Source organism: Fusobacterium perfoetens ATCC 29250 (assembly GCF_000622245.1).
In the GTDB taxonomy this organism is placed as follows: Bacteria; Fusobacteriota; Fusobacteriia; order Fusobacteriales; family Fusobacteriaceae; genus Fusobacterium_B; species Fusobacterium_B perfoetens.
Genome location: NZ_KK211416.1, coordinates 398,980 through 456,650, shown reverse-complemented (window position 1 = coordinate 456,650; position 57,671 = coordinate 398,980). Strand labels below are relative to the sequence as shown.

Annotated in this window: 50 protein-coding genes, 1 tRNA gene, 2 pseudogenes and 1 riboswitch (1 of these 54 running past the window's edge); of the genes and pseudogenes, 34 read left to right on the top strand and 19 right to left on the bottom strand. The window is 25.5% G+C overall.

Translation table 11 applies throughout. The features are described from left to right. Nucleotides 1–29: 29 nt before the first annotated feature. From T364_RS0109085 to T364_RS0109060, 6 genes are all read left to right on the top strand, one after another. On the top strand, nt 30–1,079 hold the full coding sequence (locus T364_RS0109085; protein ID WP_027129314.1) for an ROK family protein: 1,050 nt from the start codon (nt 30–32) through the stop codon (nt 1,077–1,079). Between the two features lie 9 nt (nt 1,080–1,088). Further along, the gene (locus tag T364_RS0109080; protein WP_027129313.1) at nt 1,089–1,982 is read left to right on the top strand and encodes a BadF/BadG/BcrA/BcrD ATPase family protein; all 894 of its coding nucleotides are present in this window, start codon (nt 1,089–1,091) and stop codon (nt 1,980–1,982) included. 16 nt (nt 1,983–1,998) lie between these two features. Further along, nucleotides 1,999–3,153: a hypothetical protein gene (locus T364_RS0109075; RefSeq protein WP_027129312.1), complete on the top strand. Its 1,155-nt coding sequence runs from the start codon at nt 1,999–2,001 to the stop codon at nt 3,151–3,153. Then, entirely contained in the window at nt 3,146–4,636 is a 1,491-nt protein-coding gene (locus T364_RS0109070; RefSeq protein WP_027129311.1) for a sugar ABC transporter ATP-binding protein, read from the top strand. The genes T364_RS0109075 and T364_RS0109070 overlap by 8 nt, the downstream gene beginning before the upstream one ends. Nucleotides 4,637–4,647: 11 nt before the next feature. Then, entirely contained in the window at nt 4,648–5,598 is a 951-nt protein-coding gene (locus T364_RS0109065) for an ABC transporter permease (protein WP_027129310.1), read from the top strand. Nucleotides 5,599–5,688: 90 nt separating this feature from the next. Further along, on the top strand, nt 5,689–6,612 hold the full coding sequence (locus T364_RS0109060; RefSeq protein ID WP_027129309.1) for a sugar ABC transporter substrate-binding protein: 924 nt from the start codon (nt 5,689–5,691) through the stop codon (nt 6,610–6,612). Between the two features lie 86 nt (nt 6,613–6,698). On the opposite strand, the gene T364_RS0109055 is transcribed toward T364_RS0109060, so the two are convergent. The 3 genes from T364_RS0109055 to gltS all read right to left on the bottom strand — a co-directional run bounded on the left by T364_RS0109055 (nt 6,699) and on the right by gltS (nt 9,788). Further along, nucleotides 6,699–7,532: a sulfite exporter TauE/SafE family protein gene (locus T364_RS0109055; RefSeq protein ID WP_027129308.1), complete on the bottom strand. Its 834-nt coding sequence runs from the start codon at nt 7,530–7,532 to the stop codon at nt 6,699–6,701. Nucleotides 7,533–7,595: 63 nt separating this feature from the next. Next, nucleotides 7,596–8,570, bottom strand: a complete 975-nt coding sequence (locus T364_RS0109050; RefSeq protein ID WP_027129307.1) for an aminopeptidase — start codon at nt 8,568–8,570, stop codon at nt 7,596–7,598. Nucleotides 8,571–8,588: 18 nt separating this feature from the next. Further along, nucleotides 8,589–9,788, bottom strand: coding sequence for a sodium/glutamate symporter (gltS, locus tag T364_RS0109045; RefSeq protein ID WP_027129306.1), 1,200 nt, complete (start codon nt 9,786–9,788; stop codon nt 8,589–8,591). 182 nt (nt 9,789–9,970) lie between these two features. On the opposite strand from gltS, the gene T364_RS0109040 reads away from it, so the two are divergent. From T364_RS0109040 to T364_RS0108995, 10 genes and pseudogenes are all read left to right on the top strand, one after another. Continuing rightward, nucleotides 9,971–10,621: a GntR family transcriptional regulator gene (locus tag T364_RS0109040; RefSeq protein WP_027129305.1), complete on the top strand. Its 651-nt coding sequence runs from the start codon at nt 9,971–9,973 to the stop codon at nt 10,619–10,621. Between the two features lie 520 nt (nt 10,622–11,141). Continuing rightward, nucleotides 11,142–11,401: pseudogene (locus tag T364_RS10815) on the top strand (Rid family hydrolase); the annotation flags it as partial. A gap of 198 nt (nt 11,402–11,599) precedes the next feature. After that, nucleotides 11,600–12,718: a M20 family metallopeptidase gene (locus T364_RS0109030; RefSeq protein ID WP_027129304.1), complete on the top strand. Its 1,119-nt coding sequence runs from the start codon at nt 11,600–11,602 to the stop codon at nt 12,716–12,718. Nucleotides 12,719–12,745: 27 nt separating this feature from the next. Then, nucleotides 12,746–13,558: a carbon-nitrogen hydrolase family protein gene (locus tag T364_RS0109025; protein ID WP_035945611.1), complete on the top strand. Its 813-nt coding sequence runs from the start codon at nt 12,746–12,748 to the stop codon at nt 13,556–13,558. Nucleotides 13,559–13,953: 395 nt separating this feature from the next. Beyond that, on the top strand, nt 13,954–16,014 hold the full coding sequence (locus tag T364_RS0109020) for a BglG family transcription antiterminator (RefSeq protein ID WP_027129302.1): 2,061 nt from the start codon (nt 13,954–13,956) through the stop codon (nt 16,012–16,014). A 16-nt stretch (nt 16,015–16,030) separates the two neighbouring features. Beyond that, nucleotides 16,031–16,471, top strand: coding sequence for a PTS sugar transporter subunit IIA (locus T364_RS0109015; protein WP_027129301.1), 441 nt, complete (start codon nt 16,031–16,033; stop codon nt 16,469–16,471). Nucleotides 16,472–16,505: 34 nt separating this feature from the next. Further along, nucleotides 16,506–17,567, top strand: coding sequence for a PTS fructose transporter subunit EIIC (locus T364_RS0109010; protein WP_027129300.1), 1,062 nt, complete (start codon nt 16,506–16,508; stop codon nt 17,565–17,567). 61 nt (nt 17,568–17,628) lie between these two features. Beyond that, nucleotides 17,629–17,946 (top strand): PTS fructose-like transporter subunit IIB, encoded by a 318-nt coding sequence (locus tag T364_RS0109005; RefSeq protein ID WP_027129299.1) that lies wholly within the window; start codon nt 17,629–17,631, stop codon nt 17,944–17,946. A gap of 174 nt (nt 17,947–18,120) precedes the next feature. Beyond that, nucleotides 18,121–19,479 (top strand): MATE family efflux transporter, encoded by a 1,359-nt coding sequence (locus tag T364_RS0109000; protein ID WP_027129298.1) that lies wholly within the window; start codon nt 18,121–18,123, stop codon nt 19,477–19,479. A gap of 98 nt (nt 19,480–19,577) precedes the next feature. Then, nucleotides 19,578–20,144: a manganese efflux pump MntP gene (locus tag T364_RS0108995; protein WP_027129297.1), complete on the top strand. Its 567-nt coding sequence runs from the start codon at nt 19,578–19,580 to the stop codon at nt 20,142–20,144. A 180-nt stretch (nt 20,145–20,324) separates the two neighbouring features. On the opposite strand, the gene T364_RS0108990 is transcribed toward T364_RS0108995, so the two are convergent. The 9 genes and pseudogenes from T364_RS0108990 to pstC form a co-directional block, all read right to left on the bottom strand. Further along, nucleotides 20,325–21,056, bottom strand: a complete 732-nt coding sequence (locus tag T364_RS0108990; RefSeq protein ID WP_027129296.1) for a YaaA family protein — start codon at nt 21,054–21,056, stop codon at nt 20,325–20,327. Between the two features lie 40 nt (nt 21,057–21,096). Continuing rightward, on the bottom strand, nt 21,097–22,176 hold the full coding sequence (gene leuB, locus T364_RS11325; RefSeq protein WP_027129295.1) for a 3-isopropylmalate dehydrogenase: 1,080 nt from the start codon (nt 22,174–22,176) through the stop codon (nt 21,097–21,099). Then, nucleotides 22,156–22,722, bottom strand: a pseudogene (gene leuD / locus T364_RS11320) (3-isopropylmalate dehydratase small subunit); the annotation flags it as partial. The gene leuB and the pseudogene leuD, both read right to left, overlap by 21 nt. Next, nucleotides 22,719–24,113: a 3-isopropylmalate dehydratase large subunit gene (gene leuC / locus T364_RS0108980; RefSeq protein ID WP_027129294.1), complete on the bottom strand. Its 1,395-nt coding sequence runs from the start codon at nt 24,111–24,113 to the stop codon at nt 22,719–22,721. The gene leuC and the pseudogene leuD, both read right to left, overlap by 4 nt. Before the next feature lie 12 nt (nt 24,114–24,125). Beyond that, nucleotides 24,126–25,637 (bottom strand): 2-isopropylmalate synthase, encoded by a 1,512-nt coding sequence (locus T364_RS0108975; RefSeq protein WP_027129293.1) that lies wholly within the window; start codon nt 25,635–25,637, stop codon nt 24,126–24,128. A gap of 369 nt (nt 25,638–26,006) precedes the next feature. Next, a complete protein-coding gene (locus tag T364_RS0108965) occupies nt 26,007–26,693 on the bottom strand; it encodes a PhoU domain-containing protein (RefSeq protein WP_027129292.1) in 687 nt (228 codons plus the stop codon). A gap of 43 nt (nt 26,694–26,736) precedes the next feature. Next, complete coding sequence (gene pstB / locus T364_RS0108960) at nt 26,737–27,495, bottom strand: phosphate ABC transporter ATP-binding protein PstB (protein WP_027129291.1); 759 nt, start codon at nt 27,493–27,495, stop codon at nt 26,737–26,739. A 32-nt stretch (nt 27,496–27,527) separates the two neighbouring features. After that, nucleotides 27,528–28,373, bottom strand: coding sequence for a phosphate ABC transporter permease PstA (gene pstA / locus T364_RS0108955; RefSeq protein ID WP_027129290.1), 846 nt, complete (start codon nt 28,371–28,373; stop codon nt 27,528–27,530). 9 nt (nt 28,374–28,382) lie between these two features. Then, nucleotides 28,383–29,261: a phosphate ABC transporter permease subunit PstC gene (gene pstC / locus T364_RS0108950; protein WP_027129289.1), complete on the bottom strand. Its 879-nt coding sequence runs from the start codon at nt 29,259–29,261 to the stop codon at nt 28,383–28,385. Nucleotides 29,262–29,486: 225 nt separating this feature from the next. Between pstC and T364_RS0108945 the strand changes: the two genes are divergently transcribed. The 3 genes from T364_RS0108945 to T364_RS0108935 all read left to right on the top strand — a co-directional run bounded on the left by T364_RS0108945 (nt 29,487) and on the right by T364_RS0108935 (nt 32,768). After that, the gene (locus T364_RS0108945; protein WP_027129288.1) at nt 29,487–30,317 is read left to right on the top strand and encodes a phosphate ABC transporter substrate-binding protein; all 831 of its coding nucleotides are present in this window, start codon (nt 29,487–29,489) and stop codon (nt 30,315–30,317) included. A gap of 97 nt (nt 30,318–30,414) precedes the next feature. Next, a complete protein-coding gene (locus T364_RS0108940; protein ID WP_035945609.1) occupies nt 30,415–31,101 on the top strand; it encodes a response regulator transcription factor in 687 nt (228 codons plus the stop codon). Between the two features lie 245 nt (nt 31,102–31,346). Then, nucleotides 31,347–32,768: a sensor histidine kinase gene (locus T364_RS0108935; RefSeq protein WP_245596697.1), complete on the top strand. Its 1,422-nt coding sequence runs from the start codon at nt 31,347–31,349 to the stop codon at nt 32,766–32,768. A 48-nt stretch (nt 32,769–32,816) separates the two neighbouring features. Here T364_RS0108935 and T364_RS0108930 read toward each other — a convergent pair whose 3' ends face one another. Genes T364_RS0108930 through T364_RS0108915 form a run of 4 tightly spaced genes read right to left on the bottom strand, consistent with a single transcriptional unit; the run spans nt 32,817 to nt 38,911 of the window. After that, complete coding sequence (locus T364_RS0108930) at nt 32,817–33,308, bottom strand: GNAT family N-acetyltransferase (RefSeq protein ID WP_035945607.1); 492 nt, start codon at nt 33,306–33,308, stop codon at nt 32,817–32,819. After that, nucleotides 33,301–36,366 (bottom strand): efflux RND transporter permease subunit, encoded by a 3,066-nt coding sequence (locus T364_RS0108925; protein ID WP_027129284.1) that lies wholly within the window; start codon nt 36,364–36,366, stop codon nt 33,301–33,303. The genes T364_RS0108930 and T364_RS0108925 overlap by 8 nt, the downstream gene beginning before the upstream one ends. Before the next feature lie 9 nt (nt 36,367–36,375). Continuing rightward, the gene (locus T364_RS0108920) at nt 36,376–37,494 is read right to left on the bottom strand and encodes an efflux RND transporter periplasmic adaptor subunit (RefSeq protein ID WP_027129283.1); all 1,119 of its coding nucleotides are present in this window, start codon (nt 37,492–37,494) and stop codon (nt 36,376–36,378) included. Continuing rightward, nucleotides 37,484–38,911: a TolC family protein gene (locus tag T364_RS0108915; RefSeq protein ID WP_027129282.1), complete on the bottom strand. Its 1,428-nt coding sequence runs from the start codon at nt 38,909–38,911 to the stop codon at nt 37,484–37,486. Before T364_RS0108915 ends, T364_RS0108920 begins: the two co-directional genes overlap by 11 nt. Before the next feature lie 223 nt (nt 38,912–39,134). Between T364_RS0108915 and T364_RS0108910 the strand changes: the two genes are divergently transcribed. The 9 genes from T364_RS0108910 to T364_RS0108870 all read left to right on the top strand — a co-directional run bounded on the left by T364_RS0108910 (nt 39,135) and on the right by T364_RS0108870 (nt 49,216). After that, nucleotides 39,135–40,466 carry a sodium:solute symporter family protein gene (locus T364_RS0108910; protein WP_027129281.1) on the top strand — a complete coding sequence of 444 codons (1,332 nt, stop codon included), beginning with the start codon at nt 39,135–39,137 and terminating at the stop codon, nt 40,464–40,466. An 88-nt stretch (nt 40,467–40,554) separates the two neighbouring features. Continuing rightward, complete coding sequence (selD, locus tag T364_RS0108905; protein WP_051532712.1) at nt 40,555–41,532, top strand: selenide, water dikinase SelD; 978 nt, start codon at nt 40,555–40,557, stop codon at nt 41,530–41,532. A gap of 21 nt (nt 41,533–41,553) precedes the next feature. Continuing rightward, nucleotides 41,554–42,954 (top strand): L-seryl-tRNA(Sec) selenium transferase, encoded by a 1,401-nt coding sequence (gene selA / locus T364_RS0108900; RefSeq protein ID WP_027129279.1) that lies wholly within the window; start codon nt 41,554–41,556, stop codon nt 42,952–42,954. Continuing rightward, nucleotides 42,954–44,696, top strand: coding sequence for a selenocysteine-specific translation elongation factor (selB, locus tag T364_RS10810; protein ID WP_051532711.1), 1,743 nt, complete (start codon nt 42,954–42,956; stop codon nt 44,694–44,696). The genes selA and selB overlap by 1 nt, the downstream gene beginning before the upstream one ends. Before the next feature lie 2 nt (nt 44,697–44,698). Next, nucleotides 44,699–45,274, top strand: a complete 576-nt coding sequence (yedF, locus tag T364_RS0108890) for a sulfurtransferase-like selenium metabolism protein YedF (RefSeq protein ID WP_027129278.1) — start codon at nt 44,699–44,701, stop codon at nt 45,272–45,274. A 10-nt stretch (nt 45,275–45,284) separates the two neighbouring features. Further along, on the top strand, nt 45,285–45,548 hold the full coding sequence (locus T364_RS0108885) for a putative Se/S carrier protein (RefSeq protein ID WP_027129277.1): 264 nt from the start codon (nt 45,285–45,287) through the stop codon (nt 45,546–45,548). Nucleotides 45,549–45,558: 10 nt separating this feature from the next. Next, a complete protein-coding gene (locus tag T364_RS0108880) occupies nt 45,559–46,722 on the top strand; it encodes a L,D-transpeptidase family protein (RefSeq protein ID WP_051532710.1) in 1,164 nt (387 codons plus the stop codon). 9 nt (nt 46,723–46,731) lie between these two features. Beyond that, on the top strand, nt 46,732–47,493 hold the full coding sequence (locus T364_RS0108875) for an SDR family NAD(P)-dependent oxidoreductase (RefSeq protein WP_027129275.1): 762 nt from the start codon (nt 46,732–46,734) through the stop codon (nt 47,491–47,493). A 340-nt stretch (nt 47,494–47,833) separates the two neighbouring features. Then, nucleotides 47,834–49,216 (top strand): alanine/glycine:cation symporter family protein, encoded by a 1,383-nt coding sequence (locus T364_RS0108870; protein WP_027129274.1) that lies wholly within the window; start codon nt 47,834–47,836, stop codon nt 49,214–49,216. A 154-nt stretch (nt 49,217–49,370) separates the two neighbouring features. Here the strand turns inward: T364_RS0108870 and T364_RS0108865 are convergent. Beyond that, nucleotides 49,371–49,446 (bottom strand) — tRNA-Gly (locus tag T364_RS0108865). 147 nt (nt 49,447–49,593) lie between these two features. After that, nucleotides 49,594–49,670, top strand: a riboswitch (Fluoride riboswitch). Nucleotides 49,671–49,712: 42 nt separating this feature from the next. Between T364_RS0108865 and T364_RS0108855 the strand changes: the two genes are divergently transcribed. The 6 genes from T364_RS0108855 (at nt 49,713) to T364_RS0108830 (ending at nt 55,885) form a co-directional block, all read left to right on the top strand. Then, a complete protein-coding gene (locus tag T364_RS0108855) occupies nt 49,713–50,924 on the top strand; it encodes a cation:proton antiporter domain-containing protein (protein WP_027129272.1) in 1,212 nt (403 codons plus the stop codon). 315 nt (nt 50,925–51,239) lie between these two features. Then, nucleotides 51,240–52,553, top strand: coding sequence for a sodium-dependent transporter (locus T364_RS0108850; protein WP_027129271.1), 1,314 nt, complete (start codon nt 51,240–51,242; stop codon nt 52,551–52,553). A 190-nt stretch (nt 52,554–52,743) separates the two neighbouring features. Next, nucleotides 52,744–53,202 (top strand): tRNA (cytidine(34)-2'-O)-methyltransferase, encoded by a 459-nt coding sequence (locus T364_RS0108845; protein WP_027129270.1) that lies wholly within the window; start codon nt 52,744–52,746, stop codon nt 53,200–53,202. Nucleotide 53,203: 1 nt separating this feature from the next. Then, the gene (locus tag T364_RS0108840; protein ID WP_027129269.1) at nt 53,204–53,728 is read left to right on the top strand and encodes a dihydrofolate reductase; all 525 of its coding nucleotides are present in this window, start codon (nt 53,204–53,206) and stop codon (nt 53,726–53,728) included. Nucleotides 53,729–53,876: 148 nt separating this feature from the next. Continuing rightward, the gene (locus T364_RS0108835; protein WP_027129268.1) at nt 53,877–55,160 is read left to right on the top strand and encodes an OmpP1/FadL family transporter; all 1,284 of its coding nucleotides are present in this window, start codon (nt 53,877–53,879) and stop codon (nt 55,158–55,160) included. Nucleotides 55,161–55,318: 158 nt separating this feature from the next. Then, nucleotides 55,319–55,885 carry a TetR/AcrR family transcriptional regulator gene (locus T364_RS0108830; RefSeq protein WP_027129267.1) on the top strand — a complete coding sequence of 189 codons (567 nt, stop codon included), beginning with the start codon at nt 55,319–55,321 and terminating at the stop codon, nt 55,883–55,885. Nucleotides 55,886–55,902: 17 nt separating this feature from the next. On the opposite strand, the gene T364_RS0108825 is transcribed toward T364_RS0108830, so the two are convergent. Together T364_RS0108825 and T364_RS10805 are read right to left on the bottom strand one after the other, a co-directional pair. Continuing rightward, complete coding sequence (locus tag T364_RS0108825) at nt 55,903–56,940, bottom strand: hypothetical protein (RefSeq protein WP_027129266.1); 1,038 nt, start codon at nt 56,938–56,940, stop codon at nt 55,903–55,905. A gap of 24 nt (nt 56,941–56,964) precedes the next feature. Beyond that, nucleotides 56,965–57,671: the 3' portion of a formate/nitrite transporter family protein gene (locus tag T364_RS10805; protein ID WP_051532709.1), read on the bottom strand. It continues 70 nt past the right edge of the window; 707 of the gene's 777 nt are visible here — the last part of the coding sequence; its start codon lies beyond the right edge, outside the window — the gene reads right to left on this strand; it ends in the stop codon at nt 56,965–56,967.

Below are 57,671 nucleotides of genomic sequence, written 5' to 3'. Positions count from 1 at the left end.
TTTATTAATTAATAAAAAAAGAGGTATTTATGACTAAAATAAGTGGAAAACCAGAAATAATAAAAAAAATAAATACTAATTTAGTAAAAAAAGCTATTATAGAAAATGCTCCTATTACAAAGCCACAATTATCTAAAATGTTAAATTTAAGTCTTCCAACAATAAATAAGACTGTAGAAGAACTATTATTAACAGGTGAAGTAAGAAAATGTGAAAATAAAATAGAAGTAAAAGGAAGTGGAAAAAAACCAATTTTTTATGAAATAAATGGAGATAGTATTACATCTATCATAGTATATTTTAAAAATAATTTTCTTTACATGAAAGAATATAATATTTTATCAGAAATAAAAAATGAAAAAAAATATCATATAAATAAAGATTTTGAAATAGAAAAGTTTTTAAATGTATTAGATAAAATGTATAATGAATCAAAAAATAAAGAGAATATAAGAAGTATATCTATTGGAATTCCAGGGGTAATTGAAAAAAATGGATGTATAAGTGGAGCATATACATTAATTAATTTTAATGGAATTAATTTACAAAAAATAATAGAAGAAAAATATAATATAGAAGTAAAAATAGAGAATGACGTAAATCTAATAGCTATAGGACTTTTAGAAAAAGTACCTTCAGATATAAAAAATTTAGTTTATTTGTTTTTAGGTGAAGGAATAGGAACAGGAATTCTTATAGATAAAAAATTATATAAAGGAAAATCAAATTTTGCTGGAGAAATAGGAGAAATATTATTATTTGATGGTAAAACTATAGAAGAAAAGTATAAACTAGCTATTGAAAGTAACAGTAAAGAAGAAATAAAAAGGATTGTTCTTTTTATATTAACAATAAATATTTCTATATTAAATCCAGATATTATTATTATAAATAGTAGTATTCATAGAATAACTAAGAAATTTTTTGATGAAATTTTAAAAAAATTAAAAGAAAAATTTGGAGAAAATAATATACCTGAAATATATTTAGATGAAAAAGATTTAGAAAATGGAATAGAAGGAACTTTAAAAATGGCTTCCTTTAAAAATAAAGATAATTTATCTATTATAGATAAGTAGGAGGAAAATATGTCATATATTTTATCAGTTGATGGTGGAGGAAGTAAAACAACGTATTGCTTATATAATGTTGAGGAAAAAGAAAAATTTTATTTCAAAGGAAAAAGTACTAACTATAAAAATATTGGGATAAAAAAAACAAAAGAAAATATTCATGATGGAATAGAAGAGATTTTTAAAGTTAATAATTTAAACAAAGAAGAAATAAAATTTTATGTTTTTGGTTTAGCTGGTTGTGATACAGATGAAGACTATAAAATATTTAGAGAAATATTAAACTCTTTAAAAATATTTGAAGATAAATCTATCATAATGAATGACGCTGAATTAGCTTATAAATCGATTTATTTTAATGAAGAAGGATGTATTTTAGCTTCAGGAACAGGTTCCATAGGATTTGTTTTTTTAAAAAATAAACAAATTAGATTAGGTGGTTGGGGAAGTGAATTTAGCGATTTAGGTTCAGGATATTGGATAGGAAAAAGATTTTTAGAAAAATATTTATTATCTTTAGAAGGATTAGAAGAAGATGAGATTTTTAAAGAATTTAATAAAGATTTAACTAAACCAGAAATAGTAATAAATGAATATAAAAGTATAACTAAAATAGCTTCTGTAGCTAAATTTGTAATAGATAACTATAACAAATCTTTAATATGTAAAAGTATAGTTGATGAAGCTATAAACGAGCTAAGTAAAATTGTATTAAAGATGGTAAAAATTATTAATAAAGAAAAAATAAATTTAGTAATATCAGGAAGCATAGCTTCTAATAAAATAATATATAAAAATATTTTGAAAAAAGTTAAAAAAATAGAAAAAGATAAAGAGATTTTATTTAATATTAATAATTCTGATTTAACAGAAGGTGGAATAAAAATAGCATTTGATCATTTAAAATAATTTAGGTGGTGATTTTATGAGAAGATATCTTCAAATTTTTTCAGGGGGATTTGCTAAACAAGAAGTAAAAATTGAAGAGTTAAAGTCTAAATTAGAAAAAATATTAAAACTTATAAAAATAGATGGCTTAATAATAGGTTGGTATGAAAATAAAGAATTTTATAACATATTAAAAAATTTTTTAGAAACTTATGGAGTAAAACTTTATTTTTGGTTGCCACTTTTTTCAGAATTAAGTTATTTTGGAAAATTTTCAGAAGTGAGAGATTATAAAGGAAATGAGATAGAAAAATTTTCTTTTCAAGAGGGAGAAAATTTTGAATTTTATTGTCCTAATAATATGGAAAATATAGAAAATATAAAAAGAATCTTTGATGAAAAAATAAGTAAATATAATGTTGATGGAATATTTATAGATAAAATTAGATATCCAGCATTTTCTAATGGTAATGATGCTATTTTTACTTGTTTTTGTGAAAAATGTGTAGAAGATATGAAAAAGTATGGAATAAATATTGAAGAATTAAAAAAATATATAGAAAATAGTTTTAATAAGAAAAATGGAAATCCATTAGAAATAAAACAATATAAAGAATTTAAATATGAATTTGAAAATGAAAATTTAGATAAATATTTTAAATTTAAAAATCAAAGTATATTTGATAAAGTACAAGAATTAACTAATTATTTTAGAAAAAAAGGATTTGAAGTAGGTTTTGATATTTATGCTCCAAATATTTCATATTTATTTGGACAAGATATAAATAAATTAAGTGAAATTGCAGATTTTATAAAACCGATGTATTATAGAAAAACTTTTGCTCCAGCAGGAATACCATTTGAATTCCAAAAATATGGAGAATTATATGATGAAAAAGCAAAAAAATATTTATTAGAATTAATTGGTGAAAAATATTTAAAGGATAATATTTCAAACGAGCAAATGTTGAGAGAAATAAAAGAAATATCTAAGAAGTATAAAAATATTTATATAGGAATTGATTTTAATAAAAAAGATGGAATTGCTTTAAGTAATCCTGAATATATAGAAGAAGTAATGAATATACTTCATGAAGGAAATTCAGAAGGAATAGTATTGTCATGGGATTTTATGAGTATTCCAGAGGAACATATAGAAATCTTTTTAAAAAAGGAGGCTATAAATGAATGAATATATATTAGAGTGTAAAAATATAAGTAAATCATTTTCAGGAGTAGAAGTATTAAAAAATATAAATATAAAAATAAAAAAAGGCGAAATTCATGCAATAATGGGAGCTAATGGGGCTGGAAAGTCTACATTAATGAAAATAATTTGTGGAGTACATAGAGCTAATGGAGGAGAGCTTTTATATATGGGGAAAAAAGAAGATTTTAAATCTCCTTTAGAAGCTCAAAAAAAGGGAATTAGTATAATTTACCAAGAACTTAGTTTAATACCTACATTAAAAAATTATGAAAACCTTTTTGTAGGAAATGAGATTAGAAAAAATGGATTTTTCACAGATGATAAAAAAATGATAGAGAAATTTAAATTGTTATGTGAAAATTTAAATTTTGATATTGATCCCTTAGAAATTACTAAAAATATGAGTATATCTAAACAACAAATGATAGAAATATTAAAAGCAATAAATAATGAATCAGATATAATTATTATGGATGAACCTACAACTTCTTTATCAGAAAAGGAAAAACAATCTTTATTTGAGATAATAAAAAAATTAAAAAATTCAGGAAAAACTATTATATATATATCTCATATGCTTGAAGAAGTTTTCTCTGTATGTGAAAGAATAAGTGTTTTAAGAGATGGAGAATTTATAATTACTGAAGAGATTAAAAATCTTACTAAAGATAAAGTAGTAGAATACATGACTGGAAAGCCAGTGAGAAAAGTTGTTCAAAAAAATAAAAAAGAAAATTTAAATGAAGTTATTTTATCAGTAAAAAATTTAACATACAAAAATATATTAAAGAATGTATCTTTTGATTTAAGAAAAGGAGAAATTCTTGGAATAGCAGGACTTGTAGGAGCAGGAAGAACAGAATTATCAGAATGTATTTTTGGAGTAAAAAATAAAGATAGTGGAGAAATTTTTATTGAAAATAAAAAAATAGATATAAAACATCCAAAAGATGCAGTAAAAAATGGAATAGGATTAATTCCAGAGGATAGAAAAAATTATGGACTTATATTAAAACATACTATAAAAAATAACTCTACTATTATACAAATAGAAAAAATGCTGAATAATAATTTTATAAGCAATAAAAAAGAAAATGAGCATATAGAAAAAGCAATTAAAGATTTATCAATAAAAGTTTCAGATTATGAATTAAAAGTTTCTAGCTTAAGTGGAGGAAATCAGCAAAAAATAGTAGTTTCTAAATGGAATGATATGGATTTAAAAGTTTTAATATTTGATGAACCTACAAAAGGAATAGATGTAAACGCTAAAGAAGATATATTTAAGATAATAGAAGATTATTCTAGTAAAGGAATGGGAATAATTTTTATTTCATCAGATTTAGAAGAAGTAGAAAGAATATCAGATAGAGTATTAGTTCTTAAGAAAGGAAATTTTATAAAAGAATTAAAAGATAATGAACTTACTATAAAAAATATAAATAACTATGTATTAAATGGATAAGGGGTGGATAAATGCTAGAACAATTAAAAACATCATTTAAAAAAGAAAATATTTTAAAAAATTATGGAATAATTTTAGGATTTTTTATTTTGTGTACTATAATTAGTTTTATTACGCCAAATTTTCTTACTAGAAATAATATTATAAATCTTTTAAGACAATCTTCAATTATTGGAGTAATTGCTACTGGGATGACATTTGTAATTATTTCTGGAAATTTTGATATATCTGTAGGAAAGATAGCGGCAATAGGTGGAACTATTATAATGAGTCTTTTATCAGCTGGACATAGTTTTATAGTATCATTTGGAGCTGCCTTATTAGCAGGAGCATTAATAGGATTAATAAATGGTTTTGCTGTTGCGATTGTTAAAATACCATCACTTATAGCTACAATGGGAATGGTAGTCATTCTTCAAGGATTGATATTTGTTTATACAGGTGGTTATCCGATATCATTTTTTAATCCAGTTCTTACAGTTATAGGAAGAGGAAGTGTATTAGGAGTACCTGTTGCAGTAATTATATTTTTTATAGGAGTTATTATAGCTAATGTTATTTTGAAAAAAACTATTATGGGAAGAAGAATTTATTCTGTTGGTGGAAATGAAGAATCAAGTAAACTATCAGGAATAAATACAGTAAAATATAAAATAATGGTATTTGTTATAAATGGAATAACAGCTATTATAGGAGGATTAATATTAGTATCTAGACTTAGTACAGCTACTCCAACAGCAGGAGAAGGATATGATATGGATGCTATAGCTTCTGTTGTAATAGGAGGAACAAGTGTTAATGGTGGAGAAGGAAGTGTTTTAAGAACTATTATAGGTGTTCTTCTTATGAGTGTAATAAGTAATAGTTTTAACCTTATAGGGGTTAATATTTATTTCCAATATATATTTAAAGGAATTATAATTCTTATAGCGGTTGGTTTTGGAAGTTTTAAAAAGAAATAAAACTATATAAATAAAAAAATAAAAAGGAGGTGTCAGAAAAGTTATTATATAAATAATAAAAAATATTATAAATTATTAAGGAGGTAGAATATGAAAAAGGTTTTATTATGTATTTTAGGACTATTAATGAGTATTATAACTTTTGCTCAAGAAAAAGTTATAGGAGTTTCTTTACCTGGACCAGTTGGATATTTTATTGCTGTAAGAGAAGGAATGGATAAACAAGCAATAGAAGAAGGAGTAAAATTAGAATATGCTGATGCTAACTGGGATCCTATTAAGCAATTATCTCAAATAGAAGATTTTGTAGCAAAAAAAGTAGATTTAATAGCTGTTGCAGCAGCAGATTCAGAAGCAATTAAAGGAGCTATTGCTATAGCTCAAGATGCAGGAATACCTGTAATTGCTTTTACAAATTCTATAGGAACAGATGAAGATGGAAGATATCCTGGAATTGTAACTTATGTAGGACAAAATGAAGTAAAAACAGGAGCTTTAACAGGAAAAATTGCTAAAAATTTATTAAAGAAAAATGATGCTAAAGTTGTATTAATAGAAGGAGTTCCAGGAACACCTCCACAAAGAAATAGAAAAAAAGGATTAGTTGAAGAATTAAAAGATACTAACTATAAAATAGTTTTCAACCAAACAAGTAGATGGGAAAAAGAAAGAGCTATGAAAATAGTTGAGGACTTAATTCAAAAAAATCAAGAAATGGATATAATTATAACTCAAGATGACAATTCAGCTATTGGTGCAGGAATGGCATTACAAGAAGCAGGATTAAAAGATAAGATATTTGTAATAGGTCTTGGAGGAAGTAAAGAAGGATTGGCTGCTATTAAAGCAGGATTAATAGATGGAACTACTTATATGTCTGCAGTAGAAGAGGGAGCAGTTACTATAAAAATGGCTTCTAAAGCTTTAAAAGGAGAAAAAGTTGAAGAAGTAACTCCAATGATTCAAGTTGAAGTTAATAAAGATAACGTAAATAATTTTAAAGGTGAATGGTAAAATTTGATTAGTATGTAATTAAAAAAACTATGTAGATTGATAAATAATAATTAGTCTACGTAGTTTTTTTAGTATAAACTATTTATTTAAAAAATTATAATTGAAATTAGATTTTTTATAATTTCAATTATATCTATATAAAATATAGTTTCTAATAACATTTTTATTAAAATAATAAAAGTTATTATTAAAAAAAGTGGTTTAATAAAAAGATTTCCTTTTATAAGAGCAAATTTAGTTCCTAATATAGCTCCAAATATCATAATAATTCCAATTGGAATTGAGTAAAAAAAATTAACTTTTTTTAAAATAATGAAAGAAAGCATACTAGCGACATTACTAGACAAACCTAAAAGTTTTGCATTAGCACAAGCACTTGTAAAATCTAATTTGAATATTTTAATAAGAGCAAAGATCATAAAAGAACCAGATCCAGGTCCTAAAAATCCATCATAAAATCCTATAATAAAAAATATAACCCTACTAATTAAAATATTTTTTTTATTAAGTTCTTTAAATTTATTTTCTTCACCTAGATTTTTATTTATTAAAGAATAAAGGAAAATTAATGTTAATAAAATGATAATTAAAGGAGATAGATATTTAGGATTTATTAAAATTACAGTTTTAACTCCGATAAATGAACCAATAAAAGAAAAGAGAAATAGTTTATAAATAAGTTCTTTGTTAACTTTTCCTGAAAATATAAATTTAAAACTACTTGCAGTAGTACTAATACATGATGAAAGCTTATTAGTTCCTAAAGCAATGTGGATAGGTAATCCTGAAGCTAAGTAAGCAGGAATACTAATTAATCCTCCTCCACCAACAATAGCATCTATAAAAGATGCAATAAAACAAAAAATACTTAAAAAAATAAATGTTTCTATGTTAATATTAGAAAAAAATAATTTAAACATTATATCACCTAATATTTTATAATAAAAGCCAAGATTTGAAAATCTTGGCTTTGTAAAGGAGTATTATAACATTAATTCGCCATCTTTTAAAATAACTATTCCATCAGCTATTAATGTAGGTTTAGTCATAATTAAATCATAATGACAAGGGGCTTTAATAATTCCACCAAGAGTAATATTAGTTCCAACTCCTATATGAAGAGAACCAAATACACCCTCATCTTCTAACATACTTCCAGTAAATACACATTCAGGATTTAAACCTACTCCTACTTCAGCTACATTATAAACATTTTTATCATTTTTACTAATCCAATCAGCAGCTAATTTTTTAGCTTCTTCTCCTCCAGTAATAGTTTCTAGAACTATATAACCATCTTTTACTTCCATTCTAACAGGAGTTTTTAATAAACCTATTCCAATATAAGGAATACTAGCATCAGCTACAATAACTCCATTTGCACTTCCTTCAACAGGAGAAACATTAGCTTCTACAGTAGGAACTGGTCCAAATTCACCAGGACCAACTAAACCTGTTAAAGCATTTCCTCTTCTACCTTCTCCAGATAAAGTAAGATTAGTTCCTAAAGGAGTAGTAATTGTTATTACTTTTGAACCTGCTAAAGTTTCGGCAACTTTTTTACAATCAGCTGCTGCTTTATGATAATCAGCATGTACTCCTCCTTTAATCATTTGGTCTTCATTGAATTGTGTTAACATAATTCCTCTTGATCCATTAGCACATGCGTCTTTAACAGCATGAGTATGAGTAATAGAAGTATATACAGCACTAATAAAAGCATCAGATTCCTTCATTGCTGCAGCTATTGTTTTTGGAGGTTCTTGTCCATCTCTTTCTCTAGGCATTAATATATGAATAGAAGGTTCAGCTTTAGCGGCAATTACAGCAGCTGCTAATGCTTCAGCTATTCTCATTTGTTTAGGTTCAGTTATAATTGCTACCTGTTCATTTTCTTTTACTCCTAAATTTACTTCCACAATTGATCTAGCACCTTTAGCCATCATTATTTTTTTCATTATTATCATCTCCTTAAACTATTTATACATATTAATAAAAGTTACAATTATAATTGAATTGAAAAAGTTAATAAATAAACTACCTACTAATGGTAAAATGAAAAATGCTGTTGGAGCTTTTCCATATTTTTCTTCAACAGATTGCATATTAGCCATAGCAGTAGGAACAGCACCTAATCCAAAACCACAATGACCAACTGCCATCATAGCAGCTTCAAAATCTTTTCCCATCATTCTAAATGTTAAGAAAATTGCACAAATAAACATTAATATAGTTTGAGCTATTAATAAAATAATCATAGGAATAGCTAAATCAGCAATTTGCCATAATTTTAAATTCATCATAGATAAAGCTAAGAATAACATTAAAGATAAATCACCCATTATTCTAACTTCATTTTCTTTTATTTTAAAATTAGGAGAATAATCTGCGATATTTCTCATAATTGCAGCTGCAATCATAGCACCAACAGAATCAGGGAAAGTTAAACCAATTTTCTTTAATCCGATAGAAATTATAGAACCAAGAGCCATTGAAATTAATAATTGATACATTGCTGATTGAATTCTTTTCTCATCAATTTTATCTTTATTTTCCTCAAAATTTTCATTATTATTTTCAAAATTTTCATTTTTTATGGCTTTAGATACTAATTTATATTTTTCAATAAGAAACTTACCTGTAGGACCACCTATTAAACTTCCAGAAACTAAACCAAAAGTAGCAGCAGCTAAAGAAATAGTTAAAGCATTAGATAAACCAGCTTCTTCTAATACTGGAGCAAATGCTGCAGAGGTTCCATGTCCACCAGTCATAGGAATAGAAGCAGTTGCTAATCCAACTAAAGGATTTAAGCCTAAAAATTTAGCTAAATATACACCAAGAAAATTTTGAAGAATAACTACAATAATAGAAGCTATTAAAAATTTTAATACTTGAGGACCACCCTTTTTTAATAGTTTATAGCTTGCTGTAAATCCAATACTAGAATAGAAAGCTAAGGCAAAGAAGTTACTAAGTACAAAGTTTAATTTTAAATTAAATAAACCTGTTGAATATCCTATTGAAAGTAATATTGTAAAGATTAATCCACCTACAACAGGAACTGGAATACAAAATCTTCTAAGTATTTCAACTCTTTTTTTAATAAAATCTCCAACAATTAAGACAATTGCAGCAGTAGCTACTGTTAAAAATAAATTAAATTCTAACTCCATAAAAACCTCCCTAAACTTTTTTATTTTATATTCCATATTATATATTCTATAGAATATTTTATATTTAATATATACTATATTTTCCAATGTATGTCAAGCTTTTTTTATAAAAAAATTGTATTTATTAAAATAATATTGTAAAATATATAAAATAAAATATTTAAAAATGATTGGAGATTAAAATGTCTGAATTTCAATTAAAAGAAAAAAAAACTTTAAGTGAAAAAGCTTATGAAAAATTAAAAGAATTAATAATAGATGGAACATTGGAAAAAGGAAGTAAAATAACAGAGACATCTATAGCTAAAATGTTTGGGATAAGTCCTACACCTATAAGAGAAGCTTTTAGAAAATTATCAGCAGAAGGGTTAATAGAGGTTAATTCTTGGAAAGGTGTTATTATAAAAGGAATAGGAAAGAAAGATTTACTTGAAATATATGAATGTAGAGAAGCTTTAGAGGGAATGGCTGGATATTTAGCTTCTAATAATATTACTGATAGAGATATAACTGAGTTAGAAGAAATTATAATTGAATCTGATAATGTTAAAGAAATAAAAGAACTTATTAAATTGAATACTCAATTTCATGATAAAATATTAGAAATAGCAAATAACGAAAGATTAAAAAGGCTTTTGAGTGATTTAATGGGAGTAATTTTATATGATAGAGATATTTCTAATAGATACACTACTAGAAGAGAAGAAATTTTAGAAGAACATAAAGAAATATTAAAATATTTAAAAATGAGAGATGCAGAAAAAGTATCTATGTTAATGAAAGAACATGTAAGACATGGATATATTTTTATAAAAAATAAAAGAGATAAATAGAGTAATAATATTGATTACGATTTATTGAGATATATAGATGTTTAAAATTCTAAAAAGAATTGAAAGGTAGCCAACAAAAAGGTAACAAATTTATTTTAAAAATTTTATAAATCTTTTTAAAATAAGGTGTTATAAAGATTGTTTTAGTGAAGTTTCTGTTTACGCAGAAAAGTAATTCTTTTAACGAAGAACATCAAAAGCCCTGTAAATACAGGGCTTTTTTACTTTACAAAATTAAAAAAATACCTAAAAAATACCCTTTTTTTGTGGCGGTAGGTAAGAAAATAATAATAAACTTTTTAATAGTAAATAGTGAAAATATACAAGTTTTTCTTGTTGTATATCTAAATTTTTCTATTTGATTTTTGGTATATTTTCTTTTAAATATATTATATTAGAGAGAAAATAATTTTATAATTAAGAAAGAAAAAAGAGAAATTAAAAGAAAAAATATATTTTTATAATTAGAGAAGTAGAAAATTAATAAATAGAAGGCTTTATATATCAGAGAGTAGAAAAAATGACATTAGTATCAAATGATGTAAAAGTTTAAACAAAACAATCATTAGAAAATTTAAAAACAATATTAGATGAAGCAGGATATACATTAAAGATGTAGTAAAAGCAACATGTTTCATAAAAAATATGGATGACTTTGGAGCAATAAATGAAGTATATAATGAATATTTAGGAGAAATAAAACCAGTAAGAGCTTGTGTAGAGGTAGCAAGATTACCAAAAAATGTAGAAGTAAAAATAGAATTAACAGTTGTAAAATAATACCCTAAGAAATATATTGATAAAAAAGGATTGAATATTTAATCCTTTTTTATATTCTAAAAAGTAAGAAAATTATAAAAAATATCACATAATATAAAATATAATAATTCTAAAATAGGGAAATACAAAAATTAAATCTTTACTTTATTTATATTCTAGTGCTATTATATTTATACAAAATTATATTGGAGGAAAAAAGTGGATATAGAAAAATTTTTAGATGATTTAGAAAAGTTAGTAAATATAGATTGTGGAAGTAATGTGCCAGAAGGATTGAGAGAAGTAACTGATTTTTTTAAAGAGAGATTAAAAGAAAATTGGATAATCAAAGAGTATCCAGAAAATAATGGAAAAAATCCAGTTTTATTATTAAAAAATAATAACTCAGAAAAAATAGATTTATTATTTTTAGGGCATAATGATACAGTTTTTCCAAAAGGAACAACAAAAGATTGGAAATATAGATTAGAAAAAGATATAGTTACTGGACCTGGATGTTGTGATATGAAAGCAGGGGTATTATCTATGGTAGAGATAGCAGAGGAGTTTAGAAAAGAAAATATAAATATAGCTATGATAATGAATACTGATGAAGAGATTGGTTCTAAATTTTCTAAATCAATTATAGAAGAGGTAGGAAAAAATACAAAATATGCAATGGTATTTGAACCAGCACGAAAAAATGGAAATAATGTTATAGAGAGAAAAGGGATTATAAAATATAAAGTAGAATTTTTTGGAAAAGCATCTCATGCAGGAAATGCCCCTCAAGAAGGAATAAATTCTATATTAGAAGCAGTACATTGGATTACAGAAATTTCTAAATTACATAATTGGGAAATAAAAAATTCTATAAATGTAGGAATTATAGAGGGAGGAGTAGGAGTTAATATAGTTCCAGACTATGCAGCTATTGAATTTGAAGGAAGGTCACATAATTTAGAATTCTTTAATGAAATTGAAGATAAAATAAAAGAATTAGAAAAAAATCCTGTAGTTAAAGGGATAAAAATAAATATAGAAAGAGGAGGATTTAGAGCTCCTTTGGTATTAAATGAAAAATCTGAATTATTAAAAAATATTTTTGATGAGAGTAAAAAAGAATTAAATATTCAATGTGATTGGGAGATAGCAGGGGGATGTTCTGATGGAAATTTCTTAGGAGTACTAGGAGTTGGTGTAATAGATGGATTAGGACCAATAGGTGGAGAAGCTCACAGTAAAAGAGAATATTTAGAAGTATCAAGTATAAAAGAAAGAATAGAATTAGTAAAAAAAGTAATAAGAAAAATGATAGAAAGAAAAATGTTTGATTAAAATAATAAAAAGTCAAAAAGGAAAATTATGAGGAAGATAAATATAACAATAGCACAAGTAAAATCTATACATGGAGAGCCTGAAAAAAATTTGGAGAAAGCAGTTGAGATTATAGAAGAAGCTTCTAAAAATGGAAGTAATTTAGTTATTTTTCCAGAACTATTTTATACAGGATATTTTAATAGAAGAAAAACTTTTTATGAGTTATCCGAAGAAAAAAATGGAAATCTTTTCAATAAATTAAAAGAAATTTCTATAAAAAATAATATTTATATTATAATGGGTTATTCTGAAAAAGAGAAGGATACTTATTATAATAGCTTGATGTTTGTTGATAACAAAGGAAATCTATTATGTAATTATAGAAAAATTTATTGTTGGGAAGAAGAAAATAGAACATTTACTAAAGGAGATAAATTATTTGCTTGTGATACAGAGTTTGGAAAGATTGGGTTATTAAATTGTTATGATATAGAATTTCCAGAACTTTTTAGAATATTACATTTTAAAGGAGCAGAATTAATAATTTGCCCTTCTGTTTGGAGTGAATGGTTAAAAAATAGATGGCATTCTAGTCTAACAGCTGGAGCTATTAATAATCTTTATTATGTTGTTGGAGTTAATACTGTAGGATTAAATCCACTTGGACAACATATATGTGGAAGTAGTGAAGTAATATCTCCTTTTGGGAATGTTGTGGCTAAAGCTTCAGAGGTAGAAGAAGAAATTTTAAATGTTACAATTGATTTAGATGAAGTAACAAAAACTAGAGAAGAATATCCTATTTGGAAAGATTATAGAATGGATATGTTTAATTTTGAGTTACTAAAAAAATATTAATAAAAAATTATCAAAAAATATTTATTAGAAAGCTAGTTAAATTTTTAACTAGTTTTTTATTATATTTTTTTTGAAAAAAGATAAAAAAAATTGATTTTTCAAAAATTTTTTGAAAAATTTACTTAAAAGGAAAAAATAAAAAAATAACAAAAAACTTTCAAAAAAATTAAGAAAAAATCTAAGAAAACTGAAAGAATAAATATGAGAAATTCTATTTATGAATATGAAAATAAAAAATACATATGTTATATGTATTAAAAATAATCAAAAAGATAAGAAAAATAATTTTTTGATATGATAAAAAATATTTCAAAAAAAAGTGGAATGGTTTTTTACTTGAAAGAGTATATAAAAAAAAGTATACTTTGAATATAAGAATTAAAGAGGTGAACAATATGGCCATAACAAGAGATGTTCTAAATCTTATAAAAAGTATAACAGAAAATAAAATAAATTCTTTAGAAGAAAATGCAAAACTTATGGGTGTTAGTGAAAGAAGTATAAGATATAAAATAGAAGATTGTAATTATCACTTACAAGGTCTTGGACTTCCAGAACTGAAACTTAAACTTGGAAAGATTTCTTTTTCTTCCTCGTTAGATGAAGTAGTAAAAAAGATAAAAGAAAATATAAATACTTATAATTTTTCACAAGATGAAAGAGAAAAGATTATTTTAACTTTATATCTTTTTGGAAAAGGAAAACTAACTATAGATGAGATAAGTGATTTCTTAGGGGTTAGTAATGTTACTTTAAAATCAGATATAAAGAAAATAAAAAAATATGTAAAAACTTTTATGTTAGATTTATCAGCAGAAACTAATAGATATTTAGAGCTTACTGGGGAAGAAGAAAATGTTAGAAAATTAATGCTAGATATTTTACTAAAGAATTATGATATAAGTTTTAAAAATGATAGCATCTTTGTGTCAAAAACTTATTACTATGGCTATTTTATTCCTTGGGAAGAAATGGATATTTTCTTTGAAACAGAAAAAATAAAATTAGCTTCTGAAATATTAAAAAGTATATTAGAAAAAAATAATAAAAAATTAAGTGATGAAGCTTATAAAGTTTTATTTTTCTATATTTTAATAGTTTTAAATAGATATGCCAAACATTCAATAGAGCACTTTAAAAATAAACAATTTCTTTCAAATACTGAAGAGTATTTAAGTGTAAAAAATACATTAGAAAAATTTGATTTAAAAGAGGGAGAACTTTTAAGTCTTACAGAATATTTTTTAGGAAGTCATACCTTTAATTTTGATGATTCTTTTTATGGAAATTGGGTACAAGTTGAAACTTTCATAATGTCTTTAATAAAAGAGATTAGTAAGTTTGGTTATTCAGACTTAGAAAAAGATTTTACTTTACTTGAAGGACTTATAAATCATATAAAACCAGCAATATATAGGGCTAAGATGGGTGGAAAATTAGACACTCATATTTATGAAGAATTTAAGGAAAGTTATCCTACAATTCTTTCTCAAGTAGAAGAAGCTTGGTCTAAATGTGATTTTAAAAATTTGAATATGTCAAATGAAGAGATAGCATATATAGCAATGCATTTTCAATTAGCTATAAAGAGAACTAGAAAGAAAAAATTAAAAAATATATTGATTGTTTGTGGTTCAGGATATAGTACTTCAAAATTTTTAGCAGAAAGCATACAAGAAAAATTCTCTGTAAATATAATTGATACTATTCCTTATAATTTGTTAGATACTTATAATAACTTAGATGAAGTAGATTTAATAATAACAACAATTGATAATCTTGAAAATACTTATGTTCCAGTTGTTACAGTTTCACCTATTTTAAATAAAGAAGATATTCAAAAGTTGGAAAAATTAAATCTTTCACAAGTAAAGAGCAAAATAAAACTTTCTAAATTGTTAGAGGTTATAAAAGAAAGTACAACTTCTTTAGATGAAGAAAAATTTATAAAAGAGTTAAAAGAAAAATTCAAAGGGGAAATTTTTGACGATAGACAACAGTTAAAACAACTTAAATTTACAGATATGATGTCTTTATCAAGAATTGAGTTGATAAAAAATGTTAATGATTGGCAAGAAGCCATATCTTTAGGAAGCAAAAAACTTGTAGATGAAAATATGGTAAATGAGGATTATTCAGATGAGATAATCAAACTTATCAATAAATTTGGAAGTTATATGGTTATTCAAGAGGGAATAATTTTAGCTCATGCAAATCCAGAAAATAGTGTTAAAAAAACAGGAATAGGAATTCTTTATATTGAAGATGGGATAAATTTTCCAGATAAAGAAAAAGTATATTTAGTGATAACACTTGCTAGTAAGGATAAAAGAGAACATCTAAATGGACTTATGGAATTTATCAATATTATAAGAGAAAAAAATATTTTAAAATTATTAAAAGATGTTAAAACACCTAGTGAGATATTTATAATTATAAAAAATTTATTTTATTAATATAAAGGAGAGTATAATGGAATTAATAGTTAAAAATCGTGTATTATTAGACAAAACTTTTTCAAATAAGGAAGAAGCTATAAAAGAAATGGCAAAACTTTTCTTAGAAGAGGGAATAGTAGAAGATTATGATAAATATGTGGAATCTTTATTTGACAGAGAAAATATAGCTCCAACAGCTGTTGGATATGAAGTAGGGTTACCTCATGGTAAAAGTGATGCAGTTACAAGACCAGCTGTTGCTTTTGCAAGACTTAATGAGGAAATTTTATGGGATAGTGAAGAAAATGAAAATGCTAAATTTATATTTATGTTAGCTATACCTAATGCAGCAGCAGGTAATGAGCATATAAATATTTTAGTAAATCTTTCTAAAAAAATATTAGATGATGATTTTAGAGATTTAATAACAAAAGCAACTTCTACAGAAGAAATTGTAAAAGCAATAAACGAATAATAAAAATAAAAAAATTATATATAGGGGGATAAAAATGAAAAATACTTTATTAGAATTAAGAAAACATTTACTATTCGGTACAAGTCACATGATACCATTTATAGTTGCTGGGGGAGTTTTACTATCACTTGCAGTTATGATTAGTGGAAAAGGAGCTGTACCTGATACAGGAATATTAAAAGATATTTCAGATATGGGTATTGCAGGACTTACATTATTCACAGCAGTTCTTGGAGGATATATAGCTTTCTCTATAGCAGATAGACCTGGATTAGCTCCTGGTATGATTGGTTCTTGGATAGCAGTTTCTCAATATAAAACAGGATTTTTAGGAGCTATAATAGTTGGATTCTTAGCTGGTTATGTTGTTAATATGTTAAAGAAAATAAAATTACCAGCAAGTATGAGATCTTTATCTACAATATTTATTTGTCCTTTATTTGGAACATTAATAGTTTCAGGAATAGTTATGTGGGTTATAGGAACTCCAATAGCTTTAATGATGGAAGGATTAAATAACTGGTTAAGTAGTATGAGAGATACAGGAAAAGTTGCTTTAGGAGCTATTCTTGGAGGAATGACAGCATTTGATATGGGAGGACCAATAAATAAAGTTGCTACATTATTTGCTCAAACTCAAGTTGATACACACCCATGGTTAATGGGAGGAGTTGGAGTTGCAATTTGTACACCACCTATCGGAATGGGATTAGCAACAATATTAGGACCTAAAAAATATACTCGTGAAGAAAAAGAAGCTGGAAAAGCAGCAATACTTATGGGATTAATCGGAATTTCTGAAGGAGCTATTCCATTCGCAGCAGCTGACCCATTAAGAGTTTTACCTTCAATAGTTGTAGGAGGAATGGTTGGAAACATAATAGGATTTGTTATGAATGTTGTTAACCATGCACCTTGGGGAGGATGGATTGTTCTTCCAGTAGTAGAAGGAAAATTAGGATATGTTATAGCAACAATTGCAGGTTCTCTTGTAACAGCATTAATGGTAAACTTATTAAAAAAACCAATAGTTGAAAAAATAGAAACTACTGATGCAACAGATGATTCAGAAGAAGTTGAATTAGATTTTGACTAAAATATAAAAAATAACGACTAAGAAAATATAATAAAAATACAAAGATTTTGGAGGAATAAAAATGAAAATAGTAGCAGTAACATCATGTCCTTCTGGTGTAGCACATACATATATGGCAGCAGAAGCTCTTAAAAAAGCAGCAGAAAAAGCAGGAGTAGAAGTAAAAGTAGAAACTCAAGGAGCAATTGGAATTGAAAATGTTATAACAGCAGAAGATTTAGCAAATACAGATTATGTAGTATTAACTAAAGAAGTTGCTATAAAAAATGAAGAAAGATTTACTGGAAAGAAAATCGTTAGAGTAAAAATAGCTGATGTAGTAAAAAAATCTGATAGTATTGTAGAAAAATTAATTGCTCATTACAATCAAAATAAATAATTTATAAAAAATAAAAAATTATTACACTTTTTATCTTAAAATTTTAAGATAGGAAGTGTAATTTTTTTATAGCTAAAAAATACTTTTTTAATATTTAATATAAATAATTTTATGTAATTAAAAAAATATGTTATAATAATATTATACAAAAATTAAATTTATGGAGGATAAACTATGAATGATGATATGTACATTAGAATGACAGAAACTAAAATTTCAAAATTAATTCCAAGATTAGCGATTCCTACCATAATAACAATGTTAGTAACCTCTATTTATAATATGGCTGATACATTTTTTGTAAGTCAAATAGGAACATCAGCTTCAGCAGCTGTAGGGATTAATTTTTCGCTTATGGCTATGATACAAGCAATTGGTTTTACTTTAGGAATGGGAAGTGGAAATTATGTATCAAGAAGTTTAGGTAATCAAGATAGTGAGGGAGCCCATAGAGCAGCAGCTACAGCTTTTTTTACAGCTTTAATTTTAGGGGGAAGTTTATCAATAATAGGACTTTTAAATTTAGATAAATTTGTGAGAATTTTAGGTGCTACACCAACAATAGTTCCTTATGCTAAAGATTATGCAAAATATATTTTAATAGGAACTCCATACATGTGTTGTGCTTTTGTTTTAAATAATTTACATAGGTCACAAGGAAATGCTTTTTATTCTATGCTTGGGTTAGTAACAGGTGGAATATTGAATATGATACTTGACCCTATTTTAATTTTTAAATTTAATATGGGAATATCAGGAGCAGCTATCGCAACAATATTCAGTCAATTTATAAGTTTTACAATCTTATTTTTTATGAGTCAGAGAAATAAAAAAAATGTAACTATAAAAATTAGTAAATTTACATTTAAACCATGGGTATATAAAGAAATTTTTAAAGCAGGTCTTCCAAGCCTTTCTCGTCAAGGGTTAGCAAGTATGGCAGCAGTGGCATTAAATGTATGTGCAAGTCCTTTTGGTGATGCAGCTATAGCAGCAATGTCAATTACAGTTAGAATAATGTTATTTATAAATTCCTCACTGATAGGATTTGGACAAGGTTTTCAACCTGTATGTGGTTATAATTATGGAGCAAAAAAATATGAGAGAGTTTTAGAAGCTTATTATTTTTGTTTAAAAGTAGGAGTTATATTATTAACTATTTTAGGAATTTTATGTTTTGTATTTTCTCCAGAAATAATAGCTTCATTTAGAAAAGAAGATTTAGAAGTAATAGAGATAGGAACAATAGCTTTACGTTACCAATGTTTAACATTGCCTATTCAAGCATCAATTGTTATGGCAAATATGTTAACTCAATCAATAGGTTATGGGTTCTGGGCAACTTTAGTAGCTATGGGTAGACAAGGGATATTTTTAATTCCGGCTCTTTTTATTTTACCAAATATGTATGGAATAAGAGGTTTGCAATATTGTCAACCTCTTGCAGATATTTGTACTTTTATAGTTGGATTATTAGTTGTAAAAAAAGTTATAAAGGACTTAAAAATAAAAATGATGGAAGAAAATTTTTAAACTAATTAAAGATTTTTATTAAAAAGATTAATATATTGACAATTTTTATAAGAATATGATAAAATTTTTCGGTTATAAAAAATATTAGGAGAGATAAAATGAATTTAATAACATTATTTTTACTTGCTATAGGACTTTCTATGGATGCATTTTCAGTTTCTTTATGTAAAGGATTAAGTTGTCAAAAATTTTCCTTAAAAAATGCTTTAATTGTTGGACTTTGGTTTGGAGGTTTTCAAGCATTAATGCCTTGTATAGGATATTTGTTAGGTATTAATTTTCAAAGCGTAATAGAAAGAGTAGACCATTGGATAGCAGCTATTTTATTAGGGGTAATTGGAATAAATATGATAAAAGAGGCATTTTCTGATGAAGAAGAAAAAGAAGGAGGTTCTTTTGAAATAAAAGAAATGTTTTTATTAGCAGTAGCAACAAGCATAGATGCTTTAGCAGTAGGAATAACTTTTGCATTTTTAAAAGTTCAAATAATATTATCTACATTTCTTATAGGAATAACAACTTTTTGTTTTTCTTCAGTAGGAGTAAAATTAGGAAATATTTTTGGAGTAAAATACAAGAGTAAAGCAGAAGTTTTAGGAGGGATAATTTTAATTCTTTTAGGACAAAAAATTTTATTTGAACATTTAGGATTGTTGAATTTATAAAAAATAGCACGGAGAAAAACGTGCTATTTTTTATCATAAAGCATATGTAAAATATAGAGCAAGAAATTTATTTATGGTAATAATTTTTTTACATTAAAAAATAATAAAGAACTAAATTCATAATCCTAAAATATTAAAGTAATTGTTTTGCGAACTCTTTTTTTATTTATTGCAAATTGATTATATTTTATTTTTTAGAAAAAATAATTTCTTTTCATCGGATTTATCTTTTAAAAATATATAACCATTTTCATTAAAATTTTTTAAAGTTTCAATATTTTCAATTTTATTGTTAATTATATAATTTAATAATAAACCTCTAGCTTTTTTAGCTTCAGTACTTATATTTTTCTCTTCTTTATTTATTAATTGCCTAAATTCTATATTAATAATATTAAATTTTTTATAATCTAAAATTTTAGAAAATTCTTTTGATGCAAGATTTATAAAAATTTCATTTGAATATTTTTGAAGATAATTATTGATATCAGAACTCCAAAATTTATATAAATTATTTTCTAGAATATTGTTAGTCATATCTAGTCTATATTTTTTTATTCTAGTATTAGGAGAAAGAATACCATAAAATGCTGACAAAACAAATAAATTATTTAATAAATATTCTAATTGAGATTTAGAATATCTATTAAGTTCTAATTGTCTAAAAGCAACACCATCATATAAAGAGATAGCTGGATATTCTTTTAATAATTCAAATTCTTGAATATTTTTAAAAGTTTCTTCTAAAATTTTCCCTTTTATTTTAAAAATCTTTTCTATATCTTCAATAGAAAGTTGCTTTAATTTTTTTATAATAATATCAGTTTTATTTTTTAATAATGGATTTTTAGTTTCTAAAAAATTAAGTTTTTTATCTAGCATGGTTTTACTTGGAGAAAAAATTATTTTCATTTTTGGCCTCGCTTTTTTAATATATTATATCATATTTTTCTTAAATTTCTTTAGAAATAAGATTTCCCATTTCAGATGTTGTAACTTTTAAATCCCCTTCTTTATATAAATCACAAGTTCTATATCCCTTTTCTAAAACTTTTTTTACAGCATTTTCAATTGAATCAGCTTCTTTAGAAAGATTAAAAGAGTATCTCAACATCATAGCTGCTGATAAAATAGTAGCTATAGGATTTGCAATTCCCTTACCAGCTATATCTGGAGCTGAACCATGACTTGGTTCATAAAGACTAGCTTTACCATCTCCAAGACTTGCAGAAGGCAACATTCCTATTGAACCAGTTAGCATAGAAGCTTCATCAGATAAAATATCTCCAAAAGTATTTTCTGTTAATATAACATCAAATTGTTTAGGATTAATTATTAATTGCATAGCTGCATTGTCTACATACATATGTTCTACTTTGACTTCTGTATATCTTTGACCTATTTCGTTTACAATATCTCTCCATAGTTTAGATGTATCTAAAACATTTCTTTTATCAACACTTATTAAATTTCCCCTTCTTTTTTTTGCTATTTCAAAAGCTTTTTTTGTAATTCTTTCTATTTCTTTTCTTGAATAAGAAAGAACATCATAAGCTTTTTCATTATCTCTATATTTTTCACCAAAATATAACCCACCAGTTAATTCTCTAACAACCATAATATCTAAACCATTTCCAATTATTTCTGGTTTTAAAGGAGATGAATCTTTTAGAGTTTCAAATAAAACAGCTGGTCTTAAATTACAATATAATCCCATAGCTTTTCTTATTTGTAATAGTCCCATTTCAGGTCTATTTTTAGGGGTTATGTTATCCCATTTAGGTCCTCCTACTGCTCCTAAAAGAACAGCATCACTGTTTTTACAAAGTTCTATAGTATCTTCACTAAGAGGAACTCCATATTTATCTATTGATTCTCCACCAAGATAACCTCTTTCAAAAATAAAAGTATGTCCAAATCTTTTTCCTATTTTTTTTAAAATTTTTATTGCTTCATCTATAATTTCAGGACCTATTCCATCACCTTTTAAAATTCCTATATTAAAACTTTTTTTCTTTTCATATTCTTTAATTTTTTCATCATATTCTAAAGTTATTCCAATTGGGTCTAAACCTTTTAATAATTTTTCTTTCCAACTTTCTTCTAATGTAAAATAATATTCTTTATTTTTAGTAATAATTTTATTATTTTCTAAATCAATTGTTATTTTTTCATCACCAGAAAGTTTTGCCAATTCTTCTCTTTCAGATTTAGGTAAAATTATTGGAAGATGACCATTGTTAAGCCAATTCATATAGAAAATTCCAGAATATCCACCAGCTATTATTACATGAATTCCATAATCTTGTAAAGCCCAAGCAGCATGTTCTCTTGAAGAACCACAACCAAAATTTTCACCTGTTATTAAAATAGTACCTGATTTATATTCTGGTTTGTTTAAATTAAATTCCATATTTTCACTTCTATCTTCTTTATATCTCCATTCATCAAAAAGATATTCTCCAAATCCAGTTTTTTCTGTACTTTTTAAATATTGTTTTGGAATTAATTGGTCAGTATCTATATTATTGTGCATAACTGGAATAATAGTTCCTTCGTATTTTTTAAATGGTTTCATATTTGTTCCTCCCCAACTTCTTTTCTACTATCTACAAAATGTCCATATATAGCTGCTAAAACAGCCATTGCAGGACTGACTAAATGTGTTCTTGCTCCTTTTCCTTGTCTTCCTTCAAAGTTTCTATTTGAAGTAGAAGCACAATGTTCTCCAGAAGGGATTAAATCTGGGTTCATTCCTAAACAAGTTGAGCAACCAGCTTCTCTCCATTGGAATCCAGCTTCTTTAAATATTTTATCAATTCCCATTTTTTCAGCTTCTTTTTTCACAATTTGAGAACCAGGAACAACAATAGCAGTAATATTTTTATTTACTTTTCTTCCACGAATATATGAGGCTCCTACTATTAAATCACTTAATCTTCCATTAGTGCATGAACCAATAAAAACATGTTTTAATGGTATTTCTTTAGGAGAATCTCCAGGTTTTAAATCCATGTATTCATATGCTTTTTCATCATTTCTATCTTTTATTTGTGGAAAAACTCCAGTTATATCAATTGTCATTTCAGGAGAAGTTCCCCATGTAACTTGTGGAATTAAATTTGAAACATCTATTTCTATTAATTTATCATATGCTTCAATAGAATCTGTATAAAGTTCTTTCCATTCTTTGATTTTTTCCTCCCATTTTATACCTTTTGGTGCATATTGCTTTCCTTTTAAATATTCAAAAGTTTTTTCATCTGGAGCGATTATTCCACATTTTCCTCCTGCTTCAATTGCCATATTACAAATAGTAAGTCTTTCTTCCATATTCATATTTTCAATAGTATCCCCAAAGAATTCAAAAGCATATCCATTTCCAATAGCAACACCATAAGTTCTTATAAAATATAAAATAACATCTTTTGCATAAACTCCTTTTGGCAATTTTCCAGTAACCTTTATTCCCATATTTTTAGGTTTCTTTTGCCATAAAGTTTGAGTAGCTAATACATGTTCTACTTCACTTGTTCCTATTCCAAATGCGATTGCTCCAAAAGCTCCATGCGTTGCTGTATGACTATCTCCACAAACAATTGTTTTTCCAGGTTGAGTTAATCCTTGTTCTGGACCAACTATGTGGACTATTCCATTTCTTGAGTCTTTCATATGAGCTAATTCTATATCAAATTCTTTACAATTTTTTTCTAAAGCTTCTAATTGAGCTCTAGATATCTCATCTTTTATATATTCTCTATCTTCTTTTATTGTTGGAGTATTATGGTCCATAGTTGCAAAACAAAGTTCTGGTCTTCTTACCTTTCTATTTTCCATTCTTAATCCTGAAAAAGCTTGTGGTGATGTTACTTCGTGTAAAAGATGTAAATCTATATATATTAATTGAGCTTCTCCCTCTTCTCCTATGATTACATGTTTTTCCCAAACTTTATCAAAAAGTGTTTTCATATCCTTCCCCCCTTAAATATATTGATAAAATCTATTAATAGCATTTATATAAGCTTTTATACTAGCTTCCACTATATCTGTACTTTGTCCTCTTCCGATTAATCTTTTTTCTCCTTTAGATACAACTACTGAAGATTGAGCTTGAGCATCTACATCTCCTGTTATAGCATCTAACTTGTATTCTTCCATTTTAAATTCTTCACCAATTATTTTATGAATAGCTTTGAATGAAGCATCTACTGGTCCATCTCCTTGAGCACTTTCAGATTTTTTATTATTTTCTACAAAAATATCTATACTAGCTTTAACTTTTCCATTTTCTCTTTTTATTTCAAAATTATCTAATCTAAATTTATTTGTGCTTACAGTGGCAGCATCATCAGCTATTAATGATAATATATCTTCATCTAAAATATATTTTTTCTTGTCTGCCAATTTCTTAAATTCAGAAAAAAGTTCTGATATTTTTTCATTTGTTAAACCTTTTATTCCTAAATTTTTTAATTTATCTTCAAAGGCATGTTTTCCAGAAAGTTTTCCTAAAACTAAAGAATCTGTTGAACGTCCTACTGTTTCAGGTTTCATAATTTCATAAGTTTCTGGATTAGATAAGACTCCATGTTGATGTATTCCAGATTCATGAGAAAAGGCATTTGTTCCTATTATTGCTTTATTTGGTTGAGGAATAACTCCTGTTAATAATCCTACTAATTTACTTGTAGGATAAAGTTGAGTTGTTTCTATATTAGTTATACAATCTTTAAAAATATCTTTTCTAGTATGAATAATCATAACAACTTCTTCTAAAGAGGTATTTCCAGCTCTTTCTCCTAATCCATTTATAGTACATTCTACTTGATTAGCTCCTCCTTGAATAGCTGCAATTGAGTTAGAAACGGAAAGTCCTAAATCATCATGACAATGGACAGAAATTTCAGCTTTTTCTATTCCTCTAATATTTTCTTTTAAATATTTTATAAGTTCAAAAACTTCTTGAGGAGTTCTATATCCTACAGTATCAGGGACATTTAAGACAACTGCTCCAGCTTCTACTGCGGTAGAATAAGCTTCTACTAAAAATTCTTTTTCTGTTCTAGTAGCATCTTCACATGAAAATTCAATTTCATTTACAAATGATTTTGCATATGCTACATTCTCTCTAATACTATTTATTATTTCTTCTTTATTCATTTTTAATTTAAATTCTCTATGAATAGGAGAAGTAGCAATAAATGTATGTATTCTTTTTTTCTCTGCTTCTTTTAAAGCTTCAGCTGCTCTTTCAATATCTTTTTTTACAAGTCTAGCTAAACTTGATATAGTAGATTTTTTAATCTCACTTGATATTAACTTAATAGCTTCAAAATCTCCTGGTGAAGCCATTGCAAATCCTGCTTCTATGACATCTACTCCTAATGTTTCTAATTGTTTTGCAATTCTTAATTTTTCTTCTGAATTTAGGTTTACACGAGGAGTTTGTTCTCCATCTCTTAATGTTGTGTCCACAATTTTTATCTTTCTCATAATTTCCTCCAAAAAAAAAGTTCAATAGAATTATTCCATTGAACTTTTAAGTATTTTATATAAAATTTATGTTTTACAAAATTAACTTACAAATATTATATCTGTAAGAGCAATAATTTAAATCTATTTTGTAATACAAAAAAATTATTAGTTAAACTAAGAAGAACTAATGGAATATTCTTAATTTTTATACTAATAAGTTTGTTGAGCATAAGTATTGACAAAATAGATGTATTTCTCATTTTTTTCTTTTCCTCCTTTTATTTTATTAAGTCTTAGTTTAGCAAAAAATTTTTTTTATGTAAAATATAAAAAATATAATAACACCATAAATTTTATTAATGAAATTTATTAAAGATTTTATATAAATTAATTTTCTTGTTCTTCTAATAGTTCTTTTTTTCTAAGATTTTCTCCTTTTAAAGTGTATACTAAATCTACTACTAAATGAATTATATGGTCAGAAAATCTTTCATACTTCTTAACTAAAGAAACTACCTCTAATAAAATTTCAGTTTCATTTGGATTTTCTTTAATACAATTAGCTATTTTAGAAACTATTTCATCAGTTTTTTTATTAATTTCTTCATCAGCAGATATTAATTCATAAAGGATAGTTTCATCAGAGGTAGCAAAAGATGTTACATAAGAATCAAATATTTTTTTTATTTTTATTAAATATTCATAAAAAGCTCCATCTAATCTAGAATTTATCTCAGGACTATTAGTTTCAATATTTTTAATAGCTCTAAAATTTGCTTTTAATATATCAGCCATTCTCTCTATCAATCTAACTCCATCTATAAGCATTATAAGTTCTCTAAGATTTTTAGCAGCTGGTTGAAATCTAGCTATACAGTTTATACAATCTTCTTTAACTTTAACCTCAAAAGCATTTATAACATCTTCAACTATAAAACATTCACCATATAGTTTAGGATTTACTTTTCCATCATGAATAGCTTCTAAATTTATTTCTAACATTCTATTTAAATGCTTTAACATTTCTAAATAGTGTTCGTTTAAACCAGTTAAACTTTCTTGTAAATTTCTCATTTAATTTTCCTCCTAAAAATAATTTTATTAAAAAAAGTACTTTTTATCCAAATTTTCCTGTAATATAATCCTCAGTTTTTTTATTATTAGGTGCTGTAAAGATAATTTCAGTTTTATCAAATTCCTCTAAAACTCCTTGATAGAAAAAACCTGTATATTCAGAAATTCTAGCAGCTTGTTGCATATTATGTGTTACTATGACAATACTATAATCTTTTTCTAATTGTCTTATAAGTTCTTCTATTTTTGAAGTAGAAATAGGGTCAAGAGCAGATGTTGGTTCATCCATTAAAAGTATTTCTGGTTTTATTGAAATTGCTCTTGCTATACAAAGTCTTTGTTGCTGTCCACCAGATAATCTTAAAGCTGATTCATGTAATTTATCTTTAACTTCATCCCACAATGCAACAGCTTTTAAAGAAGTTTCAACAATTTCATCTAATTTCTTTTTATCTTTTTCACCATGTAAAATAGGAGCAAAAGTTATATTATCATAGATACTTTTAGGGAAAGGATTTGGTTTTTGAAAAACCATACCTACTTTTTTTCTTAATTCTGTAACATCAAAAGAATCATCAAGTATATTTTTTCCATCAAATAAAACTTCTCCTTCATATCTTGTTCCAGAAATTAAATCATTCATTCTATTAAGAGATCTTAAAAAAGTAGATTTTCCACATCCAGAAGGACCAATAAGAGCAGTAACTTTATTTTTCTGGATTTGCATATTAATATTTTTTAAAGCTTTAAAATCTCCATAATAGAAGTTAAAGTTTTTAACTTCTATTCTATTGTTTTCCATAATTTTATTCACCTCTTATATATAAATTAATATTAATGTTTCTTTTTAAATCTATTTCTTACAAAAGCACCTAATAAATTAAATCCTATAGTTATAAAAACTAGAACAAATAATGTTCCATACATATTACTAGCAGGCATATTAGGAACTTGAGTAGAAATAACATATAAATGGTAGGGCAAGGCCATTACTTGGTCAAAAATTCCTGTAGGAAGGAATGGGAAATAAAATGCAGCAGCAGTAAACATTATTGGAGCTGTTTCTCCAGCTGCTCTTGATATACTTAAAATAATTCCTGTAAGAATTCCTGGAGCAGCAGCTGGTAAAACAACTTTATAAGTAGTTTCCCATTTTGTAGCTCCTAATCCCAAAGCTGCTTCTCTTAAAGTATTTGGAACACTAAGTAGAGCTTCTCTTACAGAAGTTATGATAACAGGTAGACACATAATCCCTAAAGTAAGAGAGCCTGATAAAATAGAAGAACCAAAATTTAAGAATATAACAAATAAAGCCATTCCAAATAATCCATAAATAATACTAGGAATTCCAGCAAGATTTATAATTGTTAAATTTATAAATCTTGTTAAAGGAGTATCTTTTGCATATTCAACTAGATAAACTCCTGTAAAAATTCCAAAAGGTACAGAAAATAATATAGTACCAATTGTTAAATAAATACTTCCAATTATAGCTGGGAATATTCCTCCACTTCTCATTCCATCAGTAGGCATTAAAAATAAGAAATCAAAATTTATAGACATAATTCCTTTTATAGATATGAAACCTAAAATTATAAAAATCGGTAATATTGTTAAAAAACCAATTATTCCAATTGCATATTTAAATATATTTTCTCCATTCTTTTTTACTATTAACATTTTTCACCTCTAATTTTTTAACTTACGAGCTTTAGTTACAAAATGGTCAGCTATAGTATTTGTAATAAAACTTATTAAGAATAAAATAATACCGATAGCAAATAGAGCAAAATAGTGGTCACTTCCTTGAACTACTTCTCCCATTTCAGCAGCAATTGTTGCTGTCATAGTTCTCACAGAAGAAAGTGGAGATTTTGCAATAATAGGAGCATTTCCAGTAACCATTAAAACTGTTAAAGTTTCTCCTATGATTCTACCAAACCCTAACATAATACCAGCAAAAATTCCTGGAAAAGCAGCTGGTAATAAAATATTAAAAATAGTTTCTATTTTTGTAGCTCCTAAAGCAAGAGAAGCTTCTTTGTATGATGGGTCCAAAGCGTTAAGGGCATCTTCTGTCATTGTTACAATAGTAGGAAGAGCCATAAAAGCAAGCATAATGGAACCAGTAAAACTTGTAAGACCACTATTTAGATTAAATAAATTTTTTATTGGACCTGATAAAACATATAGACCAATAAATCCAAGAACAACAGATGGAATTGCAGACATTATTTCAATTAATATTTTCATATTATTTTTTATTTTTCCAGGAGCATATTCAAAAATATAAACTGCTGTTAAAATTCCTAATGGAACTGAAATAAGAATTGCTACTATTGTTACCCAGAAAGAACCTACTAACAAAGGAATAAGTCCATATATTCCAGAAAGAGATATCCACTTAGTTCCAAATAAAAAATCTGATACACTAGAATGTTTAAAAAATTGAATACCGTTGATAAAAATAAACAAAAACATAACAAATATTATTACAATATTTAATATTCCTGTGGTCAAAAGAAATTTTTTAACAGATGAATCTAAAAATTTCCTTACATTATTCATAAGATAATTTCACCTCATTATAAAAATTTAAAATTGTTTACGGAAAGGATTATATAACATTTTTGTAAAGAGAAAGTAAATCTAATGTAAAAATTATGTAAAAATTTTTTTACATAGTTTTTACATTGGATTAATAATAGTTTAACAAAAAAAGTTTAAGATTAATTCTGTAAAAGATGTTAAACAATAAAAATTTAAATAAATATTTCAATGGAGGTAAATTTTATGAAAAAAACATTTTTGGCTAGTATTTTAGTATTAGGAGCATTATTAACAGGGTGTGGAGGAGCTAAAGAAAATAAAGTTATTCAAGTTAAAGGGTCAGATACTATTTTAAATGTAACACAAGGAATTTCAGAAGAATTTATGCAAAAGAATCCAAAAGCAAAAATAGCAGTTACTGGAGGAGGTTCAGGAGTTGGAATTTCTGCTTTACTTAATAAAACAACAGATATAGCAATGGCTTCAAGAGCTATGAAATCATCAGAATATGATAAAGCAAAAGAAATTGGATTATCTGTAGAAGAAGTAGTATTGGGATTTGATGGAATAACTCTTATAGTAAATGAAAAAAATCCTGTTAAAGGTTTAGATTCTATAACACTTGGAAAAATATTTAGAGGAGAAATAACTAACTGGAAAGAAGTTGGAGGAGAAGATGCTAAAATAGTTACTTTATCAAGAGATTCATCTTCAGGAACTCATGAATTTTTTAAAGAACATGTAGTTAGAGGTGGAGAAAAAAATAATTTGGAATATGGAAATGAAACATTATATATGCCATCAAATGAAGCAATAAAACAAGAAGTAAAATCCAATAAATATGCTATAGGATATATTGGAATGGGATATATGGATAATTCAGTTCATGCTTTAGCAGTTGATGGAATATTACCTACTAAAGAAAATGTTTCTAATAAAACTTATCCAATAGCAAGAGAGGTTTATTGGTATGTTCCAAGCAATAGAGAAGGTTCTTTAAAAGAATTAGTTGACTTTGCAGTTTCACCAGAAGGTCAAGGAATAGTAGAATCAGAAGGATTTATTAAAAGATAGTAAAAAACAAAAATAAATAGGATTTTATCTAACTCACTTAAAAAATTTTTTTAGGTGAGTTAGTTTGTGTTATAATAGAAAAGAGGTGAAAATAAAAATGAAAAAAGTTTTAATAGTAGAAGATGATTTAGAGATACAGGAATTAATTAAATATTTTTTTGAAAAAGAAAATTATAAAGTTGATAAAACTGATGATGGATTAAAAGCATTAAAAATTTTGAAAAAAGAAAAAAGTGATGTTATAATTTTAGATTTAATGTTACCTGGAATAGATGGAAAAAATTTTGCTAAAATAGTGAGAAGTTTACCAGAAGAATATGGAAATCCTAAAATAATAATGGTAACTGCAAAAACAGAAATAGAAGATGTATTAGAAGGTTTAGAAATAGGAGCTGACGATTATTTAAAAAAACCCTTTGACCCTAGAGAATTAGTTTTAAGAGTAAAAAAATTATTGAAAGAAGATAAACAAGAAAAAAAAGAAGAGAGAATATATAAGTTTTCTGATATAGAGTTAGATATAGATACACGTATGGTACTAGTAAAAGGGGAAGAAATAGAACTTTCTAAAAAAGAATATGATTTATTATTGTTATTAGTTAGAAATAAAGGATTAGTTGTAACAAGAGAAAAAATATTAGATGAAGTTTGGAATAGTAATTACTATACAGGAGATAGAACTGTTGATGTATATATTTCTAAACTTAGAGAAAAAATTCCTCTTTTATCAGATTCTATTCACACTGTGAAAGGAGTTGGTTATAAATTAAAAGAAAAGAAATAATAACAGGGATAATAATTCTATTTTTTGAAATAATTTTTGTTATTTTTAACTACCATTTACTTTCAAAAGTCTATGAAGAAAGAGAAAAGCAAATTTTAAAAGAGGATAGTCTTTTAGTAACTCTTATATCACAAGGAAGACCTTTTGAAGAGTATGGTAAACTATTTTCAAATAGTAATATAAGGTTTACCATAATAGATTATGAGGGAAAAGTTTATTTTGATTCTAAAGGAAATGAAAATTCAATGGATAACCATCTTGATAGACAAGAAGTTATATCAGCTTTGGCTGGTGATGAGGGATTTCATATAAGAAAAAGTAAAACTTTAGGAGAATATTATGCTTACTATGCTGTTAAATATGGAAAAGAAGATAAGTATATAATAAGAACTTCTACAAATTATTCTGATAAAAGGGACCAACTTATATATTTTGCTACAATTCTTACAACTTTTTTTATTGTATTGAATTGTATAATTCATTTTTTCTATATAAATTATTTAAAAAGAGATTTTGAAAATAAAATAAAGAAGATGAAAAGATATCTTGAAAAGGGAAATACAGAGAAACTTCTTTATTATAAAAAAGAAGAAAAATGGATATTTGAATTTTGGGAAGTTTTGAAAGAATGGCAAAAAAGAAATCTTGATAATATAGAAAAATTAGATTATGAAAAAAAACTTTTAAAATTAATAATTACTTCAGTAGATTCTTTTGTTGGTTTAATAGACCAAAATGGAGAATTTGTTTTAAGAAATAATTCATTGAATCATTTATTGATTTTAGATAATAAGAAATATACAAAAGCTTTTAAATATATAGAGATTATAGCAGTTATAAAAAAAAGTATTCAAGAAAAAAAAGATATTAGACAAGAAATATATATAAATGGAATAAAAGAATATTTTATAATAAGTGTAAAAAGTATAAAGAAAAATAATCAATTTTTAATTACTATAAAAGATATAACTAGCATTAGAAGAACAGTAGAAATACAGAAAACTTTTATAAGTAATGTAGGTCATGAATTAAAAACTCCTTTAACTAATATAAAGGGATATTTAATAGCTTTAGAAGATGCACCAAAAGAGATTAGAAAAAAATTTTTAGATATTGTAAAAAATAATGTAATAAAATTAGAAAATACTATAATAGATTTTTTAAATATTTCTAAAATAGAAAGTTCAAAAATTCTTCAAATTATGCCTGAAGAAATCTATAAAATAGAAAAACAAGTAAATGATAGTGTGGCGATTATAAAAAAAGAAAAAAATGCAGAGATAGAATTTCATTGGGATTTACTTTCAATAAATCAAGGATTTATAAATACAGACAAAGAGAAATTAATTCTTATTTTAAAAAATTTAGTTGAAAATGGAATTATATATAATCATTCAGATAACCCTAAAATAGATATTTTTATATTAGAAGAAAAAGATAAATATAAATTTAAAATAAAGGATAATGGAATAGGAATCCCAGAAGATAAATTAAAAAAAGTTTTTGAAAGATTTTATAGAGTAGATAAAGCTAGAACAAGTAATTTAGGCGGAACAGGATTGGGATTATCTATAGTTAAAGAGGTAGTAGACCAATTTGGTGGAGAAATAAAAGTAGAATCTAAAGAACAAGGGGGAAGTATTTTTAAATTTTATTTAATGAAATAAAATAAAAGGGATTATTGCAAATAAAATGCAAGAATCCCTTTTATTAATTTAAAATATTATTTTACTTCTTTTTTCATATAAAACTGTATTTTGCCAAATACCAAAAATATCTTTTGCTATTTTTTCTCTGTGTCCAACTTGACGAAAACCACATTTTTCATGTAATTTTATGCTATTTATATTACTACTAATTATAGAAGATATTAAAGACCAATAACCTTTTTTCTCACTTTCTTTGACTAAATAATTAAGTAAAAATTTTCCAGCTCCAATATTTCTATATTTTTGATGAATATAAATACTGACTTCTACTACACCTTTATAAACTTCCCTTGATGATGTAGGACTTAAAGAGCACCAACCTATAATTTTTTTATCTTTTTCTATTATATATCTACAATCTTTTAAATGACTTTTATCCCAATTTTCATAAGTTGGAACTTCTTTTGTAAAAGTTGATTTTCCTTCTATAAGAGCTTGTTCGTAAATTTCTTTTACAAATTCCCAGTCATTTTCTACCATTTCTCTTATATTAAACATTAATCTCACCTTTTTTCTCTTTTATATTAAAAAATAAAGCATATGCTACAGGGAAAATAAATAGAGTTAATACAGTAGAAACAAATAATCCAAATATAATTGTTGCTGCCATATCTCCATATAATGGGTCCCATAAAAGAGGAATCATTCCAAGAATAGTAGTAAGAGCAGCTAAAGTTACAGACCTAATTCTACTAATAGCTGAGTCAATAAGAGCTATAAATTTATCTTTTTTCAAAATATTAATTTCATAGTTAATTTCATCAACTAAAACTATCATATTTTTTATCATCATTCCAGAAAGAGAAACAAGTCCAATAGTGGACATAAATCCAAAACTTTTACCAGTAATAAATAATCCAGGCGCTACTCCAATAAGAGCTAGTGGAAGAGCAGAAAATATTAAAAGAGGAATTCTTATACTAGCGAAAAGTAAAACACAAATTGTAAACATTATAATTACAGGTAAAGGAACAGCTTTTAATAGAGCTAAGACATTTTTAGTTTGTTCTTCATATTCACCTAGCCAAGTAAGCTTATATCCTTTTGGTAATTCTATAGAGTTTATTTCTTTTTTAAATTCATTTCTAACTTCTTCAGCATTAACTTCCATAGGAATATCACATTGAACAGTAATAGTTCTTACTCTATTTCTTCTCCAGATTTGGCCCTCTTCAAAAGTTAATTTTTCATTATTTAGCATATTAGCTAGAGGTAAAGCTTGTAAATTCACTCCCCAAATAGGAGTTTGAGTAATATTATTAATTTGATTTTTTATATCACTAGTTTCTTTTAACACAACAGCCACAGAATTATCTCCTTCTTGAATTTTTCCAATAGGAATTCCATTTGTAGTTCTCATAAGTCCTGTTGTAATATCGATAGGAGTTACATTATTTCTAATACCTTTTGATTGAGAATAATCTCCTTCCCAAACTAAAAGTTTATTTCTCCAATCTGTTTTAGCTGTAAGAATATATGGAGATTTTTTTACAATATCAATGGTTTTATCTGCTAACTCTCTAAGAATTTGAGGGTCTGGGCCTGAGAAAGCAATCTCTATTGGATATTCAGTAGGAACTCCATTTGGATATTTTTTAGAAGTAACCACTATTCCAGGAAGATTTTTATTTGCATAATCAAGAGCTAAATCAGAAACTTTTTTAAGATTTTTTAATTTATCAATATTAATTATAAGTTCTCCATAAGATGAATTTGGCATTTCTGGAATAGTACAAACATAATATCTTGCAGGAGAAGCTCCTATTGTAGATACTACTTTAGTTACATTTTCATTTTTTTGTAAGAAATCTCCAAGTTCTTTTGTAGCTTTTTCAACAACTTCTATTTTACTTCCTTCTGGTGCCCAAAGACTTATAGTAAATCCTTTTTTATCTGAATCAGGGAAAAAAGTTTTTGGAATTTTTATGAATATTAAAAGAGAAACTATAAAAGCTAATCCTAAAATAGAAAGAGTGGATTTTTTTCTATTTAATAGATAATATAATAAATTCCTTAATTTATTGTAAATTTTTTCTTCTCTTTCACTAGGAGCTAAAATAGGTTCATCTTCTAAATATAATTTGCAATAAACAGGAGTTTGAGTAAGACATAAAATCCAACTTAACATTAGAGAAATTCCAATTACCCAGAAAGAAGAACTTACATATTCTCCTGTATAACTAGCCATTAGATAGGCTGGTAAAAAAGCAATAGCAGCTATAAATGTAGCTCCTAAAAGTGGTAGAGCTGGTTTATGAGTAGACTCTAAAAGAGCTTGTTCCATATCCATTCCAGAATTTCTTCTTACTAAAATTCCATCAACTATAACAATGGAGTTATCAACTAACATACCCATAGCAATTATAAAAGAACCTAACGAAACTCTTTGCATATCAATTTTCATAACAAGCATAAAAATTAAAGTTCCTAAAATTGAAAGAACAAGGTTAGTTCCAATTATAAGTCCACTTTTTACACCCATAGTAAGAAGTAAAATTCCTACAACAGTAATTATTGATAAAATAAGATTTAGTATAAAGTTGTTTATAGCTGATGTAACTAAATCAGGTTGATAATAAATTTTTTCTATATTTATTCCTGTTGGTAATTTTTCTTTTAGTTCAATAATTTTTTTATCAATTACTTTTCCTGTTTTTACTATGTTACTTCCAGTTTCTGGAGAAAGCGAAATTCCCATAGCCATTTTACCATTATAAAACATTTTTTGAGATATTGGCTTTGTATAATCTCTTTTAAAAGTTGCAATATCTTTTAGACGTACAATTTCATCATTTCCATCAGGAAGTTTTTTAGAAAATATTATAAGGTTTTCTAGTTTTTCCACAGTATTAACTTTATTATTAAGTCTAAGATTAACTCTTAAATCTCCATAATCAATAGTTCCTCCACCTGTTATAATATTTTCACTAAGTAGAGAAGTAGCAATAAGTTTTGGACTTATTCCCATAGAATTTATTTTTTCTCTATCAATTATAACTTCAATAGCATCAGTTAATTTACCAAATTGAGTAACTTGAGCAACTCCATTTATAGAGTTTAATTCTTTTGTGATATAATCAGTATATTTTCTAAGTTCAGAATAAGAATAACCATCACTTGTAACAGCTAAAAAAATACCATAAACAGCCCCATAATCATCTAATACAATAGATGGAAGAGTTCCTAAAGGTAAATTTATTTTAGCATCTTCAACTTTTTTTCTTAAATTATCCCAATATTGTTCAAGTTCATCACTAGGTAAAGATTCTTTTAATTTTATTTTTACTTGTGAATATCCAGGCTTAGATACACTTTGTAAAAAATCTATATTAGGAATTTTTTGTAAAGCTTCTTCTATTTTATTTGTAACTTGTAATTCTACAGTGTGAGCATCTGCATTAGGATATAAAGTAACTACCAAAGCTTCTTTTATTTTAAACTCTGGGTCTTCTAATTTTCCTAATCTAAAATAAGAAAATAATCCTCCTATCACTAAAAGAAAAACCATAAATTTTACAACAATTGTATTTTTTATTGAGTAATCTATAAATTTCATAAGCCACCTCTATAAAACATTTCCTATATTAGTTTTAGAAAAAGGCTCTAATAAATTTACTTTTTGATTTTCAGATAATTCATGCACACCTTTAGTTACAACTTTATCTCCTGGATTAATATTTTTAACAATTACCATTCCATCTAAATAAGGTTTTACTACTTCAATATTTTTAATATTGACAATTCCATCTTTATATATCCATACACTAGGTTTATTATTTTTTTCAAAAATAGCTTCTACAGGAATTATAATTCCTTTTTCTTCATTGGAATCAAAAGTTACAGATACAATTCCTTGAGAATCTACAGGAATATCTATGTCTTCTTCAAAATTAAAAATAACAGGATAAGTTAAATTTAAAGTACTTTTAACCCTACTTACATCAGATAATACAAGAGGGTATTTTTTATTATTATGTATAAAAGAAACTTCTTTTATATCTAAAAATTTATCTATATCTTTTTCAGAAATATTAATTTTTACTTTTGTTTTTCCTAAAGATGAAATTCCTACTACAGGAAAACCTGCTCCCACAACAGAGCCATTATCAGTAAATTTTTTATAAATATATCCATCATAAGGAGCTACTAAGTAAGTGTCTTTTAATTGATTTTGACAATTTTCAACTCCTTTTTTAGCTTCCTCATATTGTGACAACATAGCTTTTTCTTTTGAAATAGCAGCTTTGTAACTAGCTAAAACTTCATCATATTTTTTCTTTGGAATAGCTTTTTCTTTATATAAAACCTCAACTCTAGCAAATTGTTTTTTTGCATTGTCAGATATAGCTTTAGCAGCTTCATATCCATTTTTTGCCATAGTTTCCTTATTTTTAAAAGCTTCTAATTGTAAATTATAATCTCTTTGGTCAAGCTTAGCGATTATAGTTCCTTCACTGACAAAGGAACCTATTTCTACATTAAATTCATCTATAGGTCCAGCCACTCTAAAAGATAGATTAGCTTCTTTTTCAGGAGCAACCACTCCAGGATATTGATATTCTAAAGTTTTTGGAATTAGAGTAGCCTGAAAAGTTTCTACAGGTCTGATAATAGGTTCTATATCTTTTTTACAACCAGATATTAAAATTAAAAACATTAAAAAACTTAAAAATTTATATTTCATTATTTTTCTCTCCCTTCTTAAGAGGCTCTTTTCCCATAGCTATATTTAAAGCTCCTAATGCAATTTCATATTGAAAATCTGCTTTTTTCTTTAGACTTAAAGCTTGATTGTAACTAGCTAAAGTTTTAAAATATTCTTCATCATCTATCATATCAACTTTTTTCTCAATTTTTTTCTGTCTAAGTTTTCCCTCTTCAGCTTTAAAGTTAAGATTTGCTATTTCACACATCTCTATAGATTTTACGACATTGTTATAGGCTTTTGTTGTTTCAATAACAGTTGTTAAAAATTCTTTTTCTAATTTTAATTCAGCTATTTTTTGCTGTCTAACAGCTTTTTTATATTCATTTATATTTTTAAATCCATTGAAAATTGATAAAATTCCACTAACATTTCCGTATAAAAAACTTGGGTCAGCAAAAATTTCATTACTATTATTTACATAACCACCACCTAAAATTATTTTAGGTAAGAAATTTGAAATTGCAATTTTTTTAACATCTTTACTAACATCTTTAGAAATAGAAGTGATTTTTAAAACTTCATTTCCAGAAATTGCTTGAAATATACATTCATCTAATGGTGGAAGAGAGGTAATATTTCCAACTTCAATATCTTCTAAAGTAAAGTTAGTCAAAGGACTAAGATTTAAAGATTTCATAAGATTCATTTTAGCTACTAATAAATCTCTTTGATTATTTTTTAAAGAAGATTCTTTAGCTTTCACCAATGTAGAGGCTTTATCAAGCTCCCAAGGAAGTATAGCATCAACTTTTAAAGAAACCTTAGCTTTTCTTTCTAATTCTTTTGCTGCTTTTAAATCATCTAATAAATATTTTTCTTCAGATTGTAGAGCTAAAATATAATAATATTCTCCTGTAACTTGTAAAGTTGTAAGTTTAGTTGTTAGATTTTCTACAAGTTCACTAATCTTTTCTCCCTTTTGTCTAGCAGAATATAAAAACCATATTGATGGAACAAAAACAGGAATTTGTACTCCTACTCCATAAGCATAAAAACTTTCATCAACAAGTCTTGAAGAAAGAGAATTAGGTAAAATTCCTGGAGGTATTGGAATTGGGAAAAAACTAGTAAGAGAACTTGTATCAATATTAATATCAATATTATTATCTAATTTTGTATAACCTCCTAAAACATTAATTGAAGGCAAAAAATTTCCAAAGGCAATTTTTTTGTCTAAAGTAGCAATTTCTCTTTCTAATTGTTTTATTTTTAAATCTAAATTTCTTTCTCTATTTATTTCTAAAATTTCATCTAAAGACAGAGTATCTCCATATTTTTTTAAATACTCTTTTTCTGTTAGAGTGTTTTCTTTATTGAGATTTTTTCTAGTATCTTGATTAGAACAACCTAAAATAAAAAGAGAAAAACAAAGAAGAAAAATCTTTTTTTTCATTGTAAGTACCACCTTTAAAAATTTATAAAATAACATAAATTTATATTTTTATTAATCAGTTATTTTGTAATAATATATTATACTACTTATATATAAAGAAGTCAAATAAGGGTAGAATAAAATAACAGTAAATAATTAAATGTAAACCTATTTAAAACAAAAAATAAAAAAATAAATATAAGTATGATATAATTTTTTGTATTTTAAAAAAAGGAGAAATTTTATGAATAGAAATTTTTTATTTTTATATTTTTTTATTATGTTATTAATGGGTGGACTTTCTTATAAAAAAATAAAAGATGATAAAGATTTTTTTATAGCTGGAAGAAAAGCTGGAATAATTCAAATTACAGGAAGTTTATTGGCTTCTGTTGTTGGAAGTTCTGTTATATTAGGAAGTGTTGATTTTGCTTATTCTTCAGGTTGGGCAGGAATGTGGTTGGTTATTTGTGCTTCATTAGGTTTTTGTGGACTTCTGCCTCTTGTAAAATATATAAAAGATTTTAAAGGATACAATTTACCAAGTATGCTTGGAAGTTTTTATGGGGAAAAAGTACAACAAGCAGCCTCTCTTTTAATTCCAATAGCATGGCTTGGAGTAATAGCTTCTCAAATTATGGGAGCAGCTAAAATAATTAGTATAATGACAACTCTAACTTATACAGAGGGAGTTATTTTAAGTGGAGTGATTTTTATTATTTATACTTTATTAGGAGGACAACTTTCAATTATAAAAACAGATGTAGTTCAGCTTGGATTTATTATTTTTGGAGTAGTTTCTACATTTTTATTTATAAATCAAGAACCAATAACTATAAATATTACCCCTATGTTTAATGAAAAATTCCAATTTATAGATTTAATAGTTATGATGTTATCATATTCTACAACTTTTGTTGTTGGTCCTGATATTTATTCAAGACTTTTCTGTGCCAAAGATGAAAAAACAATGAAAAATTCTATTATTTTGACAATTTTAATTTTATTACCACTATCTTATATTCTTGCAAGAATTGGAATATATGGACAACAAATTTTTGGTGGAAATGGAATGGGAGATTCTGTACTTTTAGTTATAGCTCAAGAAAAATTATCAAAATTTTTAGCCTTAGCTTTATATTTTGGGATTTTATCTGCTGTTATTTCCACAGCTGACACAACTTTACTTACAGCTTCATCATTATTTGCTCAAGTTTTTATAAAGGATTTAAAAAAAGAAAATTCTATTTTTATAACAAGAATTTTAATAGTTGTATTTGGTTTTTTATCAATTTTAGTAGCTATAAAAATGAAGTATATATTAGCAACCCTTTTATTAGCCCTTTCAATTTATTCAGGTGCTTTTATAGTTCCAACATTTTTAGGAATTTTTGGATTTAGAGCAAAGGAAAAAGTTGTAATAACAGCTATTGTTGTAGGAGGAGTTATTGCCTTAATAGGAAAAAATATAGGTGGAAGTTTAGGAAATTATATATCTATCTCGTCATATTTTATAAATGGAATTATATTATATCTAGGTAAAAAAAATAACAAAGAAATTTTTAGTAAAGTGTGATATAATTAAATGAAATTTTATAAATGATGAGGTGAAGAAAATGAAACTATTATTAGATAGATGTTCAATAGGTGGCTGAGCAAGTAAAATAGGACCAGAGGTTCTTTCAGATATATTAAAAACAATTCCTGTAAAAGAGGATAAAAATTTAATAGTTGGATATGAAAAATCTGATGATGCTGCAGTATATAAAATTTCAGATGATACAGCTCTTATTCAAACTCTAGATTTCTTTACTCCAATGGTAGAAGACCCATATATTTTCGGACAAATTGCTGCTGCAAATTCCTTAAGTGATGTGTATGCTATGGGAGGAAAACCTATTACAGCTATGAATATAGTTTGTTTTCCAGAAAAAGAGAATATAAAGATTTTAGAAGAAATTTTAAGAGGTGGAGCTGAAAAAATTTATGAATCAGGAGCTGTCCTAAGTGGTGGGCATTCTATTCATGACAATGAGATAAAATATGGATTATCAGTAACAGGAATCTGTTCTCCTAATAAAATATTTAAAAATTACGGTTCTCAAGAGGGAGATATATTAATTCTTACAAAACCTTTAGGAACAGGAATAATTACAACTGCCTCAAAAATGAAAGTTGTAAAAGAAAATGAAATTCAAGAAGCTATTGAAAATATGACTACTTTAAATAAATATGCTGGAGAAATAATAGCAAAATATCCTGTGACAGCTTGTACAGATATAACAGGATTTGGTTTTTTAGGACATCTTTATGAAATGGCTAGTGCTTCTGAAAAAACTTTTGTAATAGAGTCTGAGTATATTCCTTGCTTAAGTGGTAGTAAAGAATATGCCAAAGAATTTTATATTACAGGAAGTGGGCAAAAAAATAGAAAATCTTTAGAAGGAAAAATAAAATTTGAAAATATTTCTTTTGAGATGGAAGAAATTTTATTTGACCCACAAACATCTGGAGGACTTTTATTCTCAATACCTATTCAATATGTAAATGATGTTATGAAAGAGTTAGGAGAGCTTAAAATAAAATCAGCAATAGTGGGAAGTGTAGAAAAATTAAAAGAATTTCCAATCATTGTAAGGTAACTATTGTTTGAAGGAGATAAAATGAAAAAAGAATTATTGAGAGCTTTGCCGAAGATTGACTATATCTTAAATGAGAAAAAATTAGAAAAGTATAAAGAAAGTGTAGCTTACTACACTTTTTTGTCATGTATAAAAGAAACTATAGAAAAATATAGAAATATAATTTTAAAAGATTTAGAAGATTTTTCTGGTGAAGAAGATTTAAAAAATAAAATTTTAATTGAGATAATTGAAAAACTAAAAATAGAAAAAAGAAAAAATATCGAAAAAGTTTTTAATTGTACAGGAACAATTATCCATACAAATTTAGGAAGAAGTGTATTTTCAAAAGATATAGGAAATATTGTAGGAAATATATTATCTGGTTATAATAATCTTGAATATGATATAGAAACAGGAAAAAGAGGAAGCAGATATAAAAATTTAGAAAAGTTAATTTGTAATGTTGTTGGAAGTGAAGGAGCATTAATAGTAAATAATAATGCTGCTGCAGTAGTTCTTTGTTTAAATGAATTTGCTAAGGATAAAAAAGTAATTATTTCAAGAGGAGAACTTGTAGAAATAGGTGGAAGTTTTAGAATTCCTGAAATTATAAAATTTGCAGGAGCTAAGATATCAGAAGTAGGAACAACAAATAGAACTTATAAAGAAGATTATGAAAAAGAAATAACAGAAGAAACAGGAGTTTTAATGAAAGTTCACACTTCTAATTATAAAATACAAGGTTTTACTCATGAAACAACAGTAGAAGAACTTGCTGAAATTGGAAAAAAACATAATATAATTTCTATTGAAGATATTGGAAGTGGAAATTTAATAGAGTTTTCAAAATATGGAGTTAAAAATGAACCTACAATTAAAAAAAGTTTAGAGTGTGGAATAGATATAGTTACTTTTAGCGGAGATAAACTTCTTGGAGGATGTCAAGCTGGAATTATTGTAGGAAAAAAAGAATATATTGAAAGACTTAAGAAAAATCAATTTTTAAGAGCTGTAAGAGTTGATAAAATTACTATAGTTATATTAGAGAAAGTATTTTCTATCTATCAGAATGAAAAAGAAGCTGTGGAGAATATTCCAACTTTAAGAATGATTACAGAGAAAATAGAAAAGGTTCAAGAGAGAGCCAATAAATTTTCTAAAATTTTAAAAGATAAAAATATTGACAATGAAGTTATAGAAACTAAAGCAACTATTGGTGGTGGAAGTATGCCAGAAGAATTTATTGAAAGTTTTGGAATACTTTTAAAAAATAAAATTTCTCCAAATAAACTAGAAGAAAATTTTAGAAAAAATTATATTCCTATAATAGGAAGAATAGAAGATAAAAAATTTATTCTTGATATGAAAACAGTATTTGAAGAAGAATTAGAAGAATTAGGAGAAATTATACATTCAATTTGCAAAGAAATGGAGATGTAATGAGTGTAATTATAGGAACTGCAGGACATATTGACCATGGAAAAACTACACTTATAAAATATTTGACAGGAATAGATACAGATAGACTACCAGAGGAAAAAGAAAAGGGAATGACGATAGATATTGGTTTTTCTTTTTTAGAAAAAAATGGTAAAAAAATTGGAATAGTAGATGTACCTGGACATGAAAAATTTATAAAAAATATGCTTACAGGAGTAACTGGTATTGAGTATATAATTTTTATAATTGCTTGTGATGATGGAATTATGCCTCAGACTGTGGAACATTTTAATATTTTAAAATTTTTAGAAATTAAAAATGGAATTATAGTCCTAACAAAAAAAGATTTAGTAACAGAAGAGAGAATAAAAGAATTAAAAGAAAATATAAAAGAAACTTTTAAAAACTCTTTTATGGATAATTTACCTATAATGGAAACTTCTATAAATGATATATCTTCTTTTGAAAAATTAAAAGAAAAAATATTTTTTGACATTGAAAAGATAAAAACTAAAAGGATAGATAAAAATTTTTTAATGTATATTGATAGAAGTTTTTCTCCTAAAGGGTTTGGAACAGTTGTTACAGGAAGTGTTGGAGAGGGAAAAATAAATAAAGACGAATTTTTATATATTTATCCACAAAAGATTAAAATAAAAATAAAAAATATAGAGCAACATGGAGAAAGATTAGAATATATTGAAAAAAATAATAGATGTGCATTAAATATTTCTGGTATTGATTATAAAGAGGTTAAGAGAGGAGATTTTTTATATAAGGAAGATAATCTAAAATCTACTGAAATTATAAATGTATATCTTTCTTTAATTGAGGGAAATAAAATAAAACCTAATCAGAAGATAAGAATTTATGTTGGAACTTCTGAAATTATAGGAAAAATAAGAATACTAGAAGAATTATATAAAAATAATTTTCTCTGTGAAATAATTTTAGAAAAAGAAAGTTATTTTTTCCAAAATCAATTAGGAATAATAAGAAATTATACACCACTTATAACTTTAGGTGGAATAAAAATTTTAAAAGTTTTTGGAAAAAAGGTTAGAAAAAAAACTATAGAATATGATGAATATATTGAAGAATTAAAAAATATTCTGCTAGGTTTTGAAAATAAAAATAAAGAGATAAATATAGGTAAAATTTTAAATTTTTTATTAGATTTTCATAAAAAAAATTATTTAGAAAAAGGAATTGAAATAAAAGAATTAGAAAAAAATTTTTCTAATAGAGTTGAAAATTTACAAGAAATTATAAAAGAACTTATATCATTAGAAAAAATAAAAGTAATTCAAGGAAAAATTTCCCTTGTAGATTTTAAAATAAAACTTACTAAAGATGACAAAAAAATAAAAGAAGAAATTTTTAGTATATATAAAAATGCTAGATTTTTACCATATAAATATGAGATAATAGAAGAAAGTTTAATAAAAAATGGTTATCAATTAAATAACATACAAGCTATTCATAGATATATGGTAGAGGAAAATATGTTAGAATATTTAGGTGAGAATAGATTTATTCTTTCTGGATATTTTAAAGAGAGTATGAAGTTATTAAAAGAGTATTTTGAAAGTGAAGAAAATAAGGAGAAAGGAATAACTTTAGGAGAATTTAGACAATTGATAAATACAAATAGAGATATTGCAATTCTTCTTATAAATAAGCTAGAAAAAATAAATTTTTTGGTAAATAGAAAAAATATAAGATATATAAAAGGAGAATAATTATGATAAAAGTAAATGCTGTGGGATTTCTTTGTCCTATCCCTGTTATAATGACTAAAAAAGCTTTAAATGAAATAGAAGAAGGGGAAGTAGAAGTATTAGTAGATAATGAGACTGCTAAAGAAAATTTGGAAAAATTAGGAAAAGAGTTGGGTTTTAGTTATAAATCTGAAAAAGTAGAAGGAAATTATAAAGTTGTAATTACAAAAACAAAAGAAGAGAAAAAAGATGAAGTAAAAGAAGAAAATATTGTTGTTGTAATAGATTCTGACGAAATGGGAAAAGGTGATAGAGAATTAGGAGAAATTTTAGTAAAAGGATTTATATATTCTTTAACTGAAATGGAAGTTTTACCAAAAACAGTTATTCTTTATAATAAAGGTGTATGTCTTGCAACTGTTAATAAAAATACTATAGAGGATTTAAAAAAATTAGAAGCTATGGGTGTTGAAATTATAGCTTGTGGAACTTGTGTAAATTATTATGGTTTACAAGATAAATTACAAGTTGGAAGTTTAACTAATATGTACACTATAGTTGAAAGACAACTTAAAGCTACAAAAATAATAAGAGTTTAATGGAGATAAAATGGTTTTAGAAGAAAGATTTTTAGTTGTATCAGCAGAGTCTACTCACTTAGTTATAAAAGTAGAAAAAATTTTATTAAATGAAAATATAGAATGCAGAATAATACCTTTACCTACAGAAATTTCTGCAAATTGTGGATTAGCTGTAAAATTAGAAGAAAAATATTTAGAAAAAGTTAAAGAAATAGTAAATAGAGAAAGTTTAGAAGTAAAAATTTCTCTAGTAGAAAAAAAAGGATTTAAGAAAAATATAATTAATTTATAGGGGGAAATTTGTGAAAAAAAGATTAATTGGAATTATATTTATATTATTTACTACAATTATATTTGGAAAAAAATCAAATATAGTTGTAGAAAATAGATATGATAATTTAATACATGATGATATAAAGGTTGATATAAAATATAAAGAAGATGATTTGCCAGAATTGTTAGATTATGTTTTTATAAAAACTTTATATGCTATTATTAGAGAGGAACCAAATCCAAAATCAGAAGTTATATACAATGCTCCATTTAACACAAAATATCAACTTTTAGAAAAGGTTAAAGTTGGAGAAAGTTATTGGTATAAAGTAAAAACTTCAAAAGGAATTGGATATGTTTTTGGAAACAATGTTGATGTAAAAACATTTAGATTTGAAAAAATGTTAGAAAGAATAAAAGATGTAGAAAAATTTATAAATGAAAATAATCAAAATAATATAAAATTAGCTTCCACAAACTCATATTTACCAAATCCATATAATAAAGATATGAAAAGAACAAAGGATAAATATGGGATTTCAATAGACCAAAATATAGTTGGAGTCTATGAAAAAGAAAATATTGAATTACATATTCCAGATAGGTCTGTGTTAAGTGTTTTAAAAATTAATGGAAACAAAGCAGAAGTAAAAGTAGAAGGAATTCCAGAATCTCCATTAGTTATTGACAAAAAGTATCTTTCATATAATCCCAAAATAGAAGAGGGATTTGAAAAAGCCATTGTTGTTGATATTGAAAATCAAAACTTAGCAGCTTTTGAAAAAATAAATGGAGAATGGACTTTGATTTCATATATTTATGCAAAAACAGGTTTAGAAAGTCAATTAGGATTTGAAACTCCTAGGGGGTCTTTTATAGTTCCATTACTTAAATATGAAATGGGATACAGAGATATTTATGGAGCTGATATGGGAATAGCAAGATATGCTATAAGATTTAGTGGTGGTGGATATTTACATGGAACACCTGTTGACCATGTTGAAGTAGACAATGAAGATTTCTTTTTAAAACAAAAAGAAGATGGACTTGGAACTTTTAAAGGAACAAGAAAATGTATAAGAAATACAGTTTCTCATGCTAAATTTTTATTTGATTGGATATTAGGAGATGAGAGAAATCAAAATTCAAACTATCAAAAGCCACAAGAAAATGTTATGTTTATAATATTCTAAGAGGTTATTATGAATATTTTAATTACAGGAGTTACTAAAGGAATAGGTTATCAATTAGTATCTGAATTTATAAAAAGAAATCATAAAGTATTTGGTATTGGAAGAACAGAATCAAAACTTTTAGAATTAAAAAATAAATATGGTGAAGATTTTATTCCTCTAAATTATGATATTACTTTAGAAGAAAATATTGATAAAATTTTTAAAATATTAGATAAAGATAAAATATCTATAGATATATTGATAAATAATGCAGGAGTTGGATTTTTGGGGGAGTTTTATAATATAGATTATAAAAATAATGAAAAAATGATAGATTTAAATATCAAGTCTCTTGTGTATATTACTTATAAATTTATAAATAAATCTTTAGAAGAAAATATTGATAAAATTAGAGGAATAATTAATATTTCATCAACAGCAGCCTTTCAAAGTGGAGGACCATATTTTGCAGTGTATTATGGAACAAAAGCTTTTGTTTCTTCTTTTACCAATGGTATTGCAGAAGAATTAGGAGATAAAAATTTTAAAGTTATGGGAGTTTATCCAGGACCAACTAAAACAGAATTTGTAGGAATGGATAAAGAAAAGAACTTTTATACTATGGAATCGAAAAAAGTTGCTAAAATTATAGTACAAGATTTTTTTAATAAAAAAGAAGTGTCGATACCAGGGGTTATCAATAAAATTTTAGTATTTATGGGGAAATTTATTCCTAGAAAATTAGAATTAAAACTTTTAAAAAAAATACAATTAAAAAAATTAAAATAAAGAGAGGATATTATTAAGTTAATATCTTCTTTTTATAAATATAAAATTTATCTCTATAAAAATATTTTCAATTACAAAAATTTTATATTTATGAAAATAATAAAGATTTTGTCTTTTTATTTAATATATTATGTAGAAAAAATTGTATTAATATCTATTTTTTTCTTAAAAATAAAAATAAATCGAACAAATATTTAATTATTTTTTTTAAAAACTATTAAAACTAAAGAGATAAAAACTTAAATATCGAACAAAAAATAAAAAATATTGTTATCTTTTTTTTTTAATATTAGGAATGATATACTTATATAGTAAAACATTATAAAAGGCAGGGATTTATATGGAAATTTTTAAAAATTTAGTTGACGGAGTAAATAATCTGTTATGGGGAAAAAATATTTTAGTTGTATTACTAATAGGAGCGGCGATTTTAGCTACATTAGGAACAAAATTTATGCAATTTAGATTACTTGGACCTATATTATCAGTATTTACAAATGAAGAAAAAAAAGAAAATGGAATAAGTTCTATAGAAACATTTTTTTTAGGAACAGCTTGTAGAGTTGGAGCTGGAAATATAGCTGGAGTTGTGGCTGCAATAACAGTTGGAGGACCTGGTTCATTATTCTGGATGTGGTTAGTAGCTTTATTTGGAGCAGCAACATCTTTTATTGAATCTACTTTGGCAGTTATTTATAGAGAGAAAAATAAAGATGGAAATTATATTGGTGGAACACCTTGGATTATTAGAAAAAGATTAAAACTTGGATGGCTTGGAGGATTATATGCAATAGCTTCTATAATTTGTTATATAGGAGTTACTCAAGTTATGTCAAACTCAATAACAGAATCTGTAGCTAGTGCTTATAATATAAAACAAAGTTGGGTATCAATAACTTTAACAGTAATAGTAGCAGCTATTATATTTGGAAGAGGAAAGAAAGATGTAATTATAACTTCTCTTAATAAAATAGTTCCTATAATGGCTGGATTATATTTAGGAGTTGTTCTTTATATAATTCTTACAAATATTTCTTCAATTCCAATGATGATAGTAGATATATTCTCAAAAGCTTTTGGAACAAAAGAGATAGCTGGAGGAGCTATAGGAATTGTAATAATGCAAGGAGTTAGAAGAGGATTATTCTCAAATGAAGCTGGAAGTGGAGATTCTAACTATGCAGCAGCAGTAGTTGATATTGACCAACCAGCAAAACAAGGAATGGTTCAAGCTTTAGGAGTTTTTGTAGATACCTTATTAGTATGTAGTGCTACAGCCTTTGTTGTTCTTTTAGCTGGAGCTAAAAATGTAACTGGAGTTCAAGGAATGATATTAAATGGAAAAGAATTAAGTGGTATGGCTTTATTCCAAGAAGCTATAAAAAGTCATATAGGAATAGTAGGACTTCCATTTACAGTTGTTGTTATTTTCTTTTTCTCATTAAGTACAATTCTTGCTGTAACTTTTTATGGAAGAAACGCCCTTAATTATTTAACAGAAAAAACAGGAATTAATATTGTATATCAACTTCTTATAATTTTAATGGTTTATATTGGTGGGGTAAAACAAAATTTCTTTGTATGGTCATTAGCTGATTTTGGTTTAGGAATAATGACAGTTATAAATATAATTTGTTTAACACCATTAGCAAAAGAAGCAATATCAGAGTTAAGAAAATATGAAATAATTTTAAAAGAAGAAAATAGAAAATTAAAAAAATAATTAAAGATTTATAAATTTACTAACTACATCTTTTGTCTTAAATGCTTTAAGAGGAAAGATGTAGTTTTTTATAAAAAGAAATTTTACAAAAAAATAAAAAAGAACTAAATTTTTAGTTCTTTAGGGAATAATTATGAATATTTTTATAAAAAAATGGAGCGGGAAACGAGGTTCGAACTCGCGACATTCAGCTTGGAAGGCTGACGCTCTACCAACTGAGCTATTCCCGCAACAAAATAATTCTATCAAATATTTAATTTTTTGTCAACATATTTTTTTAAAAACTGAATAAAATTCTTGAATTCCAATGATTTTATTTGTTAAAAAAATTTTTTCTTGTAACTTTAAAAAAAATAAGATATAATAAGTCTGTAAAAATAATAATTGGAGATGAGGCTCTCCAAGCACTTATGTGTAAAATGCTTATAACTAAGATGATAGCTTCTACAAATGTTTTTTTCGTTTGTAGAAGTTTTTTTATTTTTAAGGAGGAAATATGTTATTTAGTTTTGCAGTTTTTATTTTAATAGCCATATCATTGGCTAAAGTTTTTGAAAAGTTAAGACTTCCAGGGCTTTTAGGAATGCTTTTCACAGGAATTTTATTAGGAGAATATTCTAAAGATTATTTTGTAAATACATTAAATTTAAAATTTTTAGAATCATTTTTTATATCTGATAAAATTTTACAGATATCTCCTGATTTAAGACTTTGTGCTTTAATTGTAATTTTAATTAGAGCAGGGCTAGGAATTGATAGGGAAGTTCTTAAAAAAATAGGTAAAACAGCCATAAAAATGGCAGCTTTACCTTGTCTTTTTGAAGGATTTACTATTATGTTAATCACTCATATTTTACTTGGATATTCTTTTGCTATTTCAGGTTGTTTAGGGTTTATAATAGCAGCTGTATCACCAGCAGTAGTTGTACCAGAAATGTTAACTTTAAAAGAAAAAAATCTAGGAAAAGAAAGAGAAATTCCAACAATAATTTTAGCTGGAGCTTCAATAGATGATATATTTGCTATAACTTTATTTTCATCTTTTTTGTCAATGGCTTTAGGAAAAGGTGTAAATATTTATAAAGAACTTTTAAAAATTCCTATGAGTATTATAAGTGGATTAGTTTTAGGAGTTTTAGTTGGAATTTTACTTGTTAAATTTTTTAAAGCATATCATATTAGAGATACAAGAAAGGCAATTTTATTTTTAATGATTGCTATAGTATTTCATCAAATAGAAGTTTTAAATTTATTTCCAATGGCTAGTCTTTTAGGAATAATGGCTATGGGATTTATGATTTTAGAAAAATATCCAGAACTTGCTCAAAGACTTTCATTAAAATTTAATAAAATTTGGGTATTTGCTGAAGTTTTATTATTTGTTTTAATAGGAGCAGCTGTAAATATAAAGGTTGTATTTGCTTCTAGTATAGTAGGGCTTATAATAATTATAATAGGACTTATTGGTAGAATGATAGGAGTTCGTGTAGCTTTATTTGGGTCAAATTTAAATAATAATGAAAAACTTTTTTGTGGACTTGCTTATATTCCGAAAGCCACAGTACAGGCTGCTATGGCTGGAATTCCATTGATGATGGGAGTACCTCATGGAGAAATATTATTAGCTGTAGGAGTTTTATCTATAATAGTTTCTGTCCCTATTGGAGTTATTGGAATTAGAGTAGGACAAAAAAAATTATTAAATTAAATAAAAAAACTTGACAATGAAATATCATAGTGATAAAATACAAGAAATAAAAATTACAAACAAAAGGAGGGATATTTATGAAAATTTACAATTTAATTACTAGAAAAAATATTTCCTCTGTAGATACATTTTGGTGGTGGAGTTTCTAAGATAAGTTTGTAATTGTTTAATTAAACAGATACAAACTAATTTTGTTTTGGAAATTTCAATAATTTGTATCTGTATGTAATATTTAAAATGATTAATAATGACTATCAGATACATTTGATAGTCATTTTTTTATATATAATTTTAATTTTAATGGAGGACTGAAAAATGAAAGAGAAAAGAGAAAAATTTAGTAACCGACTTGGGTTCATTCTATCATGTGTAGGAGCAGCTGTAGGGCTTGGAAACATTTGGATGTTCTCTTGGAAATTAGGTACTTTTGGTGGAGGAGCTTTCCTTATTCCATATTTCTTATTTATGGCTTTCTTTGCTTATATTGGACTTATATCAGAAATTTCTTTTGGAAGAATGATAAAAAAAGGGGTAATGGGAGTTTCTGAACTTATGCAAGAGAAAAAATTTCCTTTTGCTAAATATTTACCTCTTATTTCAGTAATATCTGTTTCAGGAATTTTTACATTCTATGTAATTGTTTTTGGATGGATAATAAAATATTTTTATTCTTATGTAACTATAGATATGAACAATGTTAATTATGCAGAATATTTTGGTAATTTTGTAGGAACATCTGATTCAATTATTTGGCATATATTAGCTGGTATAATAAGTATTGGAGTTATTTCTTTAGGAGTTGTTAAAGGAATAGAAAAATTAAATAAGATTATAATGCCTTTAATGTTTATTATTTTTATAGGGCTTATGATAAAATCTTTAACTTTACCAGGAGCTACAGAAGGAATAAAATATTTACTTACTCCAAAATGGGAAGCATTAGCAAATCCAATGACTTGGGTTATGGCTTTAGGACAATCTTTCTTTACTGTTGGACTTAGTGGTTCAGCTTTACTTGTCTATGGAAGTTATGTAGATGACAATATGGATATTACAAATGGAGTATTTCACACTTGTATATTAGATACTATAGCAGCTTTATTGGCTGGATTTGTAATTATTCCTGCTGCCTTTGCTTTAGGACATAATCCAGGAGCTGGGCCAGGGTTATTATTTATCACAGTACCAGCAATTTTCTCTCAAATAGCTGGAGGAAAAATTTTAGCTGGAATATTCTTTTTAAGTGTAATATTTGCTGCTGTATCATCAGCAATAAATCAATTAGAAGTACCTGTAGAAGCATTTATGTATAAATTTAATGTTTCAAGAAAAAAAGCAAGTGTTATTGTTGGAACTATTTTAGTATTAATTGGTATTCCACTTGATTTGAATATGAATTTATTTGGAAAATTTGCTGATTTTATGTCTGTAATATTAATTCCTTTAGGAGCTTTAATTGTTTTATTCTTCTATTATTTCTTTATGGATAATCAAAAAATTATAGATGAAATAGATAAAGGAGCTACTAGTAAAAAAGGAAAATATGTTTTAGCTATTGGAAAATATTTATTTGTACCAGGCACAGCTTTAGTATTAATTCTTGGTATGATATATGGAAGCATAGGATAAAAATTAATTTTTAATAATAAGGTGTTGTAAATTTTATTTATTATTAATAATTTATAAAATACAACACCTCTTTAATTTTTTGTAAATTATTTATTAGTATAAATTTATAAAAGTTAATGATATTATTTAAAAAATATGTTAAAATGTAATGTAAAAATAATAAAACAAATAATTTATTTTAGGAGGATATATGAATATAGTTTTATATGAGCCAGAAATTCCTTATAATACAGGAAATATTGGACGTTCTTGTGTACTTACAAATTCAACTCTTCATCTTATAAAACCTCTTGGTTTTTCTTTAGATGAAAAAAATGTTAAAAGAGCAGGACTTGATTATTGGCATTTAGTAAAAATTAAAGAATGGGATAGTTATGAAGATTTTTTAAAGGGAAATCCTGATGGTAATTTTTACTATGCAACTACAAAATGTAAAAATAGATATTGTGATGTAAAGTTTAAAGAGAATGATTTTATAATATTTGGACCAGAATCAAGAGGATTACCAAAAGAAATATTAGATGCTAATCCAGATAAATGTATAACTATTCCTATGATAGAAATGGGACGTTCTTTAAACCTTTCAAATTCAGCAGCAATTATATTATATGAAGCTTTAAGACAAACTGATTTTAATTTTGGAGAATAATATGATAAATATTATTGTTGCAATAGATAAAAATTATCTTATTGGAGACAGAAATAAAATTCCTTGGGATATTCCTGAAGATTTAAAATTATTTAAAGAAAAAACTACTGATAATTTTTTACTTATGGGTAGAAAAACTTTTGAAAGTATAGGAAAACCTCTACCTAACAGAGTAAATATAGTTATAAGTAAAAGTTTAGATTCAGAATTTAAAATAGAAAAAAATAAATTATATAAATTTGAAGATTTATTAAATAAAATTATAGTTTTTTCTAATATTGAAGATGGACTAGAATTTTATAAAAAAATAAATTTTGAAAATAATTATAATAAAGATATTTTTATAATTGGTGGGGGAAGTATATATAATGAGTTTATTCAAAAGAAAAAATTTGATAAACTTTGTATTTCTCATATTAATGGTGAGTATTTAGGAGATACTTATTTTCCAAAAATTAATTTTAAAAACTATAAAATAAATTTTGAAAAAAAATTTAATAATTTTATTTATAGAGAATATATCTAACTTTTGTTAGGTATATTTTTTTATTTAATAATAAATAAAAGTTAAAAATATTAAAAAAGTTTTAAAAAATTTTCTTGATTTTTTATAGAAACATATGTTATATTATATACGTATGATTACGAATGTATTTTTATGGAGGAAATTTACAATGAATTTAAAAAAATTAACAATAGCATCTTTATTAGTTAGTGCTACAGCATTTGGTGCTTCTATAGACCATGTTCAAAACTATACAGCTGAGTATGGAGCAAACCCAGCTCAACAAGGAGCTATCAACTATGGAACTACAGTTAACTTCAACCCAGCAGGATTAATGAGATTAGAAAATGGAACATATTTCGCTGGTGGAATCCAATATGCTTTTGGAGACCAAAAAATGACAGATAATAATTATAATGGAAAAGGATTTGATACAGATTTATCATCTCCAATTCCTAATTTTGCAATTTATAAAAAAACTGATGATGGAGCTTTATTCTGGACTTTTGGTGCAGTAGCTGGAGGAGCTTCATTAGAATATAAAAATGGAATTCCTTTACCAGATGTTCCTACTTCATCAGGATTAGTAAATATGAATGAATTATTAAAAGATACAAATCTTAAAGGTTCAAATCAATATGCTCAAATGACTATTGGTAAAGCTTGGAATGTAGATGAAAAATTATCAATGTCTTTAGGATTAAGAGCAGTTTATGGATTAAGAACTTTAGAGGCAAGTACTAAATATCCAGTTACTTTATCAGGAGGGGCATCACCAGTTTATTTACCAGTTTCAATTGATTCAGAAAGAACAGCCTTTGGTGTAGGAGTTCAATTAGGTTTAAACTATGCTGCTAATGATAGATTAAATATTGGATTTAGATATGATAGTAGAGTAAAATTAGATTTTAAAACAGATGCAACAATAACAGATCCAACTGCTGTATTAAGACCAGGCCAAGGAGTTTCAGATCAATTATTAGGAATTTATCCTGTTTATGCTGATGGATTAAAAACTAGAAGAGATTTACCAGCTTTAATGGCTTTAGGAGCTTCATATAAAGTAACTGATGATTGGACAACATTTATAGGTGGAAACTACTATTTTAACAAAGATGCAAAAATGGACAGAGTAGGAGATGACCCTGGAAGATATGATTATGATAATGGATGGGAAGTTTCTTTAGGTTCTGAATATAAATTAAATGAAAAAGTATCTTGGTTAGTTGGATTTAACTATGCTGATACAGGAGCAAAAGGAACTACTTATGCAGCTACAGAATATGCAATAGATTCTATAATGGTTGGTACAGGATTTAAAATTCAACAAAACGAAACTACAGAATGGACAATAGCTTACAACCACTACTTCTATGATTCTACAACATTTAATGGAATTAAATATGAAAAAGATATAAGAAGTATTGGATTTAACTTTGTAAAAAAATTCTAATTTAATAAAAATTATTTAGATGAGGTTACTTAGTTACCTCATCTTTTTAATGACTAAAAAGATAATTTAGACTAAAAAAATAAAAAATTTATTTACTTTTTCATAAAAATGTAGTATTATGATAATAATCATGTAAGAAAATTTTTGGAGGGTTGGCTATGCCAAAAAAAGTTGTTTTCAAGAAAGAGATTGTATTTAGTAAGGCTTTTGAAATGTTTGAAAAGTATGGACTAGATTTTATTACAGCTAGAAATCTTGCAAAAGAATTAAAAGCTTCACCTGCGCCTATTTATTCAAATTATGAATCTATTGATGAATTGAAAGAAGAATTAATTTCAGTAGCTAAAAACAGATTTATGGAATATATAAAAAAACCATTTACAGAATATACATATCTTAATATTGGTATGGGAATTTGTGTATTTGCTAGAGAAAATAAAGAACTTTTCACATCTATTTTTTTAAGAGAACAATCTTTTACAGATTTAATAAGAAGATTTAGAAACGCCACTAGAGAAGAAATAGAAAAAGATGAAAGATTCAAAGGATTACCTACAGAATTTAAAGAGGGACTTTTAATGGATTGTTGGATATTTGCTCATGGATATTCTACTTTAATTGCTACAGGATATGTAAATCCAACAAATGATGAGATAAAGGAAAGACTTCTTTCTGGAGCAGGGACAATGATATATTCAAGATTAAAAGAAACAAAGGGAGAATAAATCTCCCTTTTATTTTTTTAAAATTTAGTAGTTCTTACAAGAGTTTTTATATCATCTAAGAAAAACATATCAAACTTATTTCTTATTTCATCTTCTATAATATGCCTTTCATTTTCAAAAATTAAATCTTTATTTTCTTTTATTGTATGTATTGTATAATTAGTTTCAAAAGAGAAATGTTTTCTATTTAATAACTTTCTATCAGAAACTTTAAAAAGATTAAAATATCCATCTATAGAAATCCTATTTTCTTTTATAATCATTGTTTTCCCATCTTTTTCTTCAGTAGTGATTGAGAAAGGAGTTATGTTTGTTCTTGTTATAACCATTTCGATTATATAATCTGTATGTAAAGAGTTATAAAATCTATTAGCACCTTTAAAATAGATATATTTATCTAATAATAAATTATAATTTCTGTTAGATATTTTATTTATCTCATCTCTTACTATATTAGAAATAGTATCAAAACCTAAATTATCAACTAATAGACCTATTTCAATAGTAACTTCTTTTTCTAACATAACTTTCTTTTCAAAAATTTTTGGACTAGGAACATATTCTAAAAATTTTTGATATTCTTCAATTTTTTGAATTTTCATATCTCTTGAATAAAAATCTGTTTTTTCAGCAAGAATAAAATTTTCTATTTTTTTTATAACTAAATTTTTATCTTTATCATAATCTTTACTATTATAAATTATATTTTTATTTTTTAGAGATAATTTTTTAGCTTCTTCATTTGAAAATACATATAGCTTTAATTTTTCAATGTCTTCAATAGAAAGATTACTTTTTTTCATAACTAAATTTTTATCTTCTAATATTTTATAGTATTGTACATTAAAAAGAGTAGTTCCCTCTAAAGAGTGAGGAACATTTTCTAATCCATCAACTAGTTTTTCAACACCTTTTAAAGTAACTCCTTCTTCATTATATATATCAGTAGCACTTTTTATATTTTTCTTTCCTAAATAATTATCTAGTATAGTACATCCATTTAATATAAAAATTATTCCAAAAATGAAAAATATATTCAAGATTTTTTTTCTCATAAATTTCCCTTATCCTTTTAATTCTTATTTTCTATGAACATATAAGTAATGAAAAACAATTGGAAAGAAAATTTCTCCCGATAAAAAATTTCCTACTGTAACAGGTAAAAAATGAGTTAATAAAGTCTGTAAAAAATTTATTTTTTCTGGAGAAATTAATTTAGCAATTGTTATAAAAAACATATTTGCTACAACGTGTTGATAACCACTTATAACAAATAACATAATAGGAAACCAACAACCATAAATTTTTCCACTAGAATCTTTTGATGATGTAGATAACCAAATTCCTGCAATAACTAATATATTACATAAAAAACCACTTAATAGACATTCGTATGTATTTAAGTTTAATTTGTTCATTGCTATATTTATAGACGCAGTTTGCATAGGCAAAGTTTTAAAAATTCCAGCAAAATAACTTATATATGCTACTACTCCTCCACCTATAAAATTTCCTAACCATGTAATAGAAAGATTTCTCACTACTTCTTTTATTTTAATTTCTTTATTAATAAGGTTTAAAATTATTAAAGAGTTTCCTGTAAATAAAGTTCCACCTAATAATAAACAAAGTAATAAACCAACAGGGAATATAGCTGCCCCTAAAAATTTTACAAAAGTTTCATTTTGAGGATTTATATTTTGTAATATAGTAAGTTGTCCAATTCCAGCTAATGAAATAAACATTCCTCCTAAAATTCCTGTTAATAAAATTTTATTTTTTTCTT

Coding starts and splice junctions, on each gene's coding strand:
- T364_RS0109085 (WP_027129314.1), top strand. CDS start 30: ATGACTAAAATAAGTGGAAAACCAGAAATAATAAAAAAAATAAATACT.
- T364_RS0109080 (WP_027129313.1), top strand. CDS start 1,089: ATGTCATATATTTTATCAGTTGATGGTGGAGGAAGTAAAACAACGTAT.
- T364_RS0109075 (WP_027129312.1), top strand. CDS start 1,999: ATGAGAAGATATCTTCAAATTTTTTCAGGGGGATTTGCTAAACAAGAA.
- T364_RS0109070 (WP_027129311.1), top strand. CDS start 3,146: ATGAATGAATATATATTAGAGTGTAAAAATATAAGTAAATCATTTTCA.
- T364_RS0109065 (WP_027129310.1), top strand. CDS start 4,648: ATGCTAGAACAATTAAAAACATCATTTAAAAAAGAAAATATTTTAAAA.
- T364_RS0109060 (WP_027129309.1), top strand. CDS start 5,689: ATGAAAAAGGTTTTATTATGTATTTTAGGACTATTAATGAGTATTATA.
- T364_RS0109055 (WP_027129308.1), bottom strand. CDS start 7,532: ATGTTTAAATTATTTTTTTCTAATATTAACATAGAAACATTTATTTTT.
- T364_RS0109050 (WP_027129307.1), bottom strand. CDS start 8,570: ATGAAAAAAATAATGATGGCTAAAGGTGCTAGATCAATTGTGGAAGTA.
- gltS (WP_027129306.1), bottom strand. CDS start 9,788: ATGGAGTTAGAATTTAATTTATTTTTAACAGTAGCTACTGCTGCAATT.
- T364_RS0109040 (WP_027129305.1), top strand. CDS start 9,971: ATGTCTGAATTTCAATTAAAAGAAAAAAAAACTTTAAGTGAAAAAGCT.
- T364_RS0109025 (WP_035945611.1), top strand. CDS start 12,746: ATGAGGAAGATAAATATAACAATAGCACAAGTAAAATCTATACATGGA.
- T364_RS0109020 (WP_027129302.1), top strand. CDS start 13,954: ATGGCCATAACAAGAGATGTTCTAAATCTTATAAAAAGTATAACAGAA.
- T364_RS0109015 (WP_027129301.1), top strand. CDS start 16,031: ATGGAATTAATAGTTAAAAATCGTGTATTATTAGACAAAACTTTTTCA.
- T364_RS0109010 (WP_027129300.1), top strand. CDS start 16,506: ATGAAAAATACTTTATTAGAATTAAGAAAACATTTACTATTCGGTACA.
- T364_RS0109005 (WP_027129299.1), top strand. CDS start 17,629: ATGAAAATAGTAGCAGTAACATCATGTCCTTCTGGTGTAGCACATACA.
- T364_RS0109000 (WP_027129298.1), top strand. CDS start 18,121: ATGAATGATGATATGTACATTAGAATGACAGAAACTAAAATTTCAAAA.
- T364_RS0108995 (WP_027129297.1), top strand. CDS start 19,578: ATGAATTTAATAACATTATTTTTACTTGCTATAGGACTTTCTATGGAT.
- T364_RS0108990 (WP_027129296.1), bottom strand. CDS start 21,056: ATGAAAATAATTTTTTCTCCAAGTAAAACCATGCTAGATAAAAAACTT.
- leuC (WP_027129294.1), bottom strand. CDS start 24,113: ATGAAAACACTTTTTGATAAAGTTTGGGAAAAACATGTAATCATAGGA.
- T364_RS0108975 (WP_027129293.1), bottom strand. CDS start 25,637: ATGAGAAAGATAAAAATTGTGGACACAACATTAAGAGATGGAGAACAA.
- T364_RS0108965 (WP_027129292.1), bottom strand. CDS start 26,693: ATGAGAAATTTACAAGAAAGTTTAACTGGTTTAAACGAACACTATTTA.
- pstB (WP_027129291.1), bottom strand. CDS start 27,495: ATGGAAAACAATAGAATAGAAGTTAAAAACTTTAACTTCTATTATGGA.
- pstA (WP_027129290.1), bottom strand. CDS start 28,373: ATGTTAATAGTAAAAAAGAATGGAGAAAATATATTTAAATATGCAATT.
- pstC (WP_027129289.1), bottom strand. CDS start 29,261: ATGAATAATGTAAGGAAATTTTTAGATTCATCTGTTAAAAAATTTCTT.
- T364_RS0108945 (WP_027129288.1), top strand. CDS start 29,487: ATGAAAAAAACATTTTTGGCTAGTATTTTAGTATTAGGAGCATTATTA.
- T364_RS0108940 (WP_035945609.1), top strand. CDS start 30,415: ATGAAAAAAGTTTTAATAGTAGAAGATGATTTAGAGATACAGGAATTA.
- T364_RS0108935 (WP_245596697.1), top strand. CDS start 31,347: ATGGATAACCATCTTGATAGACAAGAAGTTATATCAGCTTTGGCTGGT.
- T364_RS0108930 (WP_035945607.1), bottom strand. CDS start 33,308: ATGTTTAATATAAGAGAAATGGTAGAAAATGACTGGGAATTTGTAAAA.
- T364_RS0108925 (WP_027129284.1), bottom strand. CDS start 36,366: ATGAAATTTATAGATTACTCAATAAAAAATACAATTGTTGTAAAATTT.
- T364_RS0108920 (WP_027129283.1), bottom strand. CDS start 37,494: ATGAAATATAAATTTTTAAGTTTTTTAATGTTTTTAATTTTAATATCT.
- T364_RS0108915 (WP_027129282.1), bottom strand. CDS start 38,911: ATGAAAAAAAAGATTTTTCTTCTTTGTTTTTCTCTTTTTATTTTAGGT.
- T364_RS0108910 (WP_027129281.1), top strand. CDS start 39,135: ATGAATAGAAATTTTTTATTTTTATATTTTTTTATTATGTTATTAATG.
- selA (WP_027129279.1), top strand. CDS start 41,554: ATGAAAAAAGAATTATTGAGAGCTTTGCCGAAGATTGACTATATCTTA.
- selB (WP_051532711.1), top strand. CDS start 42,954: ATGAGTGTAATTATAGGAACTGCAGGACATATTGACCATGGAAAAACT.
- yedF (WP_027129278.1), top strand. CDS start 44,699: ATGATAAAAGTAAATGCTGTGGGATTTCTTTGTCCTATCCCTGTTATA.
- T364_RS0108885 (WP_027129277.1), top strand. CDS start 45,285: ATGGTTTTAGAAGAAAGATTTTTAGTTGTATCAGCAGAGTCTACTCAC.
- T364_RS0108875 (WP_027129275.1), top strand. CDS start 46,732: ATGAATATTTTAATTACAGGAGTTACTAAAGGAATAGGTTATCAATTA.
- T364_RS0108870 (WP_027129274.1), top strand. CDS start 47,834: ATGGAAATTTTTAAAAATTTAGTTGACGGAGTAAATAATCTGTTATGG.
- T364_RS0108855 (WP_027129272.1), top strand. CDS start 49,713: ATGTTATTTAGTTTTGCAGTTTTTATTTTAATAGCCATATCATTGGCT.
- T364_RS0108850 (WP_027129271.1), top strand. CDS start 51,240: ATGAAAGAGAAAAGAGAAAAATTTAGTAACCGACTTGGGTTCATTCTA.
- T364_RS0108845 (WP_027129270.1), top strand. CDS start 52,744: ATGAATATAGTTTTATATGAGCCAGAAATTCCTTATAATACAGGAAAT.
- T364_RS0108840 (WP_027129269.1), top strand. CDS start 53,204: ATGATAAATATTATTGTTGCAATAGATAAAAATTATCTTATTGGAGAC.
- T364_RS0108835 (WP_027129268.1), top strand. CDS start 53,877: ATGAATTTAAAAAAATTAACAATAGCATCTTTATTAGTTAGTGCTACA.
- T364_RS0108830 (WP_027129267.1), top strand. CDS start 55,319: ATGCCAAAAAAAGTTGTTTTCAAGAAAGAGATTGTATTTAGTAAGGCT.
- T364_RS0108825 (WP_027129266.1), bottom strand. CDS start 56,940: ATGAGAAAAAAAATCTTGAATATATTTTTCATTTTTGGAATAATTTTT.